Source organism: Streptomyces sp. NPDC048142 (assembly GCF_043202835.1).
Classification (GTDB): domain Bacteria; phylum Actinomycetota; class Actinomycetes; order Streptomycetales; family Streptomycetaceae; genus Streptomyces.
This window is the reverse complement of record NZ_JBIDBC010000013.1, coordinates 1-56,218: the sequence shown is the minus strand read 5'-3', so window position 1 is coordinate 56,218 and position 56,218 is coordinate 1. Positions and strand designations below refer to the sequence as shown.

The following is a 56,218-nucleotide window of genomic DNA, read 5'->3' as shown; positions in this document are numbered from 1 at the left end:
CGCTCTTCGTCCTCGACCGGGGTTCGCGCGCCGATGTGGTGGACAGCGACCTCTCCCAGATCCGTAACACCGCGGTCTCCGTGAGCGACGGGGCGACCGCCCAGCTGGACGACTGCCGTATCCGGGAGACGTCCACGGGCGCCTGGTTCCGCGACCACGGCAGCGGCGGCACGCTGAACAACTGCACCATCGACGCGGCGCAGACCGGGGTCATCGTCACCAAGGGCGCGGACCCCACGATCGAGCGCTGCACGGTCACCTCGCCTGCCGAGGCGGGGTTCTACGTCTCGGCCGAGGGCCGGGGCACCTTCGACAACTGCCGGGTGACAGGCAGCGAGGGCTACGGCTTCCATGTCATGGAAGGCTGCCGCACCACACTCACCCGCTGCCGTACCGAGCGGTGTGCCCGGGGCGGTTACGAGTTCCCCGAGGGCGTCGGCCTGTCGGGCGGCGGTTCCGCGACCGGACCGGTGGTCGAGGACTGCACGAGCGACGAGAGCGGTCTGCGTACGGGCCCGGCTCCGGCGCCCGCGGTGCTGACGGAAACCCGGTCGGCGCCCGGTCTGCTGGGACCGCTGCCCGGCCAACGCGCGGTCGAGCCCGCTCCGGAGCCGGTCCCCCCGGCGGAACCGGCCCGGGACTCCTCGGCGGTCCTCGGCGAACTGGACGCGCTGGTGGGCCTGGACAGCGTCAAGCGCGAGGTACGGGCGCTGACCGACATGATCGAGGTGGGCCGCCGCCGTCAGGAGGCCGGGCTCAAGGCCGCGTCCGTCCGCCGCCATCTCGTCTTCACCGGCTCCCCCGGTACGGGCAAGACGACGGTCGCCCGGCTGTACGGGGAGATCCTGGCCTCGCTCGGGGTGCTGGAGCGCGGCCATCTGGTCGAGGTGTCCCGGGTCGACCTGGTCGGCGAGCACATCGGCTCGACGGCGATCCGGACCCAGGAGGCGTTCGACCGGGCGCGCGGCGGGGTGCTGTTCGTCGATGAGGCGTACGCCCTCTCCCCCGAGGACTCCGGCCGGGACTTCGGGCGGGAGGCCATCGACACCCTGGTCAAGCTCATGGAGGACCACCGGGACGCGGTGGTCGTGATCGTCGCGGGCTACACCCATGAGATGGAGCGGTTCCTCACCGTCAACCCCGGGGTGGCCTCGCGGTTCTCCCGGACCATCACCTTCAGCGACTACCTGCCCGAGGAGCTGCTGCGGATCGTCGAGCAGCAGGCCGAGGAGCACGAGTACAGCCTGGCGGAAGGCTCCGGGGAGGCGCTGCTGAAGTACTTCACCGTGCTCCCCAAGGGCCCCGCCTTCGGCAACGGCCGCACCGCCCGGCAGACCTTCGAGTCGATGGTGGAGCGGCACGCGGGCCGGGTCGCCCAGCTCGCCGAGACGAGCACGGACGACCTGACCCTGCTCTACCCGGAGGACCTCCCCGAGCTGCCCTTCTGAGTCCGTGCCTCCGCCTGCCGGGGCACCAGCGGGCCCAGTTCGTCGAGGAGGGCGGCGCGCTCCTCGGCGAAGGCCGGGTCGGCCTGGTAGTCGGAGTGCCCGAGGATCGGTTCGGGCAGGGGGAGCCTGGTGGTGCGCCCGTACGCCAGGGGGTCCTTCAAGGGGCCCCGGTCCACTCCCGGGTCGGGGTCGGCGCAGATGCGGACGGGGCCGCCGATCGGGTCGGTGGCCCGCCACAGATTGCGCCAGCAGTGCACCGAGCGGTGCAGTCCGAGCAGCGGCTCGGGGCCGAAGTAGGCCGGGAACCACCGGCCGTACAGCCGCTCCAGGGGCGAGCCGTAGGTGAGCAGTGCGACCCGGCGGCGGGTCGCGTCGGGCAGTTGCCAGACGGCGGACGCGGCGAGCACGCTGCCCTGTGAGTGGCCCGAGATGACGAGCCGGCCCCGGGGTGTGGTCGTCGTCCAGGCGGACATCCGGGAGGCGAGGTCGGGGACGGCGCGCTCGGCGTAGCACGGGGGCGCGAAGGGGTGGGCGGCGCGCGGCCAGAAGGTGCCGACGTCCCAGAGGATGCCGATGGTGCGGCGGGCCGAGGCGTCCTTGTAGGCGCGGCGGCCGCCGGCGACGAACAGGACGAAGCCGAAGCCGATCAGCCAGGAGCCGGTCGACTGGGCGGCCTCGGCGAACGATTCGAGGAGCGGCCCGCTCCCGTCGGCGGCCCGGCCCGGTACCTCCTCGCTGCGCCAGGAGCCGGCTATCGCGCCCGCCCCGAGCAGCAGGGTCGCGGCGGAGACCGCGCCGACGATCCAGGGCGCGGAGTCGGTGAGGGCGGCGGCGGCGCGGATCCGGGCGATGCGGCGGGTACGGCCCTCGTCGGGCGGTTCGGGGGCGTACTCCGCCTCGATGGCCGGGCCCAGCCGGCGGGCGGTGCGCGCGGTGCGGACGATCAGCACCAGGACCGGGACGAGCAGGAGCAGCAGGAGCACCGGGATGACGGAGGCCTGCCAGCTGAGCAGGACCGGCGGCCCGGCGATATCGGTGGCGTGGCCCATGCCAGGGGTGCCGGGCCCGTCGAGCCAGTCGGCGACGCGCTGGGCCACCCCGCCGGTCATCACGCCGCCGAGGGCGCAGGCGAGCATCGCGACCGCGGGGCCGCCGAGTCCGTACAGGATGGTGCGGGGTTCGGGGGTGCGTCGGCGGAGGAGCCGGGCGACCACGGCGAGGGCGACGACGAGGATGCCCTGGCCGAGGGCGAGAAGCCGGAAGGTGGCCTCGCCGGGCAGGCTGCCGGAGGACTGCCAGCCCGGACGCGACCAGGACGCGTACAGGGCGGCGAGGGCGAGCAGGGCGAGTGCGGAGCCGGGCAGATAGGTGATGAGGGCGGCGTCCAGCCGGGTGTCGCGGGTCCGTTCGCTGCGGCCCCGGCGGCAGACGACCCAGACGACGACGAGCGCGCACACGACGATGCCGCCCTCGACGGCCGCGCCGATGAACCGCGGCACCGGGCCCTCGGCGCTCCGGTCATGTCGTGCGGCGGCTCCGGCGACGGCCGCGGCGACGGTCAGGAACCCGGCCGCCGTGTGGGCGGCGCGGAGCCGGGCGACGAGCCGGCGGCCGTACCAGAAGCCGGGCCTGCCGAGCGCGGGGCGGACCGGGGCGGGCGGGTGCGCGGTCCCGTCGGCGTCCGGGCCGGGCGCGCCGGGGCCGTGGGCCTCCTGCGACCCGTCGGGGTCGTGCGCGTCGATGTCCCCTCCGCCCAGGGGGCATTGGGATTCGTACGCGCTCCAGGTCCGGTTGGACAGGTACCACAGGAGCCCCACCAGGGCCCCGGGCACGACGGCCGCCAGGGCGAGGCGGCGGCCGGGCTGGGCCCACCAGCCGCCCTGATGGGCCGACAGGAAGCCGAGCCAGGACCGGCGTTCGGCGCAGACCTCGGTGCCCGCGCACTGCCAGGCCAGCAGGTCCAGGGCGACTTCGCAGGCGGCAGCGGTCAGCAGCACGGTGAGGCTGAGCGCGACGAGCCGCACCAGGACGCCGTACAGCCGGACCGCGCGGGTGCGGCCGGTGGCGGTGGGGCGCATCCAGTGGGCGAGGTTGACCACCATGAACGGCAGGAGCAGCAGCCACAGCGCGCGGGAGCTGTTGCCGGAGGTGAGGCCGGACCAGCAGTACGCCTCGGCGACGGGCTCGTCCCGGTGGCGCTCGGGGTGCTTCTCGGCGTGGGCGTCCTCGGTGCGCCGGTACACGGCGGCGGTCGCGTCCCCGGTGATCCGGACGGTACGGGGGTCGCCCAGCATCTCCTGCGGGGTGGCGCCGCCGACGCCGTGGACGAGCAGTTCCAGTGCGGTCCCGGTGTGCTGCGGGGTCGGGGAGGGAGGCGGGGGCGGGGCGGCAGGAGCCAAGGGGAAACTCTCTCTCGGGCGCGCCGGCCTCGCGGCCGACGAAGACGTGCACAGGAGCGGGTGGGGCGGGCCGGGACGCCGTGCGCTGCGACGTGGTGACCCGCCGGTAGCCCGGACCCAGGATTCCGGGTGCGGGGCGGGTGCGTGAGTGGTCTCACGGAATCTCCCCAGGTGATACGGCCGACATGCCTGCGTGGCAGGATGAGTGTGTCGCGCAGACCGCTGCGGACCGTGGGGCAGAGGGAAGGACCGGACTCGGCGTTGAGCGAGAATCAGAATCTGCTCGCGGAGCAGCGCCGTGCGCTGATCCTCGACGAGGTGCGCAGGCGTGGCGGGGTCCGGGTCAACGAGCTGACCCGGAAGCTGAATGTCTCCGACATGACGATCCGCCGGGATCTGGACGCGCTGGCCCGCCAGGGCGTCATCGAGAAGGTCCACGGCGGTGCGGTTCCGGTTGTCGAGGCGAGTACGCACGAGCCCGGGTTCGAGGCGAAGTCGGCGCTGGAGCTGAGCGCCAAGGAGGACATCGCGCGGGCGGCTGCGGCGTTGGCGGTGCCCGGCAGCGCGATCGCGCTCTCGGGCGGGACGACGACGTTCGCGCTGGCCCGGCATCTGCTGGACGTGCCGGATCTGACGGTGGTGACCAACTCGGTGCGGGTGGCGGATGTGTTCCACGAGGCGCAGCGTCCGGCCGGGGGGCGCGGGGCGCGGCCGGGGGCGGCGACGGTGGTGCTGACGGGCGGGGTGCGCACGCCGTCGGACTCGCTGGTGGGGCCGGTCGCGGACCGGGCCATCGACTCCCTCCACTTCGATGTGCTGTTCCTCGGCGTGCACGGGATCTCGGCGGAGGCCGGGCTCTCGACGCCCAATCTCGCGGAGGCCGAGACCAACCGCCGTTTCGTCCGGGCGGCGCGCCGGATCGTGGTCGTGGCCGATCACACCAAGTGGGGCACGGTGGGCCTGAGTTCCTTCGCCGCGCTGGAGGAGGTCGACACGTTCGTCACGGACGCGGGGCTGGCTCCCGCGACGCGCGCGGAGATCGGGGAGCATCTGCCGGGTCTGCTGGTGGCGGGCGACGCTCCCGCCGAGGCCGCCGACGCCTCGCCCGTCACCGAGGGCTGACGCGGGCGCTTCGGATTCCGTTCGGCTCGGCGGGTGCTCCGGACACGCCATAGGGTCGCGGTGTGGCCGTCTTCCGGATCGAGCGCTTCTCCCCTCTCCCCGCTGCCGAGGCCTGGCGTCGGGTGACCGACTGGGAACGGCACGCCGCACAGGTGCCGTTGACCGTGATCTCGGTCCCGACCGGGCTTCCCGCGCAGCTCGGGACGGTTTTCGTGGCGCGTACGGGGCTGGGCCCGCTGGCGTTCGACGATCCGATGGAAGTGGTGCGGTGGACGCCGCCCGCCGGGGGCCGGGCCGGGGTCTGCCGACTGGAGAAGCGGGGGTCCGTGGTGCTGGGCCGGGCCTCGATCGACGTGCTGCCCACGGATTCCGGTTCCCATGTGGTCTGGGTCGAGGAACTGCGGGTGCGGCTGGTGCCCCGGTGGGGTGATCCGCTGCTCGCCTCCACCGGCCGTCGGGTGTTCGGCAGGGTCCTGGACGCCCTGCTCGCCTCCCCCGGCGACGCGTAGGACCGTCGTAGCCGCGCGACCGGACACCCGCTCGCGGCCATTCGCGGAGCCCGCGTTCCCCCGGAAGGACCCCTGCCGATGGCTTCGATGCCGCCGTACGGAGTCCCCGGCCGGTCGTGCGGACCGTCCGGTGCCAGACTCGGACAGGTGACGGATCTTGACGACGGCTCTGACGCCGGCTCCGACGACCTGAAGCTTCCCGGCGGTCCGGGCCACCGCCCCGACGGCTCGCGTCCGCGCTGTCTGGTGACCGGGGCCACCGGCTACATCGGCGGCCGGCTGGTGCCCGCCCTGCTCGATTCGGGGTACCGGGTGCGCGCCCTGGCCAGAACGCCGCAGAAGCTGCGCGACTACCCGTGGGCGGACCGGGTCGAGGTGGTGCGCGGCGATGTCACCGACGCCGCGTCCCTGGCGGAGGCGATGCGGGGCGTCGATGTGGCGTACTACCTGGTGCACGCCCTCGGTTCCGGTGCGGACTTCGAGGAGACCGACCGTAGGGCCGCCCGGACCTTCGGCGAACAGGCGCGGGCGGCCGGGGTGCGCCGGATCGTGTATCTGGGCGGGCTGACCCCGGCAGGCGTGCCGGAGAAGGATCTGTCGCCGCATCTGCGTTCGCGGGCCGAGGTGGGGCACATCCTGCTGGACTCCGGGGTGCCGACGGCGGTGCTGCGCGCGGCGATCGTCATCGGTTCGGGGTCCGCCTCGTTCGAGATGCTGCGCTATCTGACGGAACGGCTGCCGCTGATGATCACCCCGAGCTGGGTACGGACCCGGATCCAGCCGGTGGCCGTACGGGAGGTGATCCGCTTTCTGGTGGGGAGCGCGGCGCTGCCCGACGAGGTGAACCGGGCCTTCGACATCGGAGGCCCGGACGTCATGACGTACCGGGACATGATGCAGCGCTACGCCCGGGTGGCGGGGCTGCGGCGGCGGCTGATCCTGCCGGTGCCGGTGCTCACCCCGGCGCTCTCCAGCCACTGGGTCGGTCTGGTCACACCGGTGCCCGGCTCCATCGCCCGGCCGCTCACGGAGTCGCTGCGTCACGAGGTGGTCTGCCGGGAGCACGACATCAAGGAGTACGTCCCCGATCCGCCGGGCGGGTCCATCGGCTTCGACCGGGCGCTGCGGCTGGCCCTGAAGCGGATCCAGGAGGCGCGGGTCGACACCCGCTGGTCCAACGCTTCGGTGCCCGGCGCGCCGAGCGACCCGCTGCCCACCGACCCGGACTGGGCCGGCGGCAGCCTCTACCGCGACGAGCGGGAGTTGGCCGTGCCGGTCGGACCGGACGCGCTGTGGCGGGTCATCGAGGGCATCGGCGGGGAGAACGGCTGGTACTCCTTCCCACTGGCCTGGGCGGTACGCGGCCGGCTCGACCGGCTCGTCGGCGGGGTGGGGCTGCGGCGCGGCCGGCGGGACGCCCACCGGCTGCGGGTGGGCGACTCGCTGGACTTCTGGCGGGTGGAGGAGACCGTGCCGGGCGAACTGCTGCGGCTGCGGGCCGAGATGCGGTTGCCGGGTCTGGCCTGGCTGGAGCTGTCGGTGCGCCGCGACGAGCGGAACCGGACGGTGTACGGGCAGCGTGCCCTGTTCCATCCGCGCGGGCTGCCCGGTCACGCGTACTGGTGGAGCGTGTGGCCCTTCCACTCGGTGGTGTTCGGCGGAATGGCCCGCAACATCGCCGAAGCGGCCGCCGCCGAGGAGAAGCGCCGTGCGCCGATGGCCGACAGTGGTACAGACAACTCACGGCCCGGCCGCTAGGGTGTGCCCGGCGGATCAGGGTCGGTGAGGCCGCGGCGTCTGGTGCGGTTCATCGCAAGGCGCTGGAACGTCCTCATCGCGGAGCGATTCGGGCGTTTCGGCAACGCCGCGAGGTGCCGTGCCAGGCGTCGCGGACCCGGCCCTGATCCGCCGGGTACACCCTGGGGTGTGCCCGGCTCAGCACGCCGCAGACCGCCGCAGGCCGCCGGGAGGTGCACACGATGGCACGCCGACTGCGTACCGTGGGACGGGAGTTCGTCGACTCCGCGCCGATACGTCTGGTGTTCGCCGCCGAGGTGTCCGCGCCGGTGGACGTGGTGTACCGCGCGCTCGCCGAGGATGTCGCGTCCTGGCCTTCCTGGTTCACCGCCGTCACCCGGGCCACGCCCACCGACGCGGGCGCGGGCCGGGAGGTGCGGCTGCGGGGCGGGGTCCGGTTCCGCGAGACGGTCGTGGCCGCCGAACCGGACATGTGCTACGCCTACCGGGTCGACGAGTCCAACGCACCTGGTGTGCGGGCCCTGTTGGAGGAGTGGCGGCTCACCCCGGAGGAGTCCGGGACCCGGGTGCAGTGGACCTTCGCCGCCGACGGTACGGGGCTGTTCCGCCTGGTGCTGAGCCTGGCGCGGGCAGGGGTGGGCCGGTCCTTCCGGCAGGCCGTGCGCCGCCTGGACGCGCGGCTGGCGACGACGACGCGCTGAGCGCGCCGGAGCCCGGTGCTCAGCAGGGCCAGGTCCCGGTGGTGAGGAAGTCGTCGATGGCCGCGGTGTACGGGGCGATGTCCAGGCCCTGCTCCTCCAGCCACGAGTCGGAGTAGTACTTGTCGAGGTAGCGGTCGCCCGGGTCGCACAGCAGCGTGACGACGCTGCCCTGCTCGCCGCGCTCCACCATCTCGGCGATCAGCTTGAACGCGCTCCACAGTCCGGTGCCCGTGGACCCGCCGGCCTTGCGGCCGATGGCGCGCTCCAGGGCGCGGACGGCGGCGACGCTGGCGGCGTCGGGCACCTTCATCATGCGGTCGATGGCGCCGGGCACGAAGCTGGGCTCCATGCGCGGGCGGCCGATGCCCTCGATGCGCGAGCCGCGGTCGCTGGTGGCGAGCGGGTCGTTGCGGGTCCAGCCGTCGAAGAAACAGGAGTTCTCCGGGTCGGGCACACAGATACGGGTGTCGTGCTGGAGGTAGTGGACGTAGCGGGCGATGGTCGCCGACGTGCCGCCGGTCCCGGCGGTCGCGACGATCCAGGCGGGCTCCGGGTAGCGCTCCAGGCTCAGCTGCTGGTAGATCGACTCCGCGATGTTGTTGTTGCCGCGCCAGTCGGTGGCGCGCTCCGCGTAGGTGAACTGGTCCATGTAGTGCCCGCCGGTCTCGGCGGCGAGGGCGGCGGACTGTTCGTACAGGGTGCACGAGTCCTCGACGAAGTGGCACCGGCCGCCGTGGAATTCGATGAGGCGGCACTTCTCCGGGCTGGTGGTGCGCGGCATCACGGCGATGAACGGGACGCCGATCAGCTTGGCGAAGTACGCCTCCGACACGGCGGTCGATCCGCTGGACGCCTCGATGACCGGCTTGCCCGGACGGATCCAGCCGTTGCAGAGCCCGTACAGGAAGAGCGAGCGGGCGAGGCGGTGCTTGAGGCTGCCGGTGGGGTGCGTCGACTCGTCCTTGAGGTAGAGGTCGATTCCCCACGCCTCGGGCAGCGGGAAGCGCAGCAGGTGGGTGTCGGCCGAGCGGTTCGCGTCGGCCTGGACCTTGCGGACGGCTTCCTTCAGCCAGGCCCGGTACTCCGGGTCGCTGCGGTCGACGTCCACGGTCGCCGTGGCCCCGTGCCCGCGTACGTACTCACTGGTATCCATGGGCCTGCTCCTGTTGGTCGTCGATCCGGTGCTCGCACCTCCACGATATGCACCCCACCTGCGCAAACGGTCACTTTGATGGTCCATAGCGCTGCCTTTGACCCGTGCCCGCGGGGGCGGCTGTCACGGGCGGGGCGGGCGGCCGCCCACCGGGGCTCCGGGCCCTCTGGCGATCCGGGCCGTACCGGGGCACACTGCACAGCAGGAGTGGCGACGAAGGGGGGCGGATCCGCGATGGCGGACGTCGAGTTCAGTGCGTCGGGGGTCAGGATCGAGCGCTTCACCCGATCGCTGACCAGGGCTGGTCAGGTGGTCGTCAAGGACGGCCGGCTGTCCCTGCTCACGAGCAACGGGCGGGAGATCGACAGCGCCCCGGTGGGCACGGTCAGCGCACGCAAGTGGTGGTTCATCGCGGCGGATTCCGTCATCGCCCGAGTGAACGGGGTGCGCTACCGGTTGACGATGGGGCAGCGCAGCCGCAGACGCGACGGAGCGGCTTTGCTGCGGCGTTTCCTGGAGACGCTGCGCAGTGCGCGCGGCCGCCGGGACTGACCCGACCAGTACGGACAACGGCAGGCGGTTCCCGGGACTGATCCGACCAGTACGAACACGGCGGGCGGTTCCCGGGGGCGCCGGGCTGCGCCGCGAGTTGCGGAGCCGTACCCCCTGAGCCACGCTGGATCCATGTCACTGAAGGTGCACCCTCGGTGACAGAGCGATCCGCTCCACGGACCGGGTCGCGCGACACGAGCAGACACGACAAGAGCAGAGCGGATTCGGCAGTCAGTCGTCCGCCGGCCCCGTTCGCGTCTCTTCTCTTCTTCCGGACCTATTTCGGGGAGTCGCAGCCGTGATCAGCGAGCCAAGCAGGCACTGCACGGTGGAGCTCCAGGCCCTGCCGTCGCGGATCGGTCAGGTCCGCAGAATCATCTCGGCGCAACTGCGCTACTGGCATCTCGATCCTCTGATCGACCAGGCGGCCCTGGGCGTCACCGAGCTTCTCACCAACGTTCACCGGCACGCACAGCCGGACAAGTCATGCACCGTCGACATCGAGCTGCTGCTCGACCGCCTGACGGTCTCCGTCCACGACCACGACCCGCGCCTGCCCACGGTGAACGAGGCGGACTCGTTCGCCACGTCGGGCCGGGGCCTGGCTCTGATCGCCGCCGTCAGCGAGAGCTGGGGCGTGCGGCCGATCGGCCCGGCCGGGAAGGCCGTCTGGTTCACCCTGCCCGCAGCCTCCGGCGCCTCGACCCTGCCACCGCTCGCGGTGTACGGGTCGATGACCGACGGGCCGTTCGGGGCCGTGACCATCACCCCCGACGACATCGTGGCCCTGCCCGCCCGGTCGGCTGTCGTCGGCTGACCGGCGGGACGGGCCGGAGGGGAGGGCGGCGGAGCGGTTTCGTACCGCTGCGCCGTCCTCCGTTCCGTCACGGCCGGGGTCACGCCCTGCCGGCGCTCGCGGTCCGGCCGAACTGTTCGTCCGGCACGGACAGTCGGCGCCCGTACTCATCCCCGTTCCCGTCCCCGTTCCCGTTCTCATCGATGTCGATGTCGATGTCGATGTCGCCCGCGCACCTCCCCTCCTCCCCTCCTCCCCTCCTCCCTTCCTCCCCTCTGTACCTACTAGTATGTACACTTAGTTCATGAGTACCCCGAACCGGCTGATCGAGGCCACACAGGAGCTCCTGTGGGAGCGCGGCTATGTGGGCACCAGCCCCAAGGCCATTCAGCAGCGGGCCGGCGCCGGCCAGGGCAGCATGTACCACCACTTCAGCGGGAAGCCCGAGCTGGCGCTCGCCGCCATCACCCGTACCTCCGAGGAGATGCGCCGGACCGCGGGGCGGCTGCTGGACGGCCCCGGGAGCGCGTACGAGCGGATCGCGGCGTATCTGCTGCGCGAGCGCGACGTGCTGCGCGGCTGCCCGGTGGGGCGGTTGACGATGGACCCGGACGTCATCGCCGACGACGAGCTGCGCGCACCGCTGGACGACACGCTCGACTGGCTGCACGGCCGGATCGCAGCGATCGTCCAGGAGGGCGTGGACGGGGGCGAGTTCACTCCGGGGACCGATCCCGGGCCGGTCGCGGCGGCCGTCGTCGCCACGGTGCAGGGCGGCTATGTGCTGGCCCGCGCCTCGGGCTCGCCCGCCGCGTTCGACCGCGCGGTGGAGGGGCTGCTGACGCTGCTCGCCGCCCGCGGTCCCCAGATCTGAGGAGTCCCGCGTGCACGCCATGCAGTACGAGATCACGCTCCCGGCCGACTACGACATGAGGGTCATCCGTGCCCGGGTCGCGACCAAGGGCCATCTCCTCGACGACTTCCCGGGGCTCGGCCTCAAGGCGTATCTGATCCGGGAGCGCGAGGCGGGCTCCCCGGTGAACCAGTACGCCCCGTTCTACCTGTGGAACGCCCCCGAGGGGATGAACGCCTTCCTGTGGGGCGCGGGATTCCAGGGCCTGGTCGACGACTTCGGCCGGCCCGAGGTCCAGCACTGGACGGGCCTGGCCTACGAGGAGGGGCCGTCGTCCGGCGCCCTCCCCCGTGCGGCCGTCCGGCTGCGGCGGCCGGTGCCCGCCGGGGTGCGGCCCGCCGACGCCGTCGGGGCGGCACTGGCGGAAACTCGCCGGACCGCCGCCCTGCCCGGGGTGGTCAGCACCGCACTGGCGGTGGATCCGCGCCGCTGGGAGCTGGTGCACTTCACCCTGTGGGAGCGGCCGGAGCCCGGGGCGGCGGGCGAGTCCTACGAGGTGCTGCACCTGTCGTCACCGGAGGCCGGCCGGCTGCGGCGGGGGCGGCAGTGGTGAACGGGACGTAGACGGCGGGGCCGATCGGGCTTCGGGCAGCGCGGGCTTCGGGTCGGAGCGGGCTTGGGACCAGGGCACGCTTCAAGCCGGCGCGGGCTTTGGGCCAGCGCGGACTTCGGGCCGGGGGGGTTCGGGCCGGAGCGGGCTTCGGACCAGGGCGCGCTTCAAGCCGGCGCGGGCTTGGGGCCAGCGCGGACTTCGGGCTGGAGCGGCTTCGGACCAGCGCACGCTTCGAACCGGCACTGATTCAAACCGGCACAGGCCTCAAGCCGGCGCACGTTTCATGCCAGGGCGGCGAGGGGGTCGTCGAGGACCGGCTGCCAGGCCAGTTCGGCTGCGCCCACCAGGCTGTTGTACGCCAAGGTGCACGGCAGGATCGGCACACTGCCGCTGCGCCCCCACAGGCTCCGGTCGGCGACGACGGCGCGCAGCCGTTCCGGGTCCGCCTCCAGCAGGTCGCGGTGGAGCCCGCCGAGGATGATGCGGTCGGGGTTGAGGATGTTGACCAGCCCGGCGAGCCCCAGGCCCAGGCGGTCGATCAGCGCCTCGGCGGCGTGACGCACGGCGGGGTCGCCGTACTCCGCACGGAGCAGGTTTCCGGCCTGCTTGAGGAGGGACTCCTCGGGGCCCGGTTCGCGGCGGGCGGTGGCGAGGAAGGCGAGCGGGTCGGTCTCCACGTCGAGGCAGCCGCGCCCGCCGCAGTGGCAGGGCCGCCCCTCGGGGTTCACGGTGAGATGGCCCACCTCCAGCGCGAGGCCAGAACTGCCGCTGTGCAGGCGGCCGTCGAGCACGAGTGCCCCGCCGACGCCCCGGTGGCCGGTGGCCACGCACAGGAGGTGCTGGGCGCCGCGCCCCGCGCCGTGCCGGTGCTCGGCCAGCGCCGTGAGGTTGACGTCGTTCCCGGTGAACGCGGGGCCGGCGATGCCCGCTTCGCGGACGCAGGCGGCGAAGATGTCCCGGACCGGAGAGCCGGCGGGCCAGGCGATGTGCAGCGGGTTGAGGGCGGTCCCCTCCGGCTCGGCGACCGCGGAGGGCACCGCGAGGCCGGCCCCGGCGCAGCGCAGCCCGCTCTCGCGCAACAGGCCCGCCCCCGCCTCCACGACCTCGCCGAGCACCTGCGCGGGGTCGGCCATCACCGCGACGCAGCCCGGCGAGGTGGCGACGATCCGGCCGCCGAGCCCGACGAGCGCGGCCCGGAAGCCGTCGGCGTGCACCTGGGCGGCGAGGACGACGGGGCCGGTCTCCAGGACGGACAGCCGGTGCGAGGGACGGCCCTGGGACCCGGCCGCAGAACCGGGGCTGGAGTCGACCCGGATCAGCCCGAGCGCCTCCAGTTCCGCGGCGACCGCCCCGGCGGTGGCGCGGGTGACGCCGAGTTCGGAGGTGAGCACGGCCCGGGTGGGGGCGCGTCCGGTGTGGACCAGTTCCAGTGCGGGCCCGAGCGCACTGCGGCCCCTCTCCAACTTCGTCCGGGTGGTGGTCGCCTTGCCGTTCATGGGGGCGAGTCTCCCATGATCCGGAGGCGTCCCGGACGCCCAGGGCCGGTGCGGGGATCCCGTTCCGGCCACGGCCGCACCCCTTGAACGTCCGGTGCGCAGCAGTGTTGCGTCCGCCGTCGGAGCGCCCCTGTGCCGATTTTATGCCGCGCCTAAACAAACTACGGACGGAAAGGGGACGGGAACACGGACCAGGACGAGGACGGCTGCGACGAGGAGCGTGGTCCACACGTCCCATGACCTGGTGCGGACCGTGCCACAGTGACCGACTGCCCGACCATGACCATGACAAAGGCCAGGACCATGACCAGGGCCGGTGCCCTGATGGACTGCTCGGCCGCACCTGGCGCACACGCCGCCCGAGCCGGCGACGGTGTCCACATCGCCCTCGATGTCTGCGGCCGAGCGCTCGGGCCGGTCTTTCAGCTCACCGACGACCTTGCTCGGCATCCGGGAGCAGCCGGCCGCGACCGGGAAACCAGCCGGCGCGCCACCGCACGTCCCTTCGGCCGCTACGGCTGCCCGCGTCGCCTCCCGATCCGGTACGGCGAGACCGGCGTCCGTCCACGGCGACGCCTTGATCGCCGCGGGCAGCTCGGTCTCGCGGAACAGCACCTGCGCGATGGCGTTGGGCTCGCCGCCCGGGTGCCAGGGGCGGCCCAGGTGGAAGGAGCCGGCAGGGGCGTCGCTGATGACCTGGGACCTGGTGATCAGGAAGCCGTACGGGTTGTCCTTCCAGGTGGAAGCCGCGGTGATCCAGCCGTTGTTGGTGGTGGAGCCACGGTAGAGCGCCTTGATGACGGAGTTCTCGATCACGGTGGTGGCGCGCCCGTAGATGAAGTCGACGTCTCCCTCGATGTAGGAGTCGCGGATGTAGACGCGGCGGTTGACGTTCAGCTTGGGGGTGTCGGTCATGAGGGTGTCCTGGTTGCCCAGGAAGGCGGTGTTCTCGAAGACGATGCGGTCGCCGGTGGTCTTCATGGCGAGCGCCTGCTCGCCCTTGAGCTCGTGGGCGGCCTCGTCGAAGTCGTTGGCGAAGGTGAGATTGCCGGCGGTGACGTCGTTCGCGGCGATCAGCACGGTGGCGCTGCCGGTGGAGCCGCCCTGCTCCGCCGGGGTGTCGTACACGATCTTGGTCTGCGAGCGGTCCCGGCCCGTTCCCCGCAGCGCGAGGAGCGGCTTGGTCGCGGGAATGCGGACCTTCTCGCGGTACGTGCCCGGAGCCAGCTTCAGCGTGACCGTGGCGTCGTTGCCGGTGGGTACGGCGTCGACGGCGGCCTGCACGGTCGGGTAGTCGCGCGGCACGTCGAGCTCGATGTTCGTGCCGAGAGCCGGCTGCGGGCCGGAGAACTTCCGTACCAGCGCCGGGACGGCGGCGGCCGGGTCCAGCCGGTAGTCGTAGAAGTCGCGCGGATCGAAGGCGGTGCCCCGTGTGTCGTGGCGTCCGGTCGTGTTCTTCAGGATCGAGCCGCGCTGGACGAGTTCGGCGGAGGTATCGGCCTGGAAGGGGTACTGGACGTCTTGGTAGTAGCCGTTCTCGATCACCATCCTGGTCTTGCCGCGCGACCAGTTGCCGTACGTCCAGACCGGGTCGCCGTCCTGGACCTGGGCCGACATGTAGTTGTTGTAGAGGTGCGCGTAGGCGCAGTTGTCGGCGGACGGGTTGCGCTGCTTGGTGCCGTTGAACCAGTTGTGGTCGATGGTGACCTGTGTCTTGACGTTCTCCGTCCAGCCGATGCCGAACGCCTTGTTGTGGTTGTCGAAGCGGTTGTACGAGACGGTGACGTACTGGCTGTCCTTGCGCAGGTCGATCAAGCCGTCACCCATGTGCGTGAGGTGGTTGTGATCGATCCAGACGTGGTCGACGGAGTCCATCTGGATGGCGTCGAAGTCCTGGGACTTGCCGTCCCAATCGCCCTCGACGTACGTGTCGCGGATGGTGAGGTTGCGGATGATGACGTTGTGCGTGCCGGGCCGCAGGTTCAGTCCGCCGTGGACGAGCTCCCCGGATGTGCCCACACCGATGATGGTCTTGTCGGAGGTCACGTCGATCTCGGCACCGTAGGGGGCCACGTCGACGGAGCCCTTGACCCGGATGATGTAGGGGCCTTCCGCCGCCGCGTACGCGGCGAGCGAGGCATGGTCGGTGACGGTGACGACCTTGCCGCCCGCCCCGCCGGTGGTGCCGCCCGCGAGCGAGGCGAAGCCGTGCGCGGTGCCGGACAGCCGATGGGGTGCGGCGACTGTTCCGGAGGCGGTGGCGGTGACCGCGGCCGGCGCGGCCGCCCCGGCGGTCTGTACGGGGCTCAGGGCGAGCACGGCAGCCAGCGCGGCGACGGGGGCCACCGCTCGCGCGCACAAGCGCTTGCCAGGAAGGGGGACGTGTTTCATGAAGGACTCCCAACAGATGTGAGGATGCGGTCGCTCAGCTTCGGGGGGCGCTCAGCCGACAGGGGGTACCACAAGGGTGGCCCGAAGGGAGCGGCGAGCTGCCGGAGTGGGCATCGGGCGGCACCGTCCTTGCTCGGCTGTACGGCAAGCGCTTGCTGCAACCACATGCGCCGACCCGGCCCGGACGATCTCCGAGTCGACTGGAGAGAGGGTGCGCACACGGCGTACAGGAGGGGCCGAAATCGGCGCGGATGCCACAGCCACCCGAGGCCGGATCCCGCATCTCATATACGACGCACGACCTATGACGGGTCGAAGCTAGAAGCGGCGGCAGATTTAGTCAACGCCCATGACAAAACAAGTGGGGGTACGGGCCGCCTCGCGGCGGCACTGACAGCTGCAGCCCTTACCTCACGCAAGGGGTGGGTTCACCGGCGGCAGCTCGGCGGCTACGACGCCCGCCCGGCGGCTCCACCGCCACACAGGCGGCGTCGGGCACCGGAGAAGCCGCGACCTCACGGGCCGTACCGCCCGACCACTCCCCCGCCGATCGCCGCCGACACCGACGCCCAGCACCCGGATTTCGCCGCACGGAAACGCGGCCCCGTGGCGCGGACGTTGGGCCACGGAGGGCGGTGGTCCGACCATGGGCCACGGCATCCACCAGTACGACCTGCCGCTGCATCTGCTCGGCGACTGGACCGAGGTTCGCGCGATGGCGTCCCGGCCGGTCCACGACACGGAGAGCGAGGACGTCTCGACGGCGCTCGTGCGCTTCGCCGGTGGAGCCCTCGCGACGGTCGTCAACAGTGTGGTGTCGCCCCAGGAGGTGAGCCGTATCCGCGTCGACTTCACCGAGGCGACGGTCGAGCTCACCCATCTGTACGGCCACGGCAACGACGACTGGGTCTACACCGCCGCCCCGCACGTCCCGCCTCCGCGCGCCGCCTCGTGGCGGACGCCCCACGCCGACGTACCCAGCTCGCACACGGCGCAGCTCGGCGTCGTCCTGGACGCCTTCGGCAAGGGCGTCCGTCCGCCGGGCGGCGGCGACGACGCGCGCAGGACCCTGGAGTTCGCCACCGCACTGTACAAGGCGGCCTTCACGGGGGCGGCGGTGCGCGCGGGCGAGGTCGTTCCCGGCGACCCGTACCACGAAGCCATGCACGGCGGCCACCCCGACTGGAGTCCCGCACGAAGAGCCTCCAGGTCACCCACGTGCACGGAGAGCACGTCTCGATCGGCTGCCGCGGCATCGAGCTGCTGCGGTACGTCTACCGTCCCGACCCGGCCGCCTTCGAGTGTCCCAAGCCTTACGTCCACCCGTTGCGCACCCTCGGGGGAAGCGGGGTCACGGGATACCGGCCCAGCGACCACCGCTGGCACAAGGGTCTGCAGATGACGGCCAGTCACCTGTCGGGGCAGAACTTCTGGGGCGGCAACAGCTACGTTCCCGGCTTCGGGTACCAGGAGCTGCCCGAGCGGGTCGGCTCGATGCGCCATGACGGCTTCCCCGTCCTGGTGGCCGAGGACGACCACGTCAGGCTGGGCGAGGAACTCACGTGGATCACCCGCGGCGGAGAGCAGTGGGCACGCGAGCGGCGCGGGCTCCTCGTCCACTCGATCGACGCCGACGCCGGCTCCTGGGCCCTCGACTGGACCATCGACCTCACCAACCTCCGGGACGAGCCACTGCGTTTCGGTTCGCCGACCACCGCCGGCCGGGAGATGGCCGGATACACGGGACTGCAATGGCGGGGGCCCCGGGACTTCACCGGCGGTACCGTCATCGGCTCGACCGACACGGGACCCCCAATGGGCGCGCAGTCGGCCTGGCTGGCATTCACCGCGCGGCGGGACGGCGTCGACGCAGACTCGACGCTGGTCTTCGCCCACGCCCCGGAGAACCTCGACGCGTCCACCGCGATCAACTCGTCGCACTGGTTCGTGCGGTCGGAGCCCGTACCGACCGTCGCGTTCTCCTGGGCCTTCTTCGAGGAGTTCACCCTCCCGCCAGGCACGTCCTTCAGCTACCGCTACCGGGTGGTGGTCGCTGACGGAGCCTGGGACCGCGACGGGGTCGCCGCCCATCTGAAGGATCTGCCGTGGTGAGCCCGCATCCGCTGCCGGGGGCGGTCGGCCTGTCGCACCTGAGCCCCTACGACTGGGAAGCGGTGGACGGGGTGTGCGGCGGGAGCCCGCATCTGCATCTGGCGTGCACGGAGGCGTACGTCGTCACGGGGGGTTTCGGAGCGGTGCAGACCCTCACTCCCGCGGGGTACCGGGAGACGCCGCTGGAGCCTGGTTCCGTCGTGTGGTTCACCCCGGGCACGGTGCACCGCATGGTGCAGGGCTCGAACCTCCGGGTGACCGTGCTGATGCAGAACAGCGGCCTGCCGGAAGCCGGTGACGCGGTCTTCACCTTTCCACCCGACGTGCTGACCGATCCTGAACGGTACGAGGAGGCCGCGGTGCTGCCCGAGGGCACCGGCCCGAAGACGGAGAAGGCCGCCCGGCGCCGCCGTGACCTGGCCGTCGAGGGTTACCTCGTCCTGCGCGAGGCTCTCCGCCAGGACGACCCCGACCCGTACCTCGCCTTCCAGCGAGCGGCCGCGCGCCTGGTCCGTGACAGAGTCCCCGCCTGGCGCGACCGATGGCGGACGGGCGCCCCGGCCGCGGCGGAACGCACGGGCGCCCACCTCAGTGTTCTGGAGTCGGGGGACACTTCCCACCTGCGGGCCGCCGGAACGTATCTGGCCGAACCCGCGCGACGCGGCGCCTTCGGTATGTGCGGCTACCGCGACACCTACGCCGCGGGCGACAGCGCGAGACCGAGCGGCGGAGGCTGATCGCGTTCCTGTACCGCCGAAGTGTGCGTCACTGGCCAGGGCGGGGAGCCGCGCTCCGTTTTCACAGGAGACACATGGGTCGATGACAGCGGACAGAAGGGGCGCAACCCTGCTGTTCTCGGCATGCAGAAATCTCCCCTTCCCCGCCGCGGGCTCCTCGCCGCGACGCTCGGCGTCGCCCTCTTCGGCGCGAGTGCCTGCGGAGGCTCCACGGGCGCCTCGACCAGCTCCTCCCCGACGGCCGGCTCTCCGACCGCCACTGCCACGAGCCGCGACCAGCGGGTTCCGAGCCTGGAGAACCTGACGACGGAGGTGAAGGACAAGTTCAAGCAGTACACCTAAAAGGACACGGAGAGCGGCAGATCCCTGCCGTACAACCTGTACCTCCCCACCGGCTACGACTCCGCCAAGAAGTACCCCCTGGTGCTCTACATCGCCGACTCCAGCCTTGTCGGCAAGGACGTGACCGCCCCGCTGTCACAGTACGGCGCGCTGATCTGGGCCGGCGCCGGCGACCAGGCCGAGCACGAGAGCATCGTCCTGGTTCCCGAGTACCCGGAGGTGATCATCGATGATCACGGCAGCTACACCACGACCGACTACGTCGAGGTGACCAGGCGCCTGCTCGACTCGGTCACCGGTGAGTACAGCGTGGACCCGAAGCGGGTCTACGGCACCGGGCAGTCCATGGGCTGCATGACAGTCATGTACCTGGCCACCAAGCACCCCGATCTGTTCGCCGCCGAGATGTTCGTCTCCGGCCAGTGGGACATCAGCGAGCTCGGGAACCTGGCGAAGGAGAAGTTCGTCTACGTCGCCGCCGGTGGTGACGAGAAGGCGTCGGCAGGGCAGACCGAGGTCCAGAAGATGCTCAAGAGCGACGGAGTCCCGTACCAGACCGCAACCTGGGACGCGACCTGGTCAGCGGCGGAATTGCAGGCCGCCGCTGACAAGTTGTTCGCCGCCGGAGACAGCACGAACTTCGCCACGTTCGAGAAGGGAACCGTGCTCCAGGTCTCCGGAGCGTCGGCCGCCCCGATGGGCGGCGAGCACATGGCCTCCTTCGAACCCGCCTACAAGATCCCCGCACTGCGGGACTGGCTGTTCGAGCAGACCGCCTGACGGTGTGCACAGGCGAGGCCACAGACACCTACCCAGGGCCTCGGTCCGAAGGAGAGGCCCCCATGGGAACAGGAGCATCCGCAGCCCGCTGAGCCAGTGGTCGGACGTCCGGTCCAGGTCGGACGCCGAATGCCGCCGGAAGAACTCCGCGGTCACCCGACGCGAAGTCGCCTCGTCGGCACCGTGCTTGGCGCCGTACTCGCAGTACTCCTTGCGGTGCCGCCCGCCCGGGGCGGCACCGGCCAGGCGCAGCCCGGACAGTCGAAGCCGGTCGCCTGGTTGACGTCCAGCAGCGTCAGCGCCGTGCGCCGTACGCTCGTCCGGCCCAGGGCGTACTGCAGCGCGTGCGCGACGCCGGGTGCGCCGGTGCCCCGGGTCCCGGGCGGGGTGATGGGCAGACGCTCGTCCCTCAGGTCCTCGATCTCGCTCATCGCCGACCAGTCCATGCGTGCTCGGATGTCATGCCGTGAACACTCGCCCGGCAGCCCCGTCCTGCTTCGTCTCCCGGCCCGCCCTTTCCGAGGGGATCCGCGAGCTGGAGGAGGAGTTCGGTGTGGCGCTGGTCCGCCGTGGACGGAGGCACGGTGGCCCGACGGTGATCACCCGCACTCCGCAGGGAGTGCGCCGCGGGGGCCCCGGTCCGGGAGCGGACCGGGAGCCGGTCGCCTGCGGTCAGCCGGTCCGGGCATCGGGCAGGCCGACCGAGCGGGCCAGTTCCCCCGCGGCCTGCCGGAACAGCGGCTCGCGCGCCTCGACGACCCGGTTGAACTGGCCGAACAGCTCGAAGGAGATCAGGCCGAACAGCTGGGCCCAGGCGGCGACCAGGGCCGCCACAGCCGCCGGAGGCACGTCCGGGGCGAACTCGGCGGCCATCCGCTCGGCGTCGGAGCGCAGGCCGGGCGCGAGAGGAGGCACCGTGAGGTCGTCGGCCCGGAACGCGGCACGGACGATGTCGATGAAGACCAGGCCCACCCGGGACGCGGGCCCCACCGTGTCCGTCGGGGCGATGTAGCCGGGAACGGGCGAGCCGTAGATCAGGGCGTACTCATGGGGGTGGGCGAGCCCCCATTCCCGTACGGCACAGGCCACGGCGACCCAGCGGCCGGCGGGCGGGGCAGTGCCCGCATGCTCTCCCGCCGCTCTTTCCGCGACCTCGCCCACCGCGTCGAACGCGTCGACGATCAGCGCGGTGAGCAGGTCGTCGCGGCTGGGGAAGTAGCGGTAGAGCGCGGAGGAGACCATACCCAGCTCCCGGGCCACGGCCCGCAGCGAGAGCTTCGCCGCACCCTCCTGCGCGAGCTGTTTCCTGGCCTCGTCCTTGATGGCCGCGGTCACTTCGATGCGGGCGCGCTCCCTGGCCCCTCGGATGGTGCTCATGCGATCAGTCTGTCATGGCGTCGGATCACCGACCAGAAACGAGAGCGGGCATCAATGAAGAGAGCAGTGCTCTTGCTTTTGTGCGCCGACTCCGCGCACACTGATCTCAAGCGAGAGCACCGCTCTCCCTCTTCTCCGCACCGCAGCAGCAACCACACCGCGGGAGTCACCATGTCGCAGCAGACGTACTACCTCCGGGCGAGCGCCGCCGCCAACCGCCTCAACATGGTCGTCGGCCTGCTGGCCCGGTACGGCATCAGCCTGATGGGCTCCGCCGAGATGACGGTGCGCGGACGCAGAAGCGGGCAGCCGCAGCGCGTCCCGGTCAACGCCCACGCCTTCGAGGGCGAGCGGTACCTCGTCTCGGCCCGGGGCCACTCGCAGTGGGTGCGCAACATGCGCGTCGCGGGCGGCGGGGAGCTGCGGCTGGGGCGCAAGGTCAGCCGGTTCACCGCCGTGGAGATCGCCGACGACGCACAGAAGGCCCGGATCATCCGGGCCTATCTGAAGCGGTGGGGCTGGGAGGTCGACCAGTACTTCCAGGGGGTCACGGCGAAGTCCACGGACGCCGAGCTGCTGGCGGCCTGCCCGGACCACCCGGTCTTCCGCATCACGGACGCGGGCTGACCGTGCGAAGGGCTCGCCTCAGCGGTCCATCGCGGACAGCGCCCGCTGCGCCAGCGGGTGCGTACGGACCAGTTCGGCCAGCGATGTGGTCCCCCGGGTGATCCCGGCGAACGCCTTCCACGCCGGGCGGAAACCGGTCAGCACCGCGTGCAGCACTCCCGGGCGGCGTTCGAACAGCTTGAGCATGCGGCGGCCGACGCCCATCTCCACGCCGAGCCCGGCCTTGATGGCGAAGGCGTAGTTGAGGGCCTGGCGGCGGGCGTCCACCGCGTCGTGCGACTCGGCGATCCTGACCGCCCACTCCCCCGCGAGCCGGCCGGAGCGCAGCGCGAAGGAGATGCCCTCGCGGGTCCACGGCTCCAGCAGTCCGGCCGCGTCCCCGCAGACCACGACCCGGCCGCGGGAGAGCGGCGAGTCGTCGCTGCGGCAGCGGGTCAGGTGGCCCGAGGAGACAGCCGGCTCGAACCCGGCGAGGCCGAGGCGGGCGATGAAGTCCTCCAGATACCGCTTGGTGCCCGCGCCGTCGCCGCGCGCCGAGATGACGCCCACGGTGAGGGTGTCCCCCTTGGGGAAGACCCAGCCGTAACTTCCCGGCATCGGGCCCCAGTCGATGAGCACCCGGCCCGCCCAGTCCTCCGCGACGGTGGCCGGAACCGGGATCTCCGCCTCCAGGCCGAGGTCGACCTGGTCGAGCTTCACCCCGACATGGGCTCCTATCCGGCCCGCGCTGCCGTCCGCGCCGACGACCGCCCGCGCGAGCACCGTCTCGCCACCGGCCAGCACCACGGCGACCGTTCGCCGGTCGGGCACGGCGGGACCGTGCTGCTCGACCCGCACCACCGATGACCCGGTGCGCAGTTCGGCCCCGGCCTTCTGCGCCTCCTCCACCAGACCGGCGTCGAACTCCGGGCGGTTGATCAGCCCGAAGAGCATGCGCCGGGAGCGGCGGGTCCGGGACAGTTTGCCGTTGAGTGAGAAGGTGACCGCGTGGATGCGGTCCTTCAGGGGCAGTTCGAATCCCGGCGGCAGGGAGTCCCGCGAGAAGCCGATGATTCCCCCGCCGCAGGTCTTGTAGCGCGGCAGTTCCGCTTTCTCCAGCAGCAGGACCCTCCGGCCCGCCACGGCTGCCGCGTACGCCGCCGATGCGCCGGCCGGTCCCGCGCCGACCACGACGACATCCCACACGGTCGACTCTTCCGGCTCATGTCCGGCGTCTGCGTTCTCGCTGCTCACGATGTGCTTCTGCTCCTGATCCGACCAGTGGCCCCAAGCTGCTCACGGCATCCTACGGCGCGTTCCGGCCAAGCCCTCCTGTGGGAGGATCGGCGATGATTTTGTCGTACATGCGTCGCCGCGCAGACGGCGTCGCACACGGTCGCGTACACACCGCGCCCTACTCATAACGTCGCACCCACGAGGAGCGTGCCCATGACCGCCCGTCCGATTTCCGAGACCGTCGCCTCGTTGATGCCCCGCGCCCGGGGGGAGCTGGCCGAACTGGTGGCGTTCCAGTCGGTGGCGGACCCGGCGGTGTTCCCGAGGAGCGAGTGCGAGGCGGCGGCGAACTGGGTCGCCGACGCGCTGCGCGCCGAGGAGTTCACGGACGTCGCCCTGCTGGACACCCCCGACGGGACGCAGTCCGTCTACGGGTTCCTGCCCGGACCGGCCGGTGCGCCGACCGTGCTGCTCTACGCGCACTACGACGTGCAGCCGCCGCTGGACGAGCCGGCGTGGATCTCCCCGCCGTTCGAGCTCACCGAGCGCGACGGCCGCTGGTTCGGCCGGGGGGCCGCCGACTGCAAGGGCGGGTTCATCATGCACCTGCTCGCGCTGCGCGCCCTCAAGGCGAACGGTGGCGTTCCGGTCTCGGTGAAGGTGATCGCCGAGGGCTCCGAGGAGCAGGGCACCGGCGGTCTGGAGCGGTACGCGGAGGCGCATCCGGAGCTGCTGGCGGCCGACACGATCGTCATCGGCGACACGGGGAACTTCCGGGTCGGGCTGCCGACGGTCACGGCGACGCTGCGCGGGATGACGATGCTGCGGGTGCGGCTGGACACCCTTGAGGGGAACCTGCACTCGGGGCAGTTCGGCGGCGCGGCCCCGGACGCGCTGGCCGCGATGATCCAGCTGCTGGCCTCGCTGCGCGCCGAGGACGGGACGACCACGGTCGACGGTCTGACGGGCGACGCCGACTGGGACGGGCTCCAGTACCCGGAGGCGGAGTTCCGGCAGGACGCCAAGGTGCTGGACGGGGTGGAGCTGATCGGCACGGGCACGGTCGCGGACCGGATCTGGGCCCGTCCCGCCGTCACCGTCATCGGCATCGACTGCCCGCCGGTCATCGGCGCGACGCCGTCCGTCCAGGCGAGCGCGCGGGCGCAGATCAGCCTGCGGGTACCGCCGGGCCAGGACGCCGCCGAGGCGACGAAGCTGCTCACCGCCCACCTGGAGTCGCGTGCTCCGTGGGGAGCGCGGGTGCGGGTGGAACAGGTGGGCCAGGGCCAGCCGTTCCGCGCCGACATGACCAGCCCGGCGTACACGGCGATGGCGGACGCGATGCGGGACGCCTACCCGGGCCAGGAGATGCAGTCCAGCGGGATGGGCGGCTCCATCCCGCTGTGCAACACGCTTGCGGGCCTCTACCCGGAGGCGGAGATCCTGCTGATCGGGCTGAGCGAGCCCGAGGCGCAGATCCACGCGGTGAACGAGAGCGTGTCGCCCGAGGAGCTGGAGCGGATGTCGGTCGCCGAGGCGCTGTTCCTGCGGAACTACGCGGAGTCGAAGAAGGTCTGACCTCCCGCGACCGCCCTTCGGGGAGGCACGGGGCGCCCCGCTACGCCCTCGGCGAAGTCGCCCGCAGCGTAGATCCGTGCGGCGGACGTACACCGCTGCGTACGTTCACCGCATGGATCTCGTCGAGGTACTCCCCCGGCTGCACATGTTCCGTTTCCGGATCGGTCAGGCCTTTCTCTGGCGCGACGCAGCGGATCTGACCCTGATCGACGCGGGCGACGTCGAGTCGGCCGCCGCCATCGAGAGCGCGATTCGCACGCTCGGCCACGACCCGGCCCGGATCCGCCGCATCGTCCTCACCCACGGCCACCGCGACCACTACGGAGCCGCGCAGGAGCTGGCGGACCGGTACGGCTCCGAGATCATCGCCCACGCGCTGGACGCACCGGTGGTACGGGGCGAGCGCCCCGTACCGGGGCCGGACCTGCTGGACTGGGAACGGCCGCTGTACGAGCACGGGCTGACGTGCCCCGACGCCCCGCCCACCCGGGTCGACCGCGAGGTGAGCGGCGGCGAGGTGCTGCCGTTCGGGGACGGCGCGCGGGTGGTCCACGCCCCCGGTCACACAGCTGGCTCGATCGCCCTCCATCTGCCGCGCCACGGCGTGCTGTTCGCCGGGGGCACCGTCGCCTCCGTGGAGCGGGTGATGCTCGGCGTGTTCAACGTGGACCGCGCCGAGGCGGCGGCCACGTTCCGGCGACTGGCCGCGCTCGCGCCCCGTGCCGTCTGCTTCGGTCACGGCGACCCGCTCACCGAGGACGCGGCCGCGGTGATGGCGGCGGCGGCGAACGGCGCGTGAGGGCGTCCGCGCGGCGGCTTGCCGGGAAGCCCCGGACCCGGGCGCACCGCTCAGCCCACCGGCGCCCCCGCCTCCAGGTTGAGCACCGTCGACCGCTCGCGCGCCCGCAGGGCCCAGCGCAGCCGCTCGTACCGGGTGGGCGGCAGCATCCCCGCGGCCTCCTCCTCGGTCACGAAGCGCCAGTCGCGCAGCTCGGAGCCGGGCAGCAGCAGCCGGCCGGCGTCCTCGGAGCGCAACAGGCCGCCGTCGAAGAGGAAGCGCAGGCCGCCGTAGCCGGGCGGGCAGGGCGGCTCCCAGTCGACGAGCAGCAGGGTGGGGACCCGGGCGAGGCGGAGGCCGATCTCCTCGGCGACCTCACGGATCCCGGCCTGCGCGGGGGCCTCGCCCGCCTCCACGACCCCGCCGGGGAACTCCCACCCCGGTTTGTACGTGGGGTCGACGAGCAGCACCCGGTCCCGCTCGTCGAAGAGCAGCACCCCCGCGGCCACCGTCTCGGCGGTCGGCTCGGGGCTCTGGACGATCGGGCACGGCGGGGCGCTCCCGGTGCGCACGGCGTCCGCGATCCGCTCGGCGGTCTCACGGGGTGTGAGAGCACTGTTGTCGACCACATGGGCGTCCCCGGTGATCCAGCCGAGGGCGTCGCGGTACGGGCCGATGTGCTCGTAGGCCCACCGGCGCACCCGCTCGCTCTGCTCGTCGTCGCCGGGAAACTCCTCGCGGCCCGCTATCCGGCCGCGCAGGATCGTTTCCTCGGGGGAGAGCGCCACATGCCGGACGGGGATGCGCCGGGAGGCGAGCCCTCCGAAGATCTCGTCGCGGTACTCCTGCCGCAGCAGCGTCATCGGCACCACCAGCACCCCGGGCGCCTCGGCGAGCAGCGCCGCCGCCGTGTCCACCACGAGCCGCCGCCAGATCGGCAGGTCCTGGAAGTCGGTGACCTCGGCGAGCCTCTTCTGCGGCAGCAGACCGCGCAGCCCCGCGCCGGTGACCTCCGGGTCGTACAGCGTGCTGTTCGGGATCAGATCGATCAGTTCGCCCGCGGCGCTGGTCTTGCCCGCACTGAACGCACCGTTGATCCAGACGATCACTCGTACTCCAAGAGAGGAAGGCCGCTGAATCGCGGCGGAGCGGATTTCGCGGGGGTCACCTGGGAGACGGAGGGGAAAAGTCGGCGTCCACAGCCCAGCTCCCTCCACCTCCTTCTCCCAGACCCTCTGGAGATACCCAACGATCCGCTCCTCCATCGCAAGGGTCACCTCGCTGTAGGTGCCCTCGACGCCCGGCAGCTCATGGCCCATCCGCTCCTCGACCGCGACGCGCGGATGCCGCCCGGCTCGTCCAGCTTCGCCTTGTGCGAGCCTGATCGAACGTGATCGAGCCAGATCCTGACGAGGGTCGTGGGAGGCCCCGAGTTTCACCCGGTGGCCAGGTCGCGGTGGGGGTGTAGAGCACTGCTGCGGCCAGGGCCATCGTCCGAAGTTTCGTGAAGTAGGAGGCGCAGTACTCCTCGTTGATCAGGGGCACGATCTTGTCGAGGTCGGTGATGCAGCCAGAGGTATGCGATGCCACTGCCGTCGAGTCCGCCGTTCAGTTCTCTCCGCCCGACGCCGGCGACGCCGGCGTCCAGGAGGACCAGATCCACGCCCTGGAAGTCCACGCCGCGGAAGCCGTCGGGGAACAGTGCGCGCAGGTGGTCCTCCCACAGCCGGGCGAGTCCGTCGTCGGGCTGTGCTCCACCCACGTCAGGGGCTGCCGTCCCCGCCTGCTGTACGCGGGTGTGATCCTTCGCGCGCCGGGGTCGGGGAAGGGGAACTCCGCGGCGGCCGGTCAGGCGGCACGAACAGGGGCGGGGAGGGGCAAGTCTCCTGAGCCCACTGCTTCAGGAGGGCCGCGTACTGCCGCGCGCGATCGACGTCGTCGAGGTCCGGGTGATCGCACGAGCTGGCCGATCCTCGCGATGCGCCCGATCGGCCACCGCTGGTCGAGGGCGCAGAAGCTCCCCGTCCTGTCGGTGTAGCCCGCCCTGGGCGGAGAAACCCGGCCGGTGTCTTCTGCCCCGAGCACGTCTCGACCGGTCGTTGCCCCGGTAGGGAGTCAGGGCACGCGGGAGAGCTGCCGCGCTGCGCTGACGGTGCGTCGGAAAGGTCAGCGGTAGGTCGGCATCGGTCCCGATCGCGTCCTGCGATCCGGCCCCGATGCTGTCGCCGGCCGCCCGGTGCCGGTCAGTCGAGCGCTCGGGGCCCCGACGTCGAGGCGCCCGGATCCCAGCCGCGCCGGGGTACGGAGTCGAGCAGCAGGCGCGTGTAGGGGTGCTGCGGTGCGTCCAGTACGCGTCCGGTCGGGCCCGATTCCACGACCCTCCCCGACTTGAGCACCAGCACCTCGTCCGCGATGTGCCGGACCACCGCCAGATCGTGGGTGACGAAGAGATAGCCGATGCCGGCCTCGCGGCGGATGGTGGAGAGCAGTTCGAGGATCTGCGCCTGGATGGAAACGTCGAGCGCCGCGACCGCCTCGTCGAGAACGAGGACCCTGGGCTCCACCGCGAGGGCACGCGCGACGGCCACGCGCTGGCGCTGCCCGCCGGAGAGACGCCGCGGCAGCGCCGAGGCCTCGCGCTCGCCGAGGCCGACCTGCTCCAGGAGCTCGGTGACCCGGGCCCGGCGGGCGGCGGCGTCCAGCCGGGTGTGGAGCCGCAGGACCTCGTCCACGCATCCGGCCGCCGTGATCCGCGGGTCCAGCGAGAGGTACGGGTCCTGGAAGACCATCTGGATCTCCCGGGCCCGGGAGAGGCGTTCGGCTCGGGTGCGGACCCGCGCCGAACGGTCCCGGCCCCCGAGACGGACGGTGCCGGCATCCGGGCGCTCCAGGCCGACGAGCATGCGGACCGTGGTGGTCTTGCCGCTGCCGGACTCCCCGACGAGGGCGAGGGAGGCTTCCGGTGCCAGGGTGAACGACACGTCATCGACGGCGGCGTGGTTCCCGTACCGCTTGCACAGCCCCTCGACGACGAGTCCCTGCGTCGCGATGGTCACAGCGTGATCCCTTCGTCGGCGCGGTGGCATGCGGCGAGTCCGTCGCCGTACCGCGCAAGTGCGGGTGTCTCCTCGGAGCAGCGCGGCAGCGCGTGGGCGCAGCGCGCGGCGAAGGCGCAGCCGGGCGGCGCCTCGGAGAGGGAAACGGGGCGGCCGGGGATCGGCCGGGGGGCCGGTGAGCCCCGTTCGATGCGCGGGGTGCAGGCGAGCAGCCCCGCCGTGTACGGGTGGCGCGGCCGTTCGAACAGCTCGTCCGTGCCCCGCGTCTCGACGATCCGGCCCGCGTACATCACGTACACGCGGTCGCAGATGGCGGAGGCGAGCTCGAGATCGTGGGTGACGAAGAGCAGGCCCGTGCCGCGCTCGGCCCGCAGCCCGGTGAGGATCGAGATGATCTCCGCCTGGGTCGTGACGTCCAGGGCCGTGGTCGGCTCGTCGGCCACGAGCAGGGCGGGTTCGGCCGCGAGCGCCGCGGCGATGACCACCCGCTGGAGCATGCCGCCGGAGAACTCGTGCGGACGGCGGCGCAGGGCGCCCCGCGGGTCGCGGATGCCGACCGCGGCGAGGAGTTCCTCGGCCCGGGCGGCGGCCGAGGCGGCGGGGGTTCCGGCGGCTCGCAGTCCCTCGGTGAGGAAGTCGCCGACCCGGCGCAGGGGGTTGACGGAGGCCCGCGGGTCCTGGAAGACCATCGCGACCTGTCGGGCTCGCAGCACGGTCCGCTCGGCGCGGTTCATGGTGAGCACGTCCCGGCCGGTGACCCGGACCTGTCCGCTGGTGCGGGCGCCCGCGGGCAGCAGCCCGAGAACGCTGCGGCAGGCCACCGACTTGCCGGAGCCGGACTCGCCGACCAGTCCGACCGTCTCGCCGGGCAGTACCCGCAGGCTGACCCCGTCCAGGATCGGCCGGGCCGCTTTGTCGTCCGGCAGGCTGATGCCGAGCCCGTCGATCTCCAGGACGGGCGGGCCGCCGGCCGTTGTCTTCTCCTCGGTCATGGTGTTCACCGTTCCCGCCTCGCGATCCGGTCGGCGAGTCCCTCGCCGACGACGCCGAACGCCACTACGGCGAGCACGATGCACACCGAGGGGGCCAGGGCGGGCAGCATCGCCCCTTGCTGGACGGCCGACTGGCCTTCGTTGATCATGGCGCCCCAGTCGGCGGTCGGCGGTTGCACGCCGAAGCCGAGGAAGGAGAGCGCCGCCAGGTCCATCAGCGCGTACCCGAAGTTCATCGCGGACTGGGCGAAGACGGTCGGGGCGATGTTCGGCAGCAGGTGGCGCAGGCACACGCTCCAGCCGGACCAGCCCTGCACCCGGTACGACTCGATGTACGGGCGGGCCTTCTCCTGACGTGCGATCCCGCGCACCAGCCGTCCCACGTACGGGGTGTAGGCCACCGACATGGCGATCACGGGCGCGGTCATGCCGGAGCCGACGACGGACACGAGCAGGATCGCGAGCAGCAGACCGGGGATCGCGAAGGCCATGTCCATGGAGCGGGACAGGACCGAGTCCGCCCAGCCGCCGCGCCAGGCCGCCACGACGCCGAACAGGGTGCCGAGGAGGGTGGAGACCCCGACCACGAGCAGCGGCCCGAGCAGGCCGGTGCGGGCGCCGTGGATCAGCCTGGACAGGACGTCCCGCCCGGACTGGTCGGTGCCGAGCAGGTGCTCACCGGTGGTTCCGGCCAGCGGCGAGGAGAGGTCGAGGACCTCGGGGTCGTACGGGGAGAGGACGGGGGCGAGGGCGGCGACCAGGACGAGCACGGCGAGCACCGCGACCGAGGCCGTGAACATCGGGCCCTGGCCGAGCGGGCGCAGAAAGCGCAGGCCGGGCCGGCGGCGCAGCGGCGTGGGCGCCGCGCCGGCCGGGGAAGCGGCGGAGGGTGTGGTGAGGGTCATGAGGAGCCTCCCCCCCGGAGGGACAGCCGGGGGTCGATGAGGGGGGCGAGCAGGTCCACGGCGAGGTTCACCAGGACGAAGGCCGCCACACTGATCAGCGTGATCGCCTGCACGACGGCGAAGTCCTTGGCGGACACCGACTGCACGAGCAGGGACCCGAGGCCGGGCACATCGAAGGCGGTCTCGACGATCGAGGTGCTGATGAGCAGTCCGGCGAGCATCGTGCCGCCGACGGTGACGACCGGGCCCAGGGCGTTGCGCAGCACGTGCTTGCGGACCACGGTCCGCGGTGCGACACCGCGGGCGTGCGCCACCTCGACGTGTTCGCGGCCGAGTTCGTCGAGCATCGCCGAGCGGGTCACCCGGGCGAGCAGACCCGCGAAGGTCAGCGCGAGGGCGAAGGCCGGCAGCGTCAGGTGGTACAGCCGGTCCGAGAAGCCCATGGGGGTGCCGCCCGGTCCCGGGAACCAGCCCAGCTGGACGGAGAAGAGCGACACGAGCGCGATGGCGGTGACGAACGAGGGGGTCGCCGTGGCCACGCCGGTGCCGAGGAGCACCGCGCGGTCCAGCGGACCGGGCCGCAGCGCCGCGAGGATGCCACCCGCCACACCGAGAGCGGCGACCAGCAGGGCCGCGTACCCGACGAGCACGGCGGTGCCGGGCAGCCGGGAGCCGATGAGCTCGGTGACGTCCTGGTGGTACTGCGCGGAGCGGCCGAAGTCGCCCCGCAGGACACCGCCGAGCCAGTTCGCGTACTGCACGGGCAGCGGCTCGTCCAGGTGGTACCGGGAGCGCAGGGCCGACACGGCCTCGGGGGTCGCGGGGCGGCCGTGGAGCAGGAACGACACCGGGTCGCCGGGGGCCAGGTGAATGGAGCCGAAGACCACGAAGGAGGTCACGAACAGCACTGTCACCAGGCCGAGGAGCCGTCCGACGAGGTAGCGGGTCATCACTTCGCGGCCCCGATCTTCGCGGCCCACGGGTAGTACAGCTGCGCGATCCCGGTCGGTGCGCCGGTCACCCGGTTGCCGAGGAAGACCGAATAGGGCGCCTCGTACACGGGGATGACCGGCAGTTCTCGCAGCGCGATCCGCTGGAGCTCGGCGGTCCGCTCCGCGCGCACGGCGGGGTCGGGCTCCGCGTTGGCCCGGTCGAAGACGGCGTCGTACTCCGTGTTCGTCCAGTTGCCGTAGTTCCCGAAGTCGCCGGTGCGCAGGTACTGGTAGAACTCCAGTGGGTCGGGGGTGTTGTCGTATCCGTTGGTGATGACCAGGTCGAGTCCGGCGCGCGCGTTCGGGTCGACGAAGATGCTGCTGTACGCCTCCGGGGCGACGGCCTTGAGCTGGACGTCGAGGCCGATCTGGCGCCCCGCGGCCTGGACGGCGTTGGCGACGACGCTGATCTCGGGCGCGAGCGTGCTGGTGGCCAGGGTGACCGTGCGGCCGGTCGCTCCCGCCTCCTGGACGAGTTTCTTCGCCGCTTCGACGTCGTACGCCGGCTCGGGCAGCGTGTCGTAGAGCGCGGCGGTCTTCTCCGGGGCCAGCGCCCAGGCACCGCGTGCGGCGGGGGCCTTGGCCGGTACGCCGATGCCTCCGGCCGCGGCCTTGACGATGTTCTTCCGGTCGAGGGCCATGGACAGGGCCCGGCGGACCTCGAGGTCGCCGAGCGGGCCGTGGAAGTCGAGGACGGCCAGGTTGGACGCGGCGCTGTTGGGGCCGAACAGCACGCTCCCCTTGCCGCTGGCGCGCAGTCGGGCGAGCGAGGCGGAGGGCACCATGTATCCGCCGTCGGCCGTGCCCGAGAGGAAGGCGTTGGACCGGGCGGCGGCATCCTCGATGAAGGTGAACTTCACCTGGTCGGACTGGGGGATCAGCGACCGGTCCCAGTAGGCGGCGTTCTTCTTGAGGGTGATGCTCTCGCCCTGGGTCCACCGGTCGAGGGCGAACGGACCGGTGCAGTTGACCGTGCCCTTGGGGGTGCCGTAGTCCTTGCCGGCTTCGGCCAGGGTGGCCGCGCTCTCGATGGTGCCGGGGGAGGCGGCCATGAGCTCGTTCAGGAGGACGTCCGGCCGGGAGAGCCGCAGGGTCACCTCCAGCGGGCCGGTCTTCTCGATGGCGGTGACGTTCTTGAACGCCGAGCCCCAGGGCGATCCGGTCTCCGGGTCCGTGTGGCGGCCCAGGGAGGCGACCACGTCGTCGGCGGTCATCGTCGTCCCGTCGTGGAACCTCACGTCGGAACGCAGGGTGTAGACCAGCGTCCGGGGGTCGGGCTGGGCGTACTCGACCGCGAGACCGGGTTCGATCTTCATGTCGGGCGTGACCCGCAGGAGCTGTTCGCAGACGTTCGCGAGCACGGTGTTCGGCGGGTAGTCGTACGCGAGGGCGTAGTCGAGCGTGTAGGGCTCGGCGTACAGGGACCAGGTGAAGGAGTCCAGGGGGCCCTGCGCGGGCGGCGAGGTGGCGGTGACCTGGTAGCCGCCGCCGTCGGCGGACTGGTGGGTGGAGGCGCCGGAGCAGGCGCTGGTGGTGGCCGCGAGCGCGGCGGTACAGGCGAGAAGAGTGATGATCCTGGGCGTGCGCATGCAGACCCACCCCTTTACGGGTGTAGTGACGGGCGCTGGGGGATGGAGCGAGTATTCATGCGGGAACGATCCCGCACAAGAGTTTGCGGGAACGGTTTTGCAGAGGTCGCGAGGGTGGCAGCATCGACCCCATGACCGAAGTTTCACGGCATGACGGAGCCCCCTCGCAGCCCGTCCGGCGCATCCGGCTCGTCGACGTCGCCCGCGAGGCGGGACTGTCCAAGACGACCGTCTCGGCGGCGCTCAACGGCACCGGACGGCTCTCCGAAGTGGTACGGGAGAAGGCGCGCGAGACCGCACGCGTCATGGGCTACCGGCCCAACGCCACCGCGCGCCAGTTGCGCACGGGACGGGCCCGGCTGATCGGATACATGGTCGGGGAGCTCGCCGACACCCCCTGGTCCTTCCTCGAGTCTCCGTACTTCGCCAGGCTGACCGGAGCCACCGCCGCGACCGCGCTGAAGCGTGGCTACGCCGTGGTGCTGCTGCCCGCGGGCTCCCTGCAGAGCGAGTGGGCCGGCCTGCCGCTCGACGCGGTGGTCGTGGCCGACCCGGTCGCCGACGACCCGATCCTCGACGATCTGCTCGCCGCCCGGATCCCGGTGTTCAGCGACCGCTCCGTCGAGGGGCGGACGGGTGCGTACTGGGTGGACGTCGAGGCCGGGCCGGCCGTGTTCGGGACCATGGACCACCTCCTGGAACAAGGGGCCCGGCAGCCGGCGATGGTGCTGCCCGGCAGCGCCACCCGGTTCCATGCGGGGGTGCTCGCCGCCTACCACGACTGGTGCGCCGCGCACGGTGTGGCGGAGCGGGTCGTACGCACCGAGGGGCCGGGCAACGGACCGGTCGTACGAGCGGTCGAGACCGCCTTGACGGGCGACGGGGAGGGGGCGGACCCACGCCCCGACGCCCTCTTCGTCGTGGCCGAGGCGAGCCCTCCCCTCGTCCTGGAGGCGGCGCGCCGCCAGGGCTACGAGGTGCCCGGCGATCTGCTCCTCGTCTGTGTGAGCGAGGACGTGACGGCGGAGCACACCGAACCACCGGTGACGACGCTGAGCCTGCGGCCCGACGAGATCGCGGAGGCCGGCATCGAACTGCTCGTGGCGGTCCTGGAGGACGGCCGCCGGGAGGCGGCCGGGGTGCTCGTGCTGACCCGGCTGGACGTGCGGGCCTCCTCGGTACGGCGCCCCCAGGTGGTGCGACACCCTCAGGTGGAGTGAACGAGCCTGCCGCCGACGTAGGTCCGCTCCACCCGGGCCCCGGCGATCTCCTCCGGGGGTGCGGCGAAGATGTCGCGGTCCAGAACGACCAGGTCGGCGAGGTGGCCGGGGCGTAGGCTGCCCGCATCGTCGAGGCCGTTCACATGGGCGGAGCCGGCCGTGTAGGCGGCCAGCGCGGTCGCCAGGTCGAGGCGCTGTTCGGGCAGGAAGACCCGGTTGTCGGCGGCCTCGGGGTCCTTGCGGTTGACGGCGACGTGGATGCCCTCCAGGGGGTCGGGGCTGCTGACGGGCCAGTCGCTCCCGGCGGCCAGGGTGGCGCCGGCCCGCAGCAGATCGCCGAAGGGGTACTGCCAGGCGGCGCGTTCGGGGCCGAGGAAGGGGATGGTCAGCTCGTCCATCTGCGGTTCGTGCGCGGCCCAGAGCGGCTGGATGTTGGCGATGGCGCCGAGCCGGGCGAAGCGGGGCAGGTCGTCGGGGTGCACGACCTGGAGGTGGGCGAGGTGGTGGCGGTTGCCGCGCGGGCCGTTGGCGGCGACGGCGGCCTCGAGGGCGTCGAGGGCCTCCCGGACGGCCCGGTCGCCCAGGGCGTGGAAGTGGATCTGGAAGCCGAGGGCGTCGAGGGCGGCGGTGTACCCGCGCAGCGCCGTCGGTTCGACGAAGCTGAGGCCGGTGTTGGCCGTCGCGCAGCCGCAGCCGTCGAGGTACGGGGCGGTCATGGCGGCCGTGAAGTTCTCGGCGATCCCGTCCTGCATGATCTTCACGGAGCCGGCCCGGAAGCGGCCGTGGCTCAGCTTCTCCCGCCGTGTGACCAGGTCATCGATCTGCTCGGCGCCGCGGTCCCGGTCCCACCAGAGCGCGCCCGTCACCCGGGCGGTGAGCGAGCCGTCCCGCGCGGCGCTCACGTAGGCGTCCGAAGGGTCGGGCTTACCGCCGAACACGCCGAGCAGCGCGTCCTGCCAACCGGTGATGCCGAGCGAGTGCAGCAGTTCCTGGGCCCGCAGGAGGCCGGCCAGCCGGTCGCCGGGAGTGCTGGCGGGCACGAGACGTGAGACCAGTGCGGTGGCGCCTTCCTGGAGTACTCCGCTGGGACCGCCGTCCCGCTCCCGCTCGATACGGCCGTCGGCCGGATCGGGGGTGGCGGCGGTGATCCCGGCGAGTTCGAGCGCCCGGGTGTTGGCCCAGGCGCCGTGGTGGTCCCGGTTGACGAGGAACACCGGCCGGTCCGGGAGCACGGAGTCGAGCAGCTGCCGGGTGGGCAGCCCGCCGTCGAAGCTCTCCATCGACCAGCCGCCGCCGGTGATCCACGCGCGGCCCGGGTGGGTGTCCGCGTACGCACGGATCCGGGCCAGGTACTCCGCGACGCCGACCGTGCCCGTCAGATCGCACTCGGCCAGCTCCGTACCGCCGTAGACGGCGTGGATGTGGGCGTCCTGGAACCCCGGGATCAGCAGCTTCCCGGTCAGGTCGACGACCTCGGTGCGGGGGCCGATGAGCTCCCGCACCTCGTCGTGGCCGACGGCCGCGATCCGGTCGCCGACGACGGCGAGCGAAGTCGCCCGGGTGCGGGCCGGATCGACGGTGAGGACGGGGCCGCGGGTGAAGACCAGATCGGCCTTGGCCATACGGAGCTCCAGACATGAGGCGACGGTTGGTGGAGACATGGAAGCGGGACGGCCGTTTACACGTCAATGGTGTTGACGTAAGGTCGGGCCATGGCCGGACGAGTGATTCCAGAAGGCGGGCGTCGGCGTCACCGACCGACCAAGCAGGGCGCCGTGCTCTCGGAACGGCTGATCATCGACACAGCCCTGCGACTGGTCGCGCAGCACGGCGCGGCGGCGCTCTCGGCGCGCCGGCTCGGCGCGGCGCTCGGCGCGGATCCCAGCGCCCTCTATCGCTACTTCCGCAACACCGACGCCCTGCTCCTCGCCCTGTCCGACGAGCTGGTCGGCCGCGCGCAGGAGGGCTGGTCGGCCACCGGGGACTGGCGGACCGACCTGCGCGCCATCGGGCTGCGCATCCATGCCTCCTACCAGTCCAACCCCCAGGCCGCGCTTCTCACGGCGCACCGCACGACAGGGCGCCCCCACGAGACGCGGGCCGTCGAGACGATCCTCGGCATCCTGCGTTCCGGGGGATTCCCGGACGCCCTCGCCGTTCGGATCTACCACGCCTTCGTCGACCAGGCCCTCGCCTTCGCCGCCCAGGACGCCGCGGCGCTCGCCCTGCCGGATGCGGCCCGGGAGTCGGACGAGGAGGTCTGGCACGCGGTGTACGGCAGGCTGTCGCCCGAAACCCACCCGAACATCGCGGCGACCTTCCCGCTGCTCGCCGCCGACATGCGGGACAGCGGCTACGCCTTCGCCCTGGATCTGATGCTCGGCGCGGCGGCGGCGCTCCGCCCGGCGGCGGACGGTGGCTGAACGACCGCTCCATCCGTCGACGGGTGGCCTCGGACTCCTCAGCCGGCGGTCGACGGTGTGGCCCCGGACTCCTCAGCTGCGATCACGGAGGAGAAGCGGCCCACGGCCGCCCGGATCCGACGGCACGGGAGGCTTATGTCAACACTATTGACCTTGTGCTGTGTCGAAGGTTTTCATGGGCGGCCCCTCGGAGGGTCCTGTGGGGCGGATACGACGCCGTCTACCGGTACGGCGGCCGCGTCCGCGCCGAGCACGACCGGCGGCCCGAGACCTTCGCCACCCTCGCCCGCCACTTCTTCACGACCTTCCCGCAGTTGGAGGGGGTGCGCTTCACCCACAGCTGGGGTGGAGCCATCGACACCAGCACGCGCTTCTGCGTGTTCTTCGACACGAGTCACCACGGGAAGGTGTCCTACGCCGCCGGGTACACGGGTCTCGGCGTCGGCGCCAGCCGCTTCGGCGCCGAGGTGATGCTCGACCTCCTGGCGGGCGAGCGCACCGAGCACACCGACGTGCAGATGGTCCGCCGAAAGCCCCTGCCGTTCCCGCCCGAGCCGGTCCGGTCCCTCGGCATCGGCATCACCAAGTGGTCCATGGCCCGCGCCGACCTCAACCAGGGCCGTCGCAACCTCTGGCTGCGCAGCCTCGACCGCTTCGGCCTTGGCTTCGACAGCTGACGCTCCGCCGCGCCGCCCGCTCCCCGGGGCTTCTACCGGCCCAAGGCCGACAGCCCCCGACCGGTTCGACGGGGACCCGCAGGTCCCGGAGGCCTGCCACTACCGGAGAAGGCACGCGGTCGGCGGCCGCGTCAGCTCATCTCCCGAGTCAGGCGAGGGATCGCCACGTGCGATTCAGTGTCTTCCGGAACTGCTTGACCTCCTCGGCGGTCAGGTCGGCGACCATGCGCCCTTCGAGTCCGCGAGCCGGCTCGGCGTACTCCTCGAGCAGTCGGCGCCCCGCGTCGGCGAGCAGGATGAGGCGCTCGCGGCGGTTGGCGGGGTTGGGTTCGCGACGGATCAGGTCGCGGCTCTCCAGCGCCCGGACCATGTCGGCCATGGACTGGGCGGTGACGAAGGAGTCGCGGGCGAGCTGCGCGGCGGAAACGCCGTCGTGCCGCTCCAGCACGGTGAGTGCGGTGTACTGCAGCGCCGTGACGCCGGCGGGCTTGAGCAGCTCCTCCAGGCGGGCCCGTACCGCCAGCTCCGTCCGCTTGACCAGGTAGAGCAGCGAGGTGCTCACGTTCGTCCTCCCGTGGTGACGGCCCGTTGGGTGCCGCCGGGGCGGCGACACCTACCACCCTAGAGCATTGACAGGAATCCTGTTGATTACTCACACTGCGTTCATCAGGATTCCTGTCGATCCCGACTTGTGTCGCGCTCGACATCCCCCGAACCACTCAGGAAAGGCACCCTCCATGGATCTGCGCGGGAAAGTCGCCGTCGTCACCGGTAGCGGGCGCGGCCTCGGGCTGGGATACGCCCAAGCCCTTGCCGCGGCCGGAGCCGCCGTCGTCGTCAACGACGTCGACCAGAACGCGGTCGACGCCGCCGTCGCCACGATCACGGCCGAAGGAGGTCGGGCGGCCGGCGTCGTCGCGGCGGTGGGCGACAGCGCGGCGGCCGAGGAACTGGTGGACACGGCGGTGCGGGAGTTCGGGCGCCTGGACGTGCTCGTCACCAACGCCGGCATCCTGCGCGACCGCGTGTTGTGGAAGATGACCGACGACGACTTCGACGATGTCGTCCGCGTACACCTGCGCGGCACCTTCACCTGCGCCCGCGCGGCCGCCGTCCGCATGCGGGAGCAGGGCACCGGCGGCCGGCTCGTCCTCATCTCCTCGCCGGCCGGACAGCGCGGCAACTTCGGCCAGACCAACTACGCCGCCGCCAAGGCGGGCGTCGTCGCCATGGCCCGTACCTGGGCCATGGAGCTGGGCCGCGCCGGCATCACCGTCAACGCCGTCGTCCCCGTCGCCGCCACCGAGATGACCAGGACCATCCCGGTCTTCGCGCCGGCCATCGAGGAGGCCGAGCGCACGGGCAGTCCTCTGCCCGACTGGCTGCGCAAGGACGAGGGCCTCGGCACCGTCGAGGACGTCGTCGGCCTGATCACCTTCCTGGCCTCGGACGCCTCCGACGGAGTGACCGGGCAGGCGATCGGCATCGGCGGTGACCGGCTGGCACTGTGGGCGCACCCCAAGGAGAAGGCGGTCGCCTTCGCCGGCGGCGGCTGGAGCGCCGACTCGATCGCCGCCCACTGGCCGGGCGGCGTAGGAGCCGAGACCGAGACCTACGGTATCCCGGCACCCCAGGCCCCGGAGGCATGAGATGGGTGACCTCACGCTCGACCTCGACCAGCTGACCGCCATCGACGTGCACACGCACGCCGAGGTCTCGAAGGACGGCCACGGGGCGCTGAGCCCCGAACTGTTCGGCGCCTCCGAGAAGTACTTCAAGGCCCACGGCCACCGGCAACCGACCATCGAGGAGATGGCCGGCCACTACCGCGAACGCCGCATGGCCGCCGTGGTGTTCACCGTCGACGCCGAACACGCCACGGGGCACCCGCGGATCTCCAACGATGAGATCGCGGAGAGCTGCGCCGCCCATGCGGACGTGCTCATTCCGTTCGCGAGCATCGACCCGCACAAGGGGCGCGCGGGCGCGCGCGAGGCACGGCGTCTGGTGGAGGAACACGGCGTCCGCGGCTTCAAGTTCCACCCCAGCATCCAGGCGTTCGCCCCGAACGACCGGATGGCCTATCCGCTGTACGAGGCCATCGAGGAACTCGGTGTGCCCGCGCTGTTCCACACCGGCCAGACCGGCATCGGCGCAGGCGTCCCGGGCGGTGGCGGCATCCGCCTGAAGTACTCCAACCCCATGCTGGTCGACGACGTCGCCGTCGACTTCCCCGCATTGCGGATCATCCTCGCCCACCCGTCCTTCCCCTGGCAGGACGAGGCCCTCGCGGTGGCCACCCACAAACCGCACGTGTACATCGACCTGTCCGGCTGGTCCCCGAAGTACTTCCCACCGCAGCTCGTCCGCTATGCCAACACCCTGCTCAAGGACAAGGTCCTCTTCGGTTCCGACTACCCCGTGATCACCCCCGACCGGTGGCTGGCCGACTTCGAGAAGCTCGACATCAAGCCCGAGGTCCGACCGAAGATCCTCAAGGAGAACGCCGCCCGCCTGCTCGGCCTGCTCACGGACTGAAGGAAGTGAAGGAAGTGAAGGAACCGAAGGAGTCGTCGTGTTGAACCAAGGCATCGGCTCGTGGCCCACCCGCCGGGCCCGCAGGACCCCGGACCGGGTCGCCATCGTCCACGAGGACCGCTCCTGGACCTACCGCGAACTCCACCAGCGCGTCCTGCGCCTCGCCCGTGCCCTACGGGAGCTGGGAGTGGCCCGGGGCGACCGGATCGCGTACCTCGGGCCCAACCACCCGGCCTTCCTGGAGACGCTGTTCGCCGCCGGCCTGCTCGGGGCGGTCTTCGTCCCGCTCAACACCCGTCTGGCCGCCCCGGAACTGACGTACAACCTGTCCGACTCGGGCAGTGTCGTCCTCGTCCACGCGCCGGAGCAGGCCGGGGCCGCACGCACTGCGGCCGACGAGGCCGCAGTGCGGCACCGGATCGCGCTCGACGGGCCCGACGAGGGGGTCCTTGGTTACGAGGAGTTCATCGCCGGCGGCGGTACCGAGCCCCTGGACGAGAGCGTGGCGCCTCAGGACACCTGCATGATCATGTACACCTCCGGGACCACGGGCCGCCCCAAGGGGGCCGTCCTCTCCCACGACAACATCATCTGGAACAGCATCAACGTCCTCGTCGACACCGACCTCACCGGCGACGAGGTGACCCTGGTCGTCGCCCCCCTGTTCCACACCGCCGGCCTCAACATGACCTGCCTGCCCACTCTCCTCAAGGGCGGCCGGGTGGTGCTGCTCGGTGCCTTCGATGCCGAACGCGTACTGAAGACCATCGAGAACGAACGCGTGACGTACATGTTCGGCGTCCCCACGATGTACGACGCCATGGCCGCCCGGCCCCGCTGGGCGACGACGGACCTGTCCAGCCTGCGTACCCTCAACTGCGGCGGCGCACCCGTTCCCGCACGCACCATCGCCACGTACCTCGCCCGCGACCTCGCCTTCAGCCAGGGCTACGGCATGACCGAGGCGTCCCCCGGAGTCCTCTTCCTGGACAGGGACCAGACCTCGGCCAAGGCCCGCTCCGCGGGCGTGCCGCACTTCTTCACCGACATTCGCGTGGTCCTGCCCGACGGCCGGGACGCCGAACCCGGACAGCGCGGCGAGATCCTCGTCCAGGGCCCCAACGTCATGACCGGCTACTGGGGCCGACCGGAGGACACGGAGAACGCCTTCACCGTCGGCGGCCACTGGCTGCGCACCGGCGACATTGCCCGGACCGACTCCGACGGGTACGCCTACATCGTCGACCGGGTCAAGAACATGTTCGTTTCGGGCGGCGAGAACGTCTACCCGGCCGAGGTCGAGGACGCGCTTCTCACCAACCCGGCCGTCGCCGAATGCGCGGTCGTCGGGGTGCCCGACCCGGTCTGGGGCGAAGTCGGCCACGCCGTCGTCGTCCTCAGACCCGGAGCCCGAGCCGACGAGCACGGCATCCTGGGCCTCCTGCACGGCAGGCTCGCCAAGTACAAGATCCCCAAGTCCGTGGTCCTCACGGACACCCTGCCCCGTACGGCCTCCGGAAAGATCATCAAGCCCGCCGTGCGCAACACCTACGCGGACGGTCCTGCGGACCGCCCCCACCACTGAAGCCCCTCCTGCGGGCCGCACTCAGGGCTGCCCGCATCCCGAAAGGACCTCCATGCCGACCATCGCCGACGGCCTCGAAGACCTCAAGTCCCTCAGTGGAGCCGACCTCGGACGCACCGACTGGCGCGAGATCACCCAGGAACGCGTGAACACCTTCGCCGACGCCACCGACGACCACCAGTGGATTCACACAGACCCGGAGAAGGCCAAGGACGGCCCCTTCGGCGGCCCCATCGCCCACGGCTACCTCACCCTCTCCCTCATCATCCCGCTCTTCGGCGAGCTGCTCACCATCACCGGCGTCTCCATGAGCGTCAACTACGGCCTGGACAAGGTCCGTTTCCCCAGCCCCGTCCCGGTCGGCGTGAAGATCCGACTGCACGGCGCCGTCGGGACCGTGGAGGAGGTCAAGGGCAACGGCGTCCAGATGCCGCTGACGTTCACCGTGGAGGCCGAGGGCAGTGACAAGCCGGCCTGCGTGGCCCGGGCCGTCTACCGCCACTACGCCTGAGCCGCCGGGCTGGACCAGGGCGACGGGAACAGTGCCCACGGCCAGGGGATGACCCGCTCGGCCCGGATCACCTTGCCGCCGGGCGGGTAGCGGGCCCCCGCGGTGCGTGAGCCGGGCGACGAGAAACATGCCCCGGCCGCCCTTGCCCGTCGACTCCGCCCACCGCGGATGAGGTGCTGTGCCGCTGCCGTCGGACCTGCGCGCGCCCAGGACGTCCGGCACGGACGACGGTGCATTACGTCGGCCACCGGATCGTGGACGGCGTAAAGGCGCGTCGAGCCGCTGATCTCCGCGCCGGCGTCGGCCCCGCTGTCCAGCCGCTCGACGAGCTCTTCCCGTCGGCCCAGCACCTCGTCGGGCGGCAGGTCGAGTACGGAGAAGCCGTGGACCGCGGTCCGCAGGCGTCCCGTGGCCGCGGCTCGGCAGCAGGCTGCGGTGTGCGATCAGATCCGCCGGCCCGATTCAGCGACCCCCAGGCGCCCGCATGCCCCTGGCACGGGCGATACCCGACGCCGCGTCGGAACCGAGAAGGTCAAGGACTTCGCGGGCACGGCGCGGCTGGGTGGACGCGGCCGGTACGCCCCCGCTGAACATCGAGCTGATGGCGGCATCGCCCGGCAGCGGGCCGATGACGACGACGCCCGGCAGATCCATCATTTCGCTGTGCTGTTGAAAGGCCAGGTCTGCTCGGCCGGACGACAGCAGGCTGCCTGCGGGCACCCCCGGTGGGGATTGGACAAGCCGGTCCCCGAGTGTGTCGGCGAGATCCAGCCGGGTGATCAGGTCGATGAGGGACGTACCGCTGGGGCCTGTGGAGTAGGCGATCCTCTTCGCGGACAGAAGAGCGGCGCGCAGTTCGGATTCCGAGCCGAGTGCCGGAACCGGTGTTCCCTCCGGCACGGCGGCGACGACCTGGGAGACCCACAGGGGGCGCACCGTACCCCCGAGAAGGTGCCCTTCCTTCTCCAACTCGGCCATTGCTCCGTCGGCGAGCACGAGCAGGTCCGCTTCGGCGCCCTCGCGCACCCGCCGTGCGATCTCTACCCCGCCGGCCGACTCGAAACGCACCGGAATCCCGTGAGCGAGTCGGATGTGTCCGGAAAGCTCGCCCACTATCGGCCGCGTCGCCATAGAGGACAGCCCAGAGATCTCTTGGTTCACGTTGTCTCCTTGGTGTCCGGCAGATGCTACGGCGGCACGGGCGGGCTGCTCAACGCCCGTCTGCGAGACTGCGCGGGTGAGCACAACCCGGAGCACCGCGGCAGGAAAGGTCCTCAGAGTCCTCTCGGCCTTCGATCGCGAACATCCGTCGCAGACACTGTCGCAGATCGCACAGCGCACAGGTCTGGCCTTGAGCACCACGCACCGAGTGGTCGCGGAGCTGGCGGAATGGGGAGCGCTGGAGCGCGGGGAGGACGGGGCGTGGCATGTCGGGCTGAGGCTCTGGGAGATCACCTCGGGATGTCCCCGAACCCAGATCCTGCGTGACGCGGCCCTGCCGTTCATGCAGGACCTCTACGAGGCGACCCACGAGAACATTCAGCTCGCGGTGCGCGAAGGCACGGAGCTCGTCTTTGTCGAACGCATCACCGGGCATCGATCGGTACAGCTGTTGACGGCGGTCGGGGCCCGGTTCCCCGTCGGCTCCACCGGGATGGGCCGGGTGCTGTTGGCACACGCACCACGGGACATCCAGGAGGAGGTCCTCGACTCGCCGCTGCGAGCCTGGACCCCGCACACCGTCACCGACCCGAGGACGCTGCGCGCGCAACTGGACCGGATCCGCCGCGAGCAGGTCTTCGTCAGCGACCGGCAGCTCTCGCATGACACGGTCGCGGTGGCCGCACCCGTGCGGGTCGGCCGGGCCGGGCCCGTGAGCGCGGCTTTGGGGATCGTCGTCGCGGCGCGTGGGGCGACCGGCGCGCGCGGGTTGCGCGAGCCGCTCCTGAGGGCCGCGTACGGGATCTCCGAGGAGCTCGGGCGGCGCGCCCGCACGACGGTCTGACCTTCGAGCAGGCTTCCGCCTGACGGAAACGCCGGCGACCGGCGGCAGCTCCGGGTGCCAGCGTTCGGGGTGTTCCGAACGTTCGCAGTCGCTCAGGGAGATGCCATGGCCGACGCCACCGTCGACACCGTTGCCTCGGTTCCCATCGCCGTCATCGGCGCCGGTCCGGCCGGCCTGATGCTGGCTCACCTGCTCGGGCGCGCAGGGGTCGGGACGATCGTCATCGACACCCGCTCCCGGCGCGAGATCGAAACGACGCAGCGGGCCGGGATCCTCGAGGCCGACGCGGCCCGGGACCTGGTCGAGACCGGCGTGTCCGACCGGGTTCTGCGTGAGGGCCACGAGCACGAGGGCATCGAGATCCGGTTCGGCGGTCGCCCCCACCGCATCGACTTCAAGGAGCTGGTGGGACAGTCGGTGTGGCTCTACCCGCAGACCGACGTGTTCACCGACCTGGCCGACGCCCGGGACCGCGACGGCGGCACGGTCCACTTCGGCGTCAAGGACACCGAGGTCCTCGACATCACGACCGGCGCTCCCCGGGTCCGCTACACGGCGCCCGGCGGGTCCCGCCACGAGATCCGGGCACGGTACGTGGTCGGTGCGGACGGGTCGCGCGGCATGTGCCGCCATCTGGTGCCCGAGGACCGGAGGTTGTGCTACGGCAAGGAGTACCCCTTCGCGTGGTTCGGCATCATGGCCGAGGCGCCGACGAGCGCGCCCGAGCTGGTCTACGCCCACTCCGAGCACGGGTTCGCGCTGATCAGCCAACGCACCGAGACCGTTCAGCGGATGTACTTCCAGTGCGCCCCCGAGGAGTCCGTCGACGCCTGGCCCGACGACCGCGTCTGGGAGACGCTCCAGGCCCGGGTGGCCGGCCAGGACGGCTTCCGTCTCCGTGAAGGGCCGGTCCTCGAGAAGACGGTGCTGCGGTTCCGCTCGTTCGTGCAGGAGCCGATGCGATGGGGCTCGATGGTGCTCGCGGGCGACGCCGCGCACACGGTGCCGCCGACCGGCGCCCGCGGGCTCAACCTCGCGCTGCACGATGTGAAGGTGCTTGCCGACATCCTGTTGCGGGCAATCGGCAGCGCGGGCGAGGCCGCGCTGGACGACTACCAGCCGCGGGCCCTGCAGCGGGTCTGGCGGGCGCAGAACTTCTCCTACTGGATGACCCAGCTGCTGCACACCGCACCCGGCGGCGCGGCGTTCGACCTGCGGCGCCAGTTCGGCGAGCTCGACAACGTGGTGGGCACCCGCGCCGGGCGCACCTACCTGGCCGAGCAGTACACCGGCTGGCCCGCCGGCTCCCTGGGCTGACCCCGAACACCAGGAGGAGAGAACACATGATCATCGATTGTCACGGTCACTTCACCACCGCGCCGCCGCAGCTGGCGTGGTGGCGTGACCGGCAGGTGGCCGCGATCGGCGCCGCCGAGCACGCACCCGATCCCGACGACCTGGTCATCACCGACGACGACCTGCGTCAGGCGATCGACAGCAACCAGCTGCGGCTCATGGACGAACGCGGCAGTGACCTGACGGTCTTCTCCCCGCGCGCCAGCTTCATGGCCCACCACATCGGCGACTTCGAGGTCTCCTCGGTGTGGGCGCGTATATGCAACGACCTGATCCACCGTGTCAGCTCGCTCTACCCCGACCGCTTCGCGATGGGCGCGATGCTGCCGCAGTCGCCGGGTGTCGCCCCCGCGGCCTGCCTGCCCGAACTTCGCCGCGCGGTCGAGGAACTCGGCGCGGTGGCGGTCAACCTCAACCCCGATCCGTCGGGCGGCAGGTGGACCGCGCCGCCGCTGACCGACCGCAGCTGGTACCCGCTCTACGAGGCGATGGCCGAGTACGACATACCCGCCATGATCCACGTCAGCACGTCGTGCAACCCGGCCTTCCACACCACCGGCGCCCACTACCTCAACGCCGACACCACGGCGTTCATGCAGCTGGTCCAGGGCGACCTGTTCGCCGACTTCCCGACGCTGCGGTTCGTGATCCCGCACGGCGGCGGCGCGGTGCCCTACCACTGGGGCCGGTTCCGCGGCCTGGCGATGGCGCTGGGCAGACCGGAGCCCGAGACTCTGCTGGACAACGTCTTCTTCGACACCTGTGTCTACCACCAGGCCGGCATCGACCTGCTCACCCAGGTGATGCCCAGCCGGTCCGTCCTGTTCGCCAGCGAGATGATCGGCGCGGTCCGCGACATCGACCCGCGCACCGGTCACCACTTCGACGACACGAAGCGGTACGTCGAGGCCACCGCGCACCTCTCCGCGGAGGAACGCGCCGCCGTCTACAGCGACAACGCCCTGCGTGTGTACCCCCGGCTCGCCGCCCGCCTCGCCGCGGCCGGCCACTGAATACCAGGAGAGGAACGCATGGAACACACCGAGATCGGTGTCGTCCACACATCGATCACCCGCGCCGATCCCAAGGCCGTCGCCGCACTGTCGGCATTCGGCGTCGCAACCATTCACGAGGCCATGGGCCGGGTGGGACTGATGCGCCCCTACCTGCGCCCGGTCTACCCCGCCGCCCGAATGTGCGGTGCCGCGGTGACCGTGCTGCTTCAGCCCGGCGACAACTGGATGCTCCACGTTGCCGCCGAGCAGATCCGAGAAGGCGACGTCGTGGTCGCGGCCTGCACGACCGAGAGCGAGGACGGCTTCTTCGGCGACCTGCTCGCCACCTCGTTCCGCGCCCGGGGATGCGAGGGCCTGGTCATCGACGGCGGCGTGCGCGACGTGGCCGCCCTGGAGGAGATGGACTTCCCGGTCTTCTCCCGGGCGGTCAACGCCAAGGGTGCGGTCAAGGCCACGCTCGGCTCGGTCAACGTGCCGGTGGTCTGCGCCAACGCCCTGGTCAGGCCCGGCGACGTCGTCGTGGCGGACCGTGACGGTGTCGTGGTGGTGCCGCGCGAGCGGGCCGCCGAGGTCGCCGAGGCGTCGGCCGGACGCGAGGCCACCGAGGAGACCAAGCGCGCGCGGTTCCGCGCGGGCGAGCTCGGCCTGGACATGTACGGCATGCGCGGCCCGCTGGCCGGGCTCGGGCTGCGCTACGAGGACTGAGGATGACGACCTTCGAGAGGACTCCCGGCTGGCTGGACTGGTACACCGCTCCGAGCCGGCCGCGGTTCCAGGTGCCCGAGGGCGCCGTCGACGCACACTGCCACGTCTTCGGCCCGGGCGCGGAGTTCCCCTTCGCCCCCGAGCGGAAGTACACCCCCTGCGACGCGTCCAAGGACCAACTCGTCGAGCTGCGCGACCATCTGGGCTTCGCCCGTAACGTAGTGGTCCAGGCGACCTGTCACGGTGCCGACAACAGCGCCATGATCGACGCCCTGCAGGCGTCGGGGGGCCTGGCCCGGGGTGTCGCGACGGTGCGGCCGGACATCTCGGACGCGCGGTTGCGGGAGCTGCACCGGGCCGGCGTCCGCGGCGTACGGTTCAACTTCGTCAAGCGGCTCGTCGACGCGGCGCCACGGCAGGACCTGTGGGACGTCGCCCGGCGGATCGCGCCCTACGGCTGGCACGTCGTCGTCTACTTCGAGGCGGTCGACCTCGCCGACCTGCGCGACTTCTTCCTCTCGATCCCGGTACCGCTGGTCATCGACCACATGGGCCGGCCCGATGTCACCAAGGACCCGCACGGCCCGGAGTTCGAGGCATACCTGAACTTCATGCGGGCACGGCCGGACATCTGGTGCAAGGTGACCTGCCCGGAGCGGCTGTCGGTGAGCGGCCCGCCGGCCCTCGATGGGGAGCGGCAGGCTTACCTCGACGTCGTCCCGTTCGCCCGGCGCGTGGTCGAGGAGTTCCCCGACCGGGTGCTGTGGGGCACCGACTGGCCGCACCCGAACCTCACCGACCACATGCCCGACGACGGCCTGCTCGTCGACTTCATCCCGCACATCGCGCCGACGCCGCAGCTGCAGCGGGGGCTTCTCGTCGACAACCCGATGCGTCTGTACTGGCCGGAAGCCGAGTGAATCACCACACGATCGGAGGCTCACCATGTCACTGGACAAGACCTACAGACTGGTTCCTGGGACGACCATCTTCGACACCGAGCAGTCCGCCAAGGGGTACCACCTCAACCAGTTCTGCATGTCGCTGATGACGGCGGAGAACCGCGAGCTCTACCTCGCCGACGAGCACGGCTACATGGACGCGTGGCCACTGCGGGAGGAGCAGAAGCAGGCGCTGCTCGACCGTGACCTCAACGCCGCGATGCGCGAAGGCGGGAACATCTACTTCCTGGCCAAGTGGGGTGCGACGCTGGGGCTGTCGTTCCAGCAGATGGCGGGCTCGATGACCGGCATGACCGAGCGGGAGTACCGGGACATGATGGTCGGCGGCGGCCGCTCCGTCGAGGGGAACCGGATCGACCACGCCGTCCTCGAAGCGGCGTACGCCGACCCGGCACCGCCGGCCGAGCACGCCACGATCACCGGCGCGGTCTTCACCTCGCACGTGCCGGCGATCGGCGCGGCGATGGACCACCACAAGACCGACGAGCCTTACTGGAGGCCGGTCTTCGACGGTTACGAGTTCTCCAGGCAGTGGGAGAAGGAGAACCTCCCCGACGTGATCTTCCTGGTCTACAACGACCACGCCACCACGTTCGACCTGTCACTGATCCCGACCTTCGTGCTCGGCACCGGTGCGGCATACGCCACTGCCGACGAGGGCTACGGGCCCCGCCCGGTGCCGGGCATCGAGGGCGACCCCGACCTGGCCGCGCACATCGCGCACTCGCTGATCAGGGATGACTTCGATCTCACTCTGGTCAACGAGATGACCGTCGACCACGGCCTCACCGTCCCGTTGTCGCTGATGTTCGGGGACGTCGAGAAGTGGCCGTGCAAGGTGATCCCGTTCCACGTCAATGTGGTGCAGTACCCCGTGCCCTCGGGTGCCAGGTGCTTCAGGCTCGGCCAGGCGCTGCGCAAGGCGATCGAGTCCTACGACAGGCCGCTGAAGGTCCAGGTGTGGGGCACCGGCGGCATGAGCCACCAGTTGCAGGGCCCGCGCGCCGGCCTCATCAACCGGGAGTGGGACAACGCCTTCCTCGACGAACTGATCGAGGACCCGGTCGGGCTGTCGCAGGTGCCGCACCTGGAGTACGTCGAGGAGGCGGGTTCGGAGGGCATCGAGCTGGTCATGTGGCTGATAGCCCGCGGGGCGATGAGTGACCTCGACGGGTCCGGGGAGATCGAGGTCAAGCACCGCTTCTACCACGTGCCGGCGTCCAACACCGCCGTCGGCCACCTGATCCTGGAGAACCACCCGCGGGCCCAGGAGCCCGCCGTGAAGGAGTGACATGACTGACGACCGGACCGTTCGGATCGCCCTGGCCGGAGGCGGCGCCTTCGGCGCCAAGCACGCGGCCGCGCTCAGGCGGATCAAGGGCGTCGAGGTGGCTGCTGTCGTGAGCGGCACCCTCGAAAGCGCCCGGAAGTTCGCGGCGGAGCAGGCTGTCGGCCGTGGTGTCGCGACCCTGGAGGAGGTGCTGGCGATGGACGACATCGACGCCGTCGTCCTCGCCACGCCCACACCGATGCACGCCGCGCAGACGCTGGCCTGCCTCGAAGCGGGCAAACACGTCCAGGTCGAGATCCCGCTGGCCGCCTCCCTGGCGGATGCCGAGGCGTGCCTGGAGGCACAGCGGCGCACCGGGCTGGTTGCGATGGTGGGGCACACGCGTCGCTTCAACCCGAGCCACCAGTGGGTACGGCAGCGGGTCCAGGCCAGGGACTACCACATCCAGCAGATGGACGTGCAGACCTACTTCTTCCGTCGCACTAACCTCAACGCCCTCGGCCGGCCGCGCTCCTGGACCGACCATCTGCTGTGGCACCACGCCGCGCACACCGTTGACCTGTTCGCCTACCAGACCGGCTCGCCTGTCGTGCAGGCCCATGCGGTCCAGGGTCCGATCCACCCCGAGCTCGGCATCGCGATGGACATGTCGATCCAGCTGCGCGCGGAGAACGGCGCCATCTGCACCCTGTCGCTGTCGTTCAACAACGACGGGCCGCTCGGCACGTCCTTCCGTTACATCGGCGACACCGGCACCTACATCGCGCGGTACGACGACCTGGTAACCGGCAAGGGCGAGCCCATCGACGTGAGCGGGGTCGACATCTCGATGGACGGTATCGAACTGCAGGACCGCGAGTTCGTCGCCGCCATCCGCGAGGGCCGCGAGCCGAACGCCTCCATCGCGCAGGTGATGCCCTGCTACCGGACGCTGGCGGCCCTCGAGGAGCAGCTCGACGCCGTCTCGGTCTCATGAGCACGGTACCGGCGGCGGGCCCGGGCCGGATGCCGCGCCGGATCGGGCGGTTCGAGATCGGAGCAGCAGCTCCCCGGGGCGTTCGTACGTACTGGCACCGGTCTGCTTTCCCAGTGGCTCCATCCAGCGGAGGCAGACGCGCAACGCGTCGGCCGGTTGCCGGTTCCGGATCCGGTCGGCGAGGGCAAGCCACTGCCGCTGATCGGCGTAGCCGTCGGTGGCGGACTGCCAGGCAGACTGGAGGTCGTTGTCGTCGATGAGCGCGTCAACCAGTGGGGAGCAGTCGTAGCAGCGGCCCTTCTTGGGCTGTGAGAAGGCCTTCAATCCCTCCAGTGCGTTCGCACGTTCGGTGCCTTCCCGGGTTCCGGCTGTACGGGCCACCGTCCGCAGATGCCTCCTGGGCGATCACCGGATGGGGGTGGCCGTTCGGTGCGAGGTCCGCCGCGTGGACCTCGACCAGCGCGTCCACGCTGCTGCCGTCCGACTTGGTGGATCAGCGCGCGGCCCTGGACGCGATGCGTCGCACGGCGGAGGGACGTCCGCGCACCGGATGCATTCGGGCGTTCCGACAACGGGCGAGTGGCGTAGCCGTCGTCGTGCGCCCGCCAGGGATGACGGGACAGCCCTCAGCGCAGCGCGATGGCCGCGGCCGCCGCTCCGACCAGACCCGCGTCCGTGCCCATCACGGCGGGCGCCACCGTCAGTCGTCGGAGGTAGGAGAGCGTGGCGTAGTCGCGCAGACTGCGGCGCAGCGGGACGAAGAGCACGTCACCGGCCCCGGCCACGCCCCCGCCGACCACCGCGATGTCGAGGTCCGCCAGGGTGGCGGTGGCGGCGATGCCGGCCGCCAGAGCCTGGGCCGCGCGCTCGTAGGAGGCGATGGCGACCGGGTCCCCGGCGCGCGCGGCGACGGCCACAGCGGCGGCCGTCGCGTCGCCGTCGGGGCCGGGCCGCCAGCCGTTCTCCAGGGCGCGGCGGGCGATGTTGGGGCCGCTGGCGATGCCTTCGACACAGCCGCGCGCACCGCAGGGGCACGGCTCGCCGTCCAGGTCGACGCTGATGTGGCCGATGTGCCCGGCGTTGCCCGATGGGCCGGGCCGCAGGGTCCCGCCGAGGACGAGGCCGCCGCCGACGCCCGTCGACACGACGAGGCACAGCGCGTTGTCGTAGCCGCGGGCCGCACCGAGCCAGTGCTCGGCGGCCGTCATCGCGACCCCGTCGCCGACCAGGGCGACCGACCGGCCGTCCGCCGCCTTGTGCACCCGCTCCACCAGCGGGAAGTCCCGCCAGGCGGGCACGTTGACCGGGCTGACCGTGCCGGCGGCGGCGTCCACCGGACCGGCGCTGCCGATGCCCACGGAACCCGCGCGATCCCAGTACGGCGAGGCCGTCAGCTCTCCCAGCACCTCGTCCACGGCCCCCATCACCGCCTCGGCGCCCTCCTGGGCGGGCGTCGGCCGCTGCGCCCGTACGAGAAGGGATCCGTCGCCGTCCACCAGCGCCCCGGCGATCTTGGTGCCGCCGATGTCGAGCGCGGCGACGAGGTCGGTATGCATCGGTGTGGGCTCTCCGGATCAGTGAAGGGGCGGGACCTGCGGGTTCGGTCCACAGTCTGCACCGTCTCCCCGCTGCTGACAACGTTGTCCAGGGCCTATGCTCGACGCCACGGCCTCCGATCACCCCGCGGCGCCCCCACTCGGCCCCGCGCGGCCCGGCCGGAGCACCGCAGCCCCGCCCGTAGCCCCCGCCCGTATCCGACGACAGGACAGCGCACGTGGACCGGACCGCCCGTCATTCCGAGAGCCGCTACGGCAACCGGCCGACCATGAAGGACGTGGCGGCCCGCGCCGGAGTCGGCCTGAAGACGGTCTCCCGGGTGGTGAACAGCGAGCCCGGCGTCACACCCGACACCGAGCGCCGCGTACAGGAGGCGATCGACGCGCTCGGCTTCCGCCGCAACGACAGCGCGCGCGTGCTGCGCAAGGGCCGTACGGCATCCATCGGACTGGTCCTGGAGGATCTGGCGGACCCGTTCTACGGTCCGCTGAGCCGTGCGGTGGAGGAGGTCGCCCGCGCGCACGGCGCGCTGCTGATCAACGGTTCCAGCGCCGAGGATCCGGAGCGGGAGCAGGAGTTGGTGCTGGCGCTGTGCGCCCGCCGCGTGGACGGTCTGATCGTGATCCCGGCGGGCGACGACCACCGCTATCTGGAGCCGGAGATCAAGGCGGGCATCGCCACGGTCTTCGTGGACCGCCCGGCGGGCCATGTCGACGTCGACATGGTGCTCTCCGACAGCTTCGGCGGGGCCAGGGAGGGCGTGGCCCACCTCATCGCGCACGGTCACCGCCGGATCGGGTTCATCGGTGACCAGCCGCGGATCCACACGGCCACCGAGCGGCTGCGCGGCTATCACCTCGCCATGCGGGACGCGGGCATCACGGTCGAGGACGGCTGGGTCTCCCTCGGCTCCACCGAGCCGGATCGGGTGCGGGCCGCCGCCGAGGAGATGCTCGCCGGGCCCGAACCGGTCACCGCCCTGTTCGCGGGCAACAACCGGGTGACGGTGACGGCGGTCCGGGTGATCGCGGAGCGGGAGCGGCCGGTGGCGCTGGTGGGGTTCGACGACATCGAGCTGGCCGACCTGCTCGGCATCACCGTGATCTCGCAGGACGCGGCGGCGGTCGGCAGGACCGCGGCCGAGCACCTCTTCCGCCGCCTCGACGGTGCGGACCACGCCACGGCACGGGTGGAGCTGCCGACGACGCTGATCCCGCGCGGCTCGGGCGAACTGCCCCCGGCCTGAGCCTCCTCGGGCCCGGGAACCCGCCCGTCGAGCACCTTCGGGCCCGGTGCCGGCCGGGTGGAACTCCCGGGTCAGCAGGGCCGGCGGTCGCGTGCGGGTGTCCTCCCGCACCGGGTGGCCCGCGTCCTCGATCCCGTGCGGTCGGGAGTGCGGGAGCGGCGCGTACACCAGGGCGAGGTCCGCGTACCGCGCACTGAGGTCCACGTACCGCGCACCGGCAAGGAGCAGTACCCGCAGAGCCACGCGGGCACTGCTTGTGTCGCGGGCGATCACGCGCGGGCGCTCCGGCCCCCACCCCCAGTGCCCGGCCCCGGCGTCCTGCCGTCCCGGAAACCGGGTGAACACCTTCGCCCGCGCCGGCGGACGCCGCCCGGCGCGGGCTCGCACAGCCCGGCGAGCCCGGCCGTTCCGCCGGGGCTCGACGCCCGCCGACTCCCCCCGTACGGAGCCGTTTACGGCGCCGTGACCGTCAGGTCTCCCCGGCGGGGCGAGGCGAAGGCGTCCAGGTCCGCACGGGTCAGGCCGGTCAGCCGGGCGACCTCGGCGGTGTCCAGCGCGCCGCAGTCGATGCCGCGCAGCAGGTAGCCGCTGAGGGCCTTGGCGGTGGCGGGCTCGTCCATGACGTCGCCGCCCGCCTTGGCCACGTAGGCGGCGAGCCGGGCGGCGGCCGGTTCCAGACCTTCGCGGTAGAAGGTGTAGACGGCCGCGTAGCGGGTCGGCAGGTGGCCGGGGTGCATGTCCCAGCCCTGGTAGTAGGCGCGGGCCAGAGCGCGGCGGGTGAGGCCGTAGTGCAGCCGCCAGGCCTCGTGGACCTGGCCGGTCGGGCCGACGGGCAGGACGTTGGTCGAGCCGTCGGAGACGCGTACGCCGGTACCGGCGGCGGCGACCTGCATGACGGCCTTGGCGTGGTCGGCGGCCGGGTGGTCGCTGGCCTGGTAGGCGGCACTGACCCCGACGCAGGCGCTGTAGTCGAAGGTGCCGTAGTGCAGTCCGGTCGCCCGGCCCCGCGCCGCGTCGATCATACGGGCGACGGCGGCGGTCCCGTCGGCGGCGAGGATCGACTGGCTGGTCTCGATCTGGATCTCGAAGCCGATGCGTCCGGCATCGAGGCCGTGGGCCTTCTCGAAGGCTTCGAGGAGCTGGACGAAGGCGGTGACCTGCTCGGGGTAGGTGACCTTCGGCAGGGTCAGCACGAGTGCTTCGGGGAGCCCGCCGGCCGCCATCAGCCCGCTGAGGAAGACGTCCGTGGTGCGGATGCCCCGGTCGCGCACACCGGCCTCCATGCACTTCATCCGGATGCCCGTGTACGGGGCCGCGGTGCCGTTCGCGTACGCCTCGGAGACCAGACGGGCGGCGCGGGCGGCGGCCTCGTCCTCCTCCGCGTCCGGGCGGGGTCCGTAACCGTCCTCGAAGTCGATACGCAGGTTCTCGACGGGCTCGCGCTCCAGCTTGGCGCGTACGCGGTCGTGGACCGGCCCGGCCAGTTCCTCGGGGATACCGAGGACGGCGGCGAAGGAAGCGGCGTCGGGGGCGTGTTCGTCGAGGGCGGCCAGCGCCTGGTCGCCCCAGGAACGCAGCGTGCCGGGTTCGAAGACGTCCCCGGGGACGTAGACGGTGTGCACGGGCTGGCGGGTGCCGGGATCGCCCGGGTAGCGGCGGGCGAGTTCCGCGTCGACCGCCGTGAGGGAGGCACTGATCTCCTCGCTGACCGCACCGGCGAGGCTCGTTGCCACCTTCTCCTGCTGACCCATGACCGTACCCTCCACGCTCTCGCTGTTTCCGCTTCCCGGAATCAACAATCCGTATAGTGAAGTTATAAGGCGGCTCGACCTGCGTCAATGGTCGCCCGGAACGGCCCTGGGCCGCACGGTGTGTTCTCCGTGCGGCCCAGGGCGGGGGTGGTGCGGGGGTTCAGCCCTTGCGGGTGTTGATCTCTTCGGTGAGCTGGGGGACGACGGCGAAGAGGTCGCCGACGACGCCGTAGTCGACGAGTTCGAAGATCGGGGCCTCGGCGTCCTTGTTGATCGCGACGATCGTCTTCGAGGTCTGCATACCCGCCCGGTGCTGGATCGCACCGGAGATACCCGAGGCGATGTACAGCTGCGGGGACACCGACTTACCCGTCTGCCCGACCTGCGAGGTGTGCGGATACCAGCCCGCGTCCACCGCAGCACGCGACGCACCCACCGCGGCACCCAGACTGTCCGCGAGCGCCTCGATGACGGGGAAGTTCTCCGCACCGTTGACCCCACGGCCACCCGAGACCACGATCGCCGCCTCCGTCAGCTCCGGACGCCCGGTCGACTCACGCGGCGTCCGCGACGTCACCTTCGTCCCCGTCGCCGTCGCACCGAACGACACCGGCAGCACCTCCACCGCACCCGCCGCCGCAGCCGGCTCGACAGGCGCGGAGTTCGGCTTCACCGTGATGACCGGCACACCCCTGGAAACCCGGGACTTCGTCGTGTACGAAGCGGCGAACACCGCCTGCGTCGCGACCGGACCCGCCTCACCGGCCTCCAGATCCGTCGCATCCGTGATAATCCCGGAGCCGACCCGCAGCGCGAGACGCGCCGCGATCTCCTTGCCCTCCCCGGAGGACACCACCAGCACCGCCACCGGGGAGACCGCCTCGAAAGCGGCCTGCAGCGCATCGACCTTCGGAACCACCAGGAAGTCCGCGAACTCCGGAGCATCCGCGGTCAGAACCCTCACCGCACCGTGCTCACCCAGCACCGCCGCGGTCGCCTCCGCACCCGCACCCAACGCCACCGCGACCGGATCACCGACCCGACGCGCCAGCGTCAACAGCTCCAGCGTGGGCTTACGGACCGCACCATCCACATGATCGACCAGAACAAGAACTTCAGCCATGACAACGCACTCCAGAAGAGAAGGAAGAGGAAGGAGGAGAGGGGAGGAACAGCACGGGGCCTAGATGAACTTCTGGCCCGCGAGGAACTCGGCGAGCTGCCGACCGCCCTCACCCTCGTCCTTCACGATCGTGCCCGCCGTACGCGCCGGACGCTCCGTCGCCGACTCCACCGCCGTCCACGCACCCGCCAGACCCACCTCGTCCGCGTCCAGACCCAGATCATCCAGATCCAGCGACTGAACCGGCTTCTTCTTCGCCGCCATGATCCCCTTGAACGACGGGTAACGCGCCTCACCCGACTGGTCGGTCACCGACACCACCGCCGGAAGCGAAGCCTCCAACAGCTCGGACGCGGTGTCACCGTCACGCCGACCGGTCACCACACCCCCGTCCACCGCGACCTC

Annotated in this window: 50 protein-coding genes and 4 pseudogenes (1 of these 54 cut by a window edge); 33 read left to right on the top strand and 21 right to left on the bottom strand. The window is 71.7% G+C overall.

Going from position 1 to position 56,218, the window contains the following annotated elements; genetic code table 11:
* On the top strand, positions 1-1,448 hold the 3' portion of the coding sequence (locus tag ACGF2Y_RS18515; protein ID WP_392948339.1) for a right-handed parallel beta-helix repeat-containing protein. It extends 994 nt beyond the left edge of the window; 1,448 of the gene's 2,442 nt are visible here — the last part of the coding sequence; its start codon lies off the left edge, out of view; the stop codon is at positions 1,446-1,448.
* Here the strand turns inward: ACGF2Y_RS18515 and ACGF2Y_RS18510 are convergent.
* Positions 1,415-3,847 carry a hypothetical protein gene (locus tag ACGF2Y_RS18510; RefSeq protein ID WP_392948336.1) on the bottom strand — a complete coding sequence of 811 codons (2,433 nt, stop codon included), beginning with the start codon at positions 3,845-3,847 and terminating at the stop codon, positions 1,415-1,417. The two genes, ACGF2Y_RS18515 and ACGF2Y_RS18510, sit on opposite strands and share 34 nt — an antisense overlap.
* A gap of 261 nt (positions 3,848-4,108) precedes the next feature.
* On the opposite strand from ACGF2Y_RS18510, the gene ACGF2Y_RS18505 reads away from it, so the two are divergent.
* The 4 genes from ACGF2Y_RS18505 to ACGF2Y_RS18490 all read left to right on the top strand — a co-directional run bounded on the left by ACGF2Y_RS18505 (position 4,109) and on the right by ACGF2Y_RS18490 (position 7,937).
* Positions 4,109-4,969, top strand: a complete 861-nt coding sequence (locus tag ACGF2Y_RS18505) for a DeoR/GlpR family DNA-binding transcription regulator (protein WP_392948333.1) — start codon at positions 4,109-4,111, stop codon at positions 4,967-4,969.
* Between the two features lie 62 nt (positions 4,970-5,031).
* The gene (locus tag ACGF2Y_RS18500; protein WP_392948331.1) at positions 5,032-5,478 is read left to right on the top strand and encodes an SRPBCC family protein; all 447 of its coding nucleotides are present in this window, start codon (positions 5,032-5,034) and stop codon (positions 5,476-5,478) included.
* A gap of 147 nt (positions 5,479-5,625) precedes the next feature.
* Positions 5,626-7,236 carry an SDR family oxidoreductase gene (locus ACGF2Y_RS18495; RefSeq protein WP_392948328.1) on the top strand — a complete coding sequence of 537 codons (1,611 nt, stop codon included), beginning with the start codon at positions 5,626-5,628 and terminating at the stop codon, positions 7,234-7,236.
* Between the two features lie 221 nt (positions 7,237-7,457).
* Positions 7,458-7,937, top strand: coding sequence for an SRPBCC family protein (locus tag ACGF2Y_RS18490; protein WP_392948326.1), 480 nt, complete (start codon positions 7,458-7,460; stop codon positions 7,935-7,937).
* Between the two features lie 19 nt (positions 7,938-7,956).
* On the opposite strand, the gene ACGF2Y_RS18485 is transcribed toward ACGF2Y_RS18490, so the two are convergent.
* The gene (locus tag ACGF2Y_RS18485) at positions 7,957-9,090 is read right to left on the bottom strand and encodes a PLP-dependent cysteine synthase family protein (RefSeq protein ID WP_392948323.1); all 1,134 of its coding nucleotides are present in this window, start codon (positions 9,088-9,090) and stop codon (positions 7,957-7,959) included.
* A 234-nt stretch (positions 9,091-9,324) separates the two neighbouring features.
* On the opposite strand from ACGF2Y_RS18485, the gene ACGF2Y_RS18480 reads away from it, so the two are divergent.
* From ACGF2Y_RS18480 to ACGF2Y_RS18465, 4 genes are all read left to right on the top strand, one after another.
* On the top strand, positions 9,325-9,642 hold the full coding sequence (locus ACGF2Y_RS18480; protein ID WP_392948636.1) for a hypothetical protein: 318 nt from the start codon (positions 9,325-9,327) through the stop codon (positions 9,640-9,642).
* A 298-nt stretch (positions 9,643-9,940) separates the two neighbouring features.
* Positions 9,941-10,459: an ATP-binding protein gene (locus ACGF2Y_RS18475; RefSeq protein ID WP_392948321.1), complete on the top strand. Its 519-nt coding sequence runs from the start codon at positions 9,941-9,943 to the stop codon at positions 10,457-10,459.
* 283 nt (positions 10,460-10,742) lie between these two features.
* A complete protein-coding gene (locus tag ACGF2Y_RS18470; protein ID WP_392948319.1) occupies positions 10,743-11,312 on the top strand; it encodes a TetR/AcrR family transcriptional regulator in 570 nt (189 codons plus the stop codon).
* A gap of 10 nt (positions 11,313-11,322) precedes the next feature.
* On the top strand, positions 11,323-11,904 hold the full coding sequence (locus ACGF2Y_RS18465; RefSeq protein ID WP_392948317.1) for a DUF4865 family protein: 582 nt from the start codon (positions 11,323-11,325) through the stop codon (positions 11,902-11,904).
* Between the two features lie 281 nt (positions 11,905-12,185).
* On the opposite strand, the gene ACGF2Y_RS18460 is transcribed toward ACGF2Y_RS18465, so the two are convergent.
* The gene (locus tag ACGF2Y_RS18460) at positions 12,186-13,400 is read right to left on the bottom strand and encodes an ROK family protein (protein ID WP_392948314.1); all 1,215 of its coding nucleotides are present in this window, start codon (positions 13,398-13,400) and stop codon (positions 12,186-12,188) included.
* Between the two features lie 141 nt (positions 13,401-13,541).
* Positions 13,542-15,791, bottom strand: coding sequence for a pectinesterase family protein (locus ACGF2Y_RS18455; RefSeq protein ID WP_392948312.1), 2,250 nt, complete (start codon positions 15,789-15,791; stop codon positions 13,542-13,544).
* A 598-nt stretch (positions 15,792-16,389) separates the two neighbouring features.
* Between ACGF2Y_RS18455 and ACGF2Y_RS18450 the strand changes: the two are divergent.
* The 5 genes and pseudogenes from ACGF2Y_RS18450 to ACGF2Y_RS18430 form a co-directional block, all read left to right on the top strand.
* Positions 16,390-16,995: pseudogene (locus ACGF2Y_RS18450) on the top strand (Gfo/Idh/MocA family oxidoreductase); the annotation flags it as partial.
* A complete protein-coding gene (locus ACGF2Y_RS18445; protein ID WP_392948634.1) occupies positions 16,974-17,903 on the top strand; it encodes a PmoA family protein in 930 nt (309 codons plus the stop codon). The pseudogene ACGF2Y_RS18450 and the gene ACGF2Y_RS18445, both read left to right, overlap by 22 nt.
* Entirely contained in the window at positions 17,897-18,640 is a 744-nt protein-coding gene (locus ACGF2Y_RS18440) for a cupin (RefSeq protein WP_392948309.1), read from the top strand. Before ACGF2Y_RS18445 ends, ACGF2Y_RS18440 begins: the two co-directional genes overlap by 7 nt.
* Before the next feature lie 123 nt (positions 18,641-18,763).
* Positions 18,764-18,982, top strand: coding sequence for a hypothetical protein (locus ACGF2Y_RS18435; protein WP_392948307.1), 219 nt, complete (start codon positions 18,764-18,766; stop codon positions 18,980-18,982).
* A 24-nt stretch (positions 18,983-19,006) separates the two neighbouring features.
* Entirely contained in the window at positions 19,007-19,762 is a 756-nt protein-coding gene (locus tag ACGF2Y_RS18430; protein ID WP_392948631.1) for an alpha/beta hydrolase-fold protein, read from the top strand.
* Between the two features lie 87 nt (positions 19,763-19,849).
* On the opposite strand, the pseudogene ACGF2Y_RS18425 reads toward ACGF2Y_RS18430, so the two are convergent.
* Positions 19,850-20,193 (bottom strand): annotated as a pseudogene (locus ACGF2Y_RS18425) (hypothetical protein); the annotation flags it as partial.
* Between the two features lie 17 nt (positions 20,194-20,210).
* On the opposite strand from ACGF2Y_RS18425, the pseudogene ACGF2Y_RS18420 reads away from it, so the two are divergent.
* Positions 20,211-20,366: pseudogene (locus ACGF2Y_RS18420) on the top strand (LysR family transcriptional regulator); the annotation flags it as partial.
* A 68-nt stretch (positions 20,367-20,434) separates the two neighbouring features.
* Here the strand turns inward: ACGF2Y_RS18420 and ACGF2Y_RS18415 are convergent.
* The gene (locus tag ACGF2Y_RS18415) at positions 20,435-21,139 is read right to left on the bottom strand and encodes a TetR/AcrR family transcriptional regulator (protein ID WP_392948304.1); all 705 of its coding nucleotides are present in this window, start codon (positions 21,137-21,139) and stop codon (positions 20,435-20,437) included.
* A gap of 171 nt (positions 21,140-21,310) precedes the next feature.
* Here ACGF2Y_RS18415 and ACGF2Y_RS18410 point away from each other — a divergent pair, with 171 nt between their 5' ends.
* The gene (locus ACGF2Y_RS18410; RefSeq protein WP_392948301.1) at positions 21,311-21,766 is read left to right on the top strand and encodes a nitroreductase family deazaflavin-dependent oxidoreductase; all 456 of its coding nucleotides are present in this window, start codon (positions 21,311-21,313) and stop codon (positions 21,764-21,766) included.
* A gap of 18 nt (positions 21,767-21,784) precedes the next feature.
* Here the strand turns inward: ACGF2Y_RS18410 and ACGF2Y_RS18405 are convergent, their stop codons facing one another.
* A complete protein-coding gene (locus ACGF2Y_RS18405; protein WP_392948298.1) occupies positions 21,785-22,999 on the bottom strand; it encodes a geranylgeranyl reductase family protein in 1,215 nt (404 codons plus the stop codon).
* A gap of 195 nt (positions 23,000-23,194) precedes the next feature.
* Here ACGF2Y_RS18405 and ACGF2Y_RS18400 point away from each other — a divergent pair, with 195 nt between their 5' ends.
* Both ACGF2Y_RS18400 and ACGF2Y_RS18395 read left to right on the top strand, forming a co-directional pair.
* On the top strand, positions 23,195-24,559 hold the full coding sequence (locus tag ACGF2Y_RS18400; protein ID WP_392948295.1) for a dipeptidase: 1,365 nt from the start codon (positions 23,195-23,197) through the stop codon (positions 24,557-24,559).
* 112 nt (positions 24,560-24,671) lie between these two features.
* A complete protein-coding gene (locus ACGF2Y_RS18395; RefSeq protein ID WP_392948292.1) occupies positions 24,672-25,358 on the top strand; it encodes an MBL fold metallo-hydrolase in 687 nt (228 codons plus the stop codon).
* 50 nt (positions 25,359-25,408) lie between these two features.
* On the opposite strand, the gene ACGF2Y_RS18390 is transcribed toward ACGF2Y_RS18395, so the two are convergent.
* The 6 genes from ACGF2Y_RS18390 to ACGF2Y_RS18365 all read right to left on the bottom strand — a co-directional run bounded on the left by ACGF2Y_RS18390 (position 25,409) and on the right by ACGF2Y_RS18365 (position 32,871).
* Entirely contained in the window at positions 25,409-26,446 is a 1,038-nt protein-coding gene (locus ACGF2Y_RS18390; RefSeq protein ID WP_392948289.1) for an NUDIX domain-containing protein, read from the bottom strand.
* A 1,134-nt stretch (positions 26,447-27,580) separates the two neighbouring features.
* Entirely contained in the window at positions 27,581-28,423 is an 843-nt protein-coding gene (locus tag ACGF2Y_RS18385; RefSeq protein ID WP_392948286.1) for an ABC transporter ATP-binding protein, read from the bottom strand.
* Positions 28,390-29,385, bottom strand: a complete 996-nt coding sequence (locus ACGF2Y_RS18380) for an ABC transporter ATP-binding protein (protein ID WP_392948283.1) — start codon at positions 29,383-29,385, stop codon at positions 28,390-28,392. Before ACGF2Y_RS18380 ends, ACGF2Y_RS18385 begins: the two co-directional genes overlap by 34 nt.
* A gap of 5 nt (positions 29,386-29,390) precedes the next feature.
* Positions 29,391-30,290, bottom strand: coding sequence for an ABC transporter permease (locus ACGF2Y_RS18375; RefSeq protein WP_392948280.1), 900 nt, complete (start codon positions 30,288-30,290; stop codon positions 29,391-29,393).
* Positions 30,287-31,240, bottom strand: coding sequence for an ABC transporter permease (locus tag ACGF2Y_RS18370; protein ID WP_392948630.1), 954 nt, complete (start codon positions 31,238-31,240; stop codon positions 30,287-30,289). The genes ACGF2Y_RS18375 and ACGF2Y_RS18370 overlap by 4 nt, the downstream gene beginning before the upstream one ends.
* Positions 31,240-32,871, bottom strand: a complete 1,632-nt coding sequence (locus tag ACGF2Y_RS18365) for an ABC transporter substrate-binding protein (RefSeq protein ID WP_392948277.1) — start codon at positions 32,869-32,871, stop codon at positions 31,240-31,242. The genes ACGF2Y_RS18370 and ACGF2Y_RS18365 overlap by 1 nt, the downstream gene beginning before the upstream one ends.
* A 131-nt stretch (positions 32,872-33,002) precedes the next feature.
* Between ACGF2Y_RS18365 and ACGF2Y_RS18360 the strand changes: the two genes are divergently transcribed.
* A complete protein-coding gene (locus ACGF2Y_RS18360) occupies positions 33,003-34,091 on the top strand; it encodes a LacI family DNA-binding transcriptional regulator (protein ID WP_392948274.1) in 1,089 nt (362 codons plus the stop codon).
* Here the strand turns inward: ACGF2Y_RS18360 and ACGF2Y_RS18355 are convergent.
* Positions 34,079-35,713, bottom strand: a complete 1,635-nt coding sequence (locus tag ACGF2Y_RS18355) for an amidohydrolase (protein ID WP_392948272.1) — start codon at positions 35,711-35,713, stop codon at positions 34,079-34,081. The genes ACGF2Y_RS18360 and ACGF2Y_RS18355 overlap by 13 nt on opposite strands.
* A 90-nt stretch (positions 35,714-35,803) precedes the next feature.
* Here ACGF2Y_RS18355 and ACGF2Y_RS18350 point away from each other — a divergent pair, with 90 nt between their 5' ends.
* Both ACGF2Y_RS18350 and ACGF2Y_RS18345 read left to right on the top strand, forming a co-directional pair.
* Complete coding sequence (locus tag ACGF2Y_RS18350; protein ID WP_392948269.1) at positions 35,804-36,514, top strand: TetR/AcrR family transcriptional regulator; 711 nt, start codon at positions 35,804-35,806, stop codon at positions 36,512-36,514.
* A 188-nt stretch (positions 36,515-36,702) separates the two neighbouring features.
* Positions 36,703-37,191, top strand: a pseudogene (locus ACGF2Y_RS18345) (FAD-dependent oxidoreductase); the annotation flags it as partial.
* A 148-nt stretch (positions 37,192-37,339) separates the two neighbouring features.
* Here ACGF2Y_RS18345 and ACGF2Y_RS18340 read toward each other — a convergent pair.
* Positions 37,340-37,753, bottom strand: a complete 414-nt coding sequence (locus tag ACGF2Y_RS18340) for a MarR family winged helix-turn-helix transcriptional regulator (protein ID WP_392948266.1) — start codon at positions 37,751-37,753, stop codon at positions 37,340-37,342.
* A gap of 175 nt (positions 37,754-37,928) precedes the next feature.
* Between ACGF2Y_RS18340 and ACGF2Y_RS18335 the strand changes: the two genes are divergently transcribed.
* Genes ACGF2Y_RS18335 through ACGF2Y_RS18320 form a run of 4 tightly spaced genes read left to right on the top strand, consistent with a single transcriptional unit; the run spans position 37,929 to position 41,825 of the window.
* Positions 37,929-38,840 (top strand): SDR family oxidoreductase, encoded by a 912-nt coding sequence (locus ACGF2Y_RS18335; RefSeq protein WP_392948263.1) that lies wholly within the window; start codon positions 37,929-37,931, stop codon positions 38,838-38,840.
* Between the two features lies 1 nt (position 38,841).
* Positions 38,842-39,729 (top strand): amidohydrolase family protein, encoded by an 888-nt coding sequence (locus ACGF2Y_RS18330; RefSeq protein WP_392948261.1) that lies wholly within the window; start codon positions 38,842-38,844, stop codon positions 39,727-39,729.
* Positions 39,730-39,766: 37 nt separating this feature from the next.
* Complete coding sequence (locus ACGF2Y_RS18325) at positions 39,767-41,314, top strand: long-chain fatty acid--CoA ligase (protein ID WP_392948258.1); 1,548 nt, start codon at positions 39,767-39,769, stop codon at positions 41,312-41,314.
* Between the two features lie 52 nt (positions 41,315-41,366).
* Complete coding sequence (locus ACGF2Y_RS18320) at positions 41,367-41,825, top strand: MaoC family dehydratase (protein ID WP_392948256.1); 459 nt, start codon at positions 41,367-41,369, stop codon at positions 41,823-41,825.
* A 462-nt stretch (positions 41,826-42,287) separates the two neighbouring features.
* On the opposite strand, the gene ACGF2Y_RS18315 is transcribed toward ACGF2Y_RS18320, so the two are convergent.
* The gene (locus ACGF2Y_RS18315) at positions 42,288-42,956 is read right to left on the bottom strand and encodes a substrate-binding domain-containing protein (RefSeq protein WP_392948627.1); all 669 of its coding nucleotides are present in this window, start codon (positions 42,954-42,956) and stop codon (positions 42,288-42,290) included.
* Between the two features lie 106 nt (positions 42,957-43,062).
* Between ACGF2Y_RS18315 and ACGF2Y_RS18310 the strand changes: the two genes are divergently transcribed.
* From ACGF2Y_RS18310 to ACGF2Y_RS18280, 7 genes are all read left to right on the top strand, one after another.
* Positions 43,063-43,830 carry an IclR family transcriptional regulator gene (locus ACGF2Y_RS18310; protein ID WP_392948253.1) on the top strand — a complete coding sequence of 256 codons (768 nt, stop codon included), beginning with the start codon at positions 43,063-43,065 and terminating at the stop codon, positions 43,828-43,830.
* Positions 43,831-43,935: 105 nt separating this feature from the next.
* A complete protein-coding gene (locus ACGF2Y_RS18305; RefSeq protein ID WP_392948250.1) occupies positions 43,936-45,147 on the top strand; it encodes a 4-hydroxybenzoate 3-monooxygenase in 1,212 nt (403 codons plus the stop codon).
* 26 nt (positions 45,148-45,173) lie between these two features.
* The gene (locus ACGF2Y_RS18300) at positions 45,174-46,199 is read left to right on the top strand and encodes an amidohydrolase family protein (RefSeq protein ID WP_392948247.1); all 1,026 of its coding nucleotides are present in this window, start codon (positions 45,174-45,176) and stop codon (positions 46,197-46,199) included.
* Positions 46,200-46,217: 18 nt separating this feature from the next.
* A complete protein-coding gene (ligK, locus tag ACGF2Y_RS18295; RefSeq protein WP_392948245.1) occupies positions 46,218-46,907 on the top strand; it encodes a 4-carboxy-4-hydroxy-2-oxoadipate aldolase/oxaloacetate decarboxylase in 690 nt (229 codons plus the stop codon).
* Between the two features lie 2 nt (positions 46,908-46,909).
* Positions 46,910-47,827 (top strand): amidohydrolase family protein, encoded by a 918-nt coding sequence (locus ACGF2Y_RS18290; protein ID WP_392948243.1) that lies wholly within the window; start codon positions 46,910-46,912, stop codon positions 47,825-47,827.
* 25 nt (positions 47,828-47,852) lie between these two features.
* Positions 47,853-49,160, top strand: coding sequence for a protocatechuate 4,5-dioxygenase subunit alpha (gene ligA, locus ACGF2Y_RS18285; RefSeq protein ID WP_392948241.1), 1,308 nt, complete (start codon positions 47,853-47,855; stop codon positions 49,158-49,160).
* 1 nt (position 49,161) lies between these two features.
* Positions 49,162-50,136 carry a Gfo/Idh/MocA family oxidoreductase gene (locus ACGF2Y_RS18280; RefSeq protein ID WP_392948238.1) on the top strand — a complete coding sequence of 325 codons (975 nt, stop codon included), beginning with the start codon at positions 49,162-49,164 and terminating at the stop codon, positions 50,134-50,136.
* Here the strand turns inward: ACGF2Y_RS18280 and ACGF2Y_RS18275 are convergent.
* Complete coding sequence (locus ACGF2Y_RS18275; RefSeq protein ID WP_392948235.1) at positions 50,131-50,460, bottom strand: hypothetical protein; 330 nt, start codon at positions 50,458-50,460, stop codon at positions 50,131-50,133. The two genes, ACGF2Y_RS18280 and ACGF2Y_RS18275, sit on opposite strands and share 6 nt — an antisense overlap.
* 302 nt (positions 50,461-50,762) lie before the next feature.
* Positions 50,763-51,692: an ROK family protein gene (locus tag ACGF2Y_RS18270; protein ID WP_392948232.1), complete on the bottom strand. Its 930-nt coding sequence runs from the start codon at positions 51,690-51,692 to the stop codon at positions 50,763-50,765.
* Positions 51,693-51,910: 218 nt separating this feature from the next.
* Between ACGF2Y_RS18270 and ACGF2Y_RS18265 the strand changes: the two genes are divergently transcribed.
* On the top strand, positions 51,911-52,939 hold the full coding sequence (locus tag ACGF2Y_RS18265; protein WP_392948229.1) for a LacI family DNA-binding transcriptional regulator: 1,029 nt from the start codon (positions 51,911-51,913) through the stop codon (positions 52,937-52,939).
* A 452-nt stretch (positions 52,940-53,391) separates the two neighbouring features.
* Here the strand turns inward: ACGF2Y_RS18265 and ACGF2Y_RS18260 are convergent, their stop codons facing one another.
* The 3 genes from ACGF2Y_RS18260 to ACGF2Y_RS18250 form a co-directional block, all read right to left on the bottom strand.
* A complete protein-coding gene (locus ACGF2Y_RS18260) occupies positions 53,392-54,690 on the bottom strand; it encodes a DUF6986 family protein (RefSeq protein ID WP_392948227.1) in 1,299 nt (432 codons plus the stop codon).
* Positions 54,691-54,850: 160 nt separating this feature from the next.
* The gene (locus ACGF2Y_RS18255; RefSeq protein WP_392948225.1) at positions 54,851-55,813 is read right to left on the bottom strand and encodes an electron transfer flavoprotein subunit alpha/FixB family protein; all 963 of its coding nucleotides are present in this window, start codon (positions 55,811-55,813) and stop codon (positions 54,851-54,853) included.
* Between the two features lie 60 nt (positions 55,814-55,873).
* Positions 55,874-56,218, bottom strand: a 345-nt coding sequence (locus tag ACGF2Y_RS18250) for an electron transfer flavoprotein subunit beta/FixA family protein (protein ID WP_392948222.1), incomplete at its 5' end; no start/stop codon positions are given.

What these genes read in the sequence shown, in the direction of transcription:
- ACGF2Y_RS18490 (WP_392948326.1), top strand. Translation starts at nt 7,458, where the DNA reads ATGGCACGCCGACTGCGTACCGTGGGACGGGAGTTCGTCGACTCCGCG.
- ACGF2Y_RS18485 (WP_392948323.1), bottom strand. Translation starts at nt 9,090, where the DNA reads ATGGATACCAGTGAGTACGTACGCGGGCACGGGGCCACGGCGACCGTG.
- ACGF2Y_RS18480 (WP_392948636.1), top strand. Translation starts at nt 9,325, where the DNA reads ATGGCGGACGTCGAGTTCAGTGCGTCGGGGGTCAGGATCGAGCGCTTC.
- ACGF2Y_RS18470 (WP_392948319.1), top strand. Translation starts at nt 10,743, where the DNA reads ATGAGTACCCCGAACCGGCTGATCGAGGCCACACAGGAGCTCCTGTGG.
- ACGF2Y_RS18460 (WP_392948314.1), bottom strand. Translation starts at nt 13,400, where the DNA reads ATGAACGGCAAGGCGACCACCACCCGGACGAAGTTGGAGAGGGGCCGC.
- ACGF2Y_RS18455 (WP_392948312.1), bottom strand. Translation starts at nt 15,791, where the DNA reads ATGAAACACGTCCCCCTTCCTGGCAAGCGCTTGTGCGCGCGAGCGGTG.
- ACGF2Y_RS18435 (WP_392948307.1), top strand. Translation starts at nt 18,764, where the DNA reads ATGCAGAAATCTCCCCTTCCCCGCCGCGGGCTCCTCGCCGCGACGCTC.
- ACGF2Y_RS18415 (WP_392948304.1), bottom strand. Translation starts at nt 21,139, where the DNA reads ATGAGCACCATCCGAGGGGCCAGGGAGCGCGCCCGCATCGAAGTGACC.
- ACGF2Y_RS18410 (WP_392948301.1), top strand. Translation starts at nt 21,311, where the DNA reads ATGTCGCAGCAGACGTACTACCTCCGGGCGAGCGCCGCCGCCAACCGC.
- ACGF2Y_RS18400 (WP_392948295.1), top strand. Translation starts at nt 23,195, where the DNA reads ATGACCGCCCGTCCGATTTCCGAGACCGTCGCCTCGTTGATGCCCCGC.
- ACGF2Y_RS18395 (WP_392948292.1), top strand. Translation starts at nt 24,672, where the DNA reads ATGGATCTCGTCGAGGTACTCCCCCGGCTGCACATGTTCCGTTTCCGG.
- ACGF2Y_RS18385 (WP_392948286.1), bottom strand. Translation starts at nt 28,423, where the DNA reads ATGCCACCGCGCCGACGAAGGGATCACGCTGTGACCATCGCGACGCAG.
- ACGF2Y_RS18380 (WP_392948283.1), bottom strand. Translation starts at nt 29,385, where the DNA reads ATGACCGAGGAGAAGACAACGGCCGGCGGCCCGCCCGTCCTGGAGATC.
- ACGF2Y_RS18375 (WP_392948280.1), bottom strand. Translation starts at nt 30,290, where the DNA reads ATGACCCTCACCACACCCTCCGCCGCTTCCCCGGCCGGCGCGGCGCCC.
- ACGF2Y_RS18370 (WP_392948630.1), bottom strand. Translation starts at nt 31,240, where the DNA reads ATGACCCGCTACCTCGTCGGACGGCTCCTCGGCCTGGTGACAGTGCTG.
- ACGF2Y_RS18365 (WP_392948277.1), bottom strand. Translation starts at nt 32,871, where the DNA reads ATGCGCACGCCCAGGATCATCACTCTTCTCGCCTGTACCGCCGCGCTC.
- ACGF2Y_RS18360 (WP_392948274.1), top strand. Translation starts at nt 33,003, where the DNA reads ATGACCGAAGTTTCACGGCATGACGGAGCCCCCTCGCAGCCCGTCCGG.
- ACGF2Y_RS18355 (WP_392948272.1), bottom strand. Translation starts at nt 35,713, where the DNA reads ATGGCCAAGGCCGATCTGGTCTTCACCCGCGGCCCCGTCCTCACCGTC.
- ACGF2Y_RS18350 (WP_392948269.1), top strand. Translation starts at nt 35,804, where the DNA reads ATGGCCGGACGAGTGATTCCAGAAGGCGGGCGTCGGCGTCACCGACCG.
- ACGF2Y_RS18335 (WP_392948263.1), top strand. Translation starts at nt 37,929, where the DNA reads ATGGATCTGCGCGGGAAAGTCGCCGTCGTCACCGGTAGCGGGCGCGGC.
- ACGF2Y_RS18330 (WP_392948261.1), top strand. Translation starts at nt 38,842, where the DNA reads ATGGGTGACCTCACGCTCGACCTCGACCAGCTGACCGCCATCGACGTG.
- ACGF2Y_RS18320 (WP_392948256.1), top strand. Translation starts at nt 41,367, where the DNA reads ATGCCGACCATCGCCGACGGCCTCGAAGACCTCAAGTCCCTCAGTGGA.
- ACGF2Y_RS18315 (WP_392948627.1), bottom strand. Translation starts at nt 42,956, where the DNA reads ATGGCGACGCGGCCGATAGTGGGCGAGCTTTCCGGACACATCCGACTC.
- ACGF2Y_RS18305 (WP_392948250.1), top strand. Translation starts at nt 43,936, where the DNA reads ATGGCCGACGCCACCGTCGACACCGTTGCCTCGGTTCCCATCGCCGTC.
- ACGF2Y_RS18300 (WP_392948247.1), top strand. Translation starts at nt 45,174, where the DNA reads ATGATCATCGATTGTCACGGTCACTTCACCACCGCGCCGCCGCAGCTG.
- ligK (WP_392948245.1), top strand. Translation starts at nt 46,218, where the DNA reads ATGGAACACACCGAGATCGGTGTCGTCCACACATCGATCACCCGCGCC.
- ACGF2Y_RS18290 (WP_392948243.1), top strand. Translation starts at nt 46,910, where the DNA reads ATGACGACCTTCGAGAGGACTCCCGGCTGGCTGGACTGGTACACCGCT.
- ligA (WP_392948241.1), top strand. Translation starts at nt 47,853, where the DNA reads ATGTCACTGGACAAGACCTACAGACTGGTTCCTGGGACGACCATCTTC.
- ACGF2Y_RS18280 (WP_392948238.1), top strand. Translation starts at nt 49,162, where the DNA reads ATGACTGACGACCGGACCGTTCGGATCGCCCTGGCCGGAGGCGGCGCC.
- ACGF2Y_RS18270 (WP_392948232.1), bottom strand. Translation starts at nt 51,692, where the DNA reads ATGCATACCGACCTCGTCGCCGCGCTCGACATCGGCGGCACCAAGATC.
- ACGF2Y_RS18260 (WP_392948227.1), bottom strand. Translation starts at nt 54,690, where the DNA reads ATGGGTCAGCAGGAGAAGGTGGCAACGAGCCTCGCCGGTGCGGTCAGC.
- ACGF2Y_RS18255 (WP_392948225.1), bottom strand. Translation starts at nt 55,813, where the DNA reads ATGGCTGAAGTTCTTGTTCTGGTCGATCATGTGGATGGTGCGGTCCGT.